This is a genomic window from Microcoleus sp. CZ3-B2, from assembly GCF_036705055.1.
Classification (GTDB): domain Bacteria; phylum Cyanobacteriota; class Cyanobacteriia; order Cyanobacteriales; family Microcoleaceae; genus Microcoleus.
On the sequence record NZ_JAUBTN010000022.1, the window covers coordinates 9,263 to 66,933 of the forward strand.

The 57,671-nt window shown below is 46.4% G+C and carries 43 protein-coding genes, 2 tRNA genes and 2 pseudogenes (1 of these 47 cut by a window edge); 22 read left to right on the forward strand and 25 right to left on the reverse strand.

Annotated features, from left to right (window positions below; all coding sequences use genetic code 11):
• From QUA97_RS12400 to QUA97_RS12420, 6 genes and pseudogenes are all read right to left on the reverse strand, one after another.
• The coding region (locus QUA97_RS12400; RefSeq protein ID WP_333194738.1) for a DUF4347 domain-containing protein at positions 1 to 3,539 on the reverse strand (3,539 nt) is incomplete at its 3' end.
• A gap of 411 nt (positions 3,540 to 3,950) precedes the next feature.
• Positions 3,951 to 4,082, reverse strand: a pseudogene (locus QUA97_RS28300) (ParE family toxin-like protein); the annotation flags it as partial.
• Positions 4,083 to 4,216: 134 nt separating this feature from the next.
• Positions 4,217 to 4,414 (reverse strand): hypothetical protein, encoded by a 198-nt coding sequence (locus QUA97_RS12405; protein ID WP_333115767.1) that lies wholly within the window; start codon positions 4,412 to 4,414, stop codon positions 4,217 to 4,219.
• A gap of 53 nt (positions 4,415 to 4,467) precedes the next feature.
• Complete coding sequence (locus tag QUA97_RS12410; protein ID WP_333194739.1) at positions 4,468 to 5,340, reverse strand: 3'(2'),5'-bisphosphate nucleotidase CysQ family protein; 873 nt, start codon at positions 5,338 to 5,340, stop codon at positions 4,468 to 4,470.
• Positions 5,341 to 5,546: 206 nt separating this feature from the next.
• Positions 5,547 to 6,677: a cupin-like domain-containing protein gene (locus tag QUA97_RS12415; protein WP_333194740.1), complete on the reverse strand. Its 1,131-nt coding sequence runs from the start codon at positions 6,675 to 6,677 to the stop codon at positions 5,547 to 5,549.
• Positions 6,678 to 6,901: 224 nt separating this feature from the next.
• A complete protein-coding gene (locus QUA97_RS12420) occupies positions 6,902 to 7,765 on the reverse strand; it encodes a sugar kinase (RefSeq protein ID WP_194070748.1) in 864 nt (287 codons plus the stop codon).
• Between the two features lie 50 nt (positions 7,766 to 7,815).
• On the opposite strand from QUA97_RS12420, the gene rsmI reads away from it, so the two are divergent.
• Both rsmI and QUA97_RS12430 read left to right on the forward strand, forming a co-directional pair.
• The gene (gene rsmI / locus QUA97_RS12425; protein WP_194070749.1) at positions 7,816 to 8,679 is read left to right on the forward strand and encodes a 16S rRNA (cytidine(1402)-2'-O)-methyltransferase; all 864 of its coding nucleotides are present in this window, start codon (positions 7,816 to 7,818) and stop codon (positions 8,677 to 8,679) included.
• A 148-nt stretch (positions 8,680 to 8,827) separates the two neighbouring features.
• Entirely contained in the window at positions 8,828 to 10,045 is a 1,218-nt protein-coding gene (locus QUA97_RS12430) for a glycosyltransferase (protein WP_333194742.1), read from the forward strand.
• A gap of 137 nt (positions 10,046 to 10,182) precedes the next feature.
• On the opposite strand, the gene QUA97_RS12435 is transcribed toward QUA97_RS12430, so the two are convergent.
• Positions 10,183 to 11,223 (reverse strand): DNA cytosine methyltransferase, encoded by a 1,041-nt coding sequence (locus QUA97_RS12435; protein ID WP_333194743.1) that lies wholly within the window; start codon positions 11,221 to 11,223, stop codon positions 10,183 to 10,185.
• A gap of 133 nt (positions 11,224 to 11,356) precedes the next feature.
• Between QUA97_RS12435 and QUA97_RS12440 the strand changes: the two genes are divergently transcribed.
• Positions 11,357 to 12,622 carry a bifunctional folylpolyglutamate synthase/dihydrofolate synthase gene (locus QUA97_RS12440; protein ID WP_333194744.1) on the forward strand — a complete coding sequence of 422 codons (1,266 nt, stop codon included), beginning with the start codon at positions 11,357 to 11,359 and terminating at the stop codon, positions 12,620 to 12,622.
• A 5-nt stretch (positions 12,623 to 12,627) separates the two neighbouring features.
• Here the strand turns inward: QUA97_RS12440 and QUA97_RS12445 are convergent, their stop codons facing one another.
• The gene (locus QUA97_RS12445) at positions 12,628 to 13,203 is read right to left on the reverse strand and encodes a Uma2 family endonuclease (RefSeq protein WP_333194745.1); all 576 of its coding nucleotides are present in this window, start codon (positions 13,201 to 13,203) and stop codon (positions 12,628 to 12,630) included.
• A gap of 442 nt (positions 13,204 to 13,645) precedes the next feature.
• Between QUA97_RS12445 and QUA97_RS12450 the strand changes: the two genes are divergently transcribed.
• Positions 13,646 to 14,347, forward strand: coding sequence for a hypothetical protein (locus tag QUA97_RS12450; protein WP_228050393.1), 702 nt, complete (start codon positions 13,646 to 13,648; stop codon positions 14,345 to 14,347).
• Positions 14,344 to 14,775, forward strand: a complete 432-nt coding sequence (locus QUA97_RS12455) for a type II toxin-antitoxin system VapC family toxin (protein ID WP_194071106.1) — start codon at positions 14,344 to 14,346, stop codon at positions 14,773 to 14,775. Before QUA97_RS12450 ends, QUA97_RS12455 begins: the two co-directional genes overlap by 4 nt.
• A gap of 50 nt (positions 14,776 to 14,825) precedes the next feature.
• Here QUA97_RS12455 and QUA97_RS12460 read toward each other — a convergent pair whose 3' ends face one another.
• Positions 14,826 to 16,109 (reverse strand): ABC transporter substrate-binding protein, encoded by a 1,284-nt coding sequence (locus QUA97_RS12460; protein WP_194071111.1) that lies wholly within the window; start codon positions 16,107 to 16,109, stop codon positions 14,826 to 14,828.
• 480 nt (positions 16,110 to 16,589) lie between these two features.
• Between QUA97_RS12460 and pilM the strand changes: the two genes are divergently transcribed.
• From pilM to QUA97_RS12500, 8 genes are all read left to right on the forward strand, one after another.
• Positions 16,590 to 17,684, forward strand: a complete 1,095-nt coding sequence (gene pilM, locus QUA97_RS12465; protein WP_194071107.1) for a type IV pilus assembly protein PilM — start codon at positions 16,590 to 16,592, stop codon at positions 17,682 to 17,684.
• 539 nt (positions 17,685 to 18,223) lie between these two features.
• Entirely contained in the window at positions 18,224 to 19,135 is a 912-nt protein-coding gene (locus tag QUA97_RS12470) for a PilN domain-containing protein (RefSeq protein ID WP_333194746.1), read from the forward strand.
• A complete protein-coding gene (locus tag QUA97_RS12475) occupies positions 19,132 to 19,926 on the forward strand; it encodes a pilus assembly protein PilO (protein WP_333194747.1) in 795 nt (264 codons plus the stop codon). Before QUA97_RS12470 ends, QUA97_RS12475 begins: the two co-directional genes overlap by 4 nt.
• 712 nt (positions 19,927 to 20,638) lie before the next feature.
• The gene (locus tag QUA97_RS12480) at positions 20,639 to 23,065 is read left to right on the forward strand and encodes an AMIN domain-containing protein (protein ID WP_333194748.1); all 2,427 of its coding nucleotides are present in this window, start codon (positions 20,639 to 20,641) and stop codon (positions 23,063 to 23,065) included.
• Between the two features lie 7 nt (positions 23,066 to 23,072).
• Positions 23,073 to 23,294: a hypothetical protein gene (locus QUA97_RS12485; RefSeq protein ID WP_333194749.1), complete on the forward strand. Its 222-nt coding sequence runs from the start codon at positions 23,073 to 23,075 to the stop codon at positions 23,292 to 23,294.
• Between the two features lie 415 nt (positions 23,295 to 23,709).
• Positions 23,710 to 24,000, forward strand: a complete 291-nt coding sequence (locus tag QUA97_RS12490) for an HU family DNA-binding protein (protein ID WP_194009466.1) — start codon at positions 23,710 to 23,712, stop codon at positions 23,998 to 24,000.
• A gap of 15 nt (positions 24,001 to 24,015) precedes the next feature.
• A complete protein-coding gene (gene cobD, locus QUA97_RS12495) occupies positions 24,016 to 25,149 on the forward strand; it encodes a threonine-phosphate decarboxylase CobD (RefSeq protein ID WP_333194750.1) in 1,134 nt (377 codons plus the stop codon).
• A gap of 736 nt (positions 25,150 to 25,885) precedes the next feature.
• Positions 25,886 to 27,361 (forward strand): dihydrolipoyl dehydrogenase family protein, encoded by a 1,476-nt coding sequence (locus QUA97_RS12500; protein WP_194070454.1) that lies wholly within the window; start codon positions 25,886 to 25,888, stop codon positions 27,359 to 27,361.
• 533 nt (positions 27,362 to 27,894) lie between these two features.
• Here the strand turns inward: QUA97_RS12500 and QUA97_RS12505 are convergent.
• The 6 genes from QUA97_RS12505 to QUA97_RS12530 all read right to left on the reverse strand — a co-directional run bounded on the left by QUA97_RS12505 (position 27,895) and on the right by QUA97_RS12530 (position 33,984).
• Positions 27,895 to 27,981, reverse strand: a tRNA-Ser gene (locus QUA97_RS12505).
• A 60-nt stretch (positions 27,982 to 28,041) separates the two neighbouring features.
• Entirely contained in the window at positions 28,042 to 30,678 is a 2,637-nt protein-coding gene (locus QUA97_RS12510) for a ComEC/Rec2 family competence protein (RefSeq protein ID WP_333194751.1), read from the reverse strand.
• Between the two features lie 269 nt (positions 30,679 to 30,947).
• Entirely contained in the window at positions 30,948 to 31,427 is a 480-nt protein-coding gene (locus QUA97_RS12515) for a DUF4079 domain-containing protein (RefSeq protein ID WP_194009462.1), read from the reverse strand.
• Between the two features lie 707 nt (positions 31,428 to 32,134).
• Positions 32,135 to 32,473, reverse strand: a complete 339-nt coding sequence (locus QUA97_RS12520; RefSeq protein ID WP_194009461.1) for a DUF1815 family protein — start codon at positions 32,471 to 32,473, stop codon at positions 32,135 to 32,137.
• Positions 32,474 to 32,790: 317 nt separating this feature from the next.
• Positions 32,791 to 33,522, reverse strand: a complete 732-nt coding sequence (gene radC / locus QUA97_RS12525; protein WP_194070456.1) for a RadC family protein — start codon at positions 33,520 to 33,522, stop codon at positions 32,791 to 32,793.
• 219 nt (positions 33,523 to 33,741) lie between these two features.
• The gene (locus QUA97_RS12530; RefSeq protein ID WP_194070457.1) at positions 33,742 to 33,984 is read right to left on the reverse strand and encodes a hypothetical protein; all 243 of its coding nucleotides are present in this window, start codon (positions 33,982 to 33,984) and stop codon (positions 33,742 to 33,744) included.
• 240 nt (positions 33,985 to 34,224) lie between these two features.
• Here QUA97_RS12530 and QUA97_RS12535 point away from each other — a divergent pair, with 240 nt between their 5' ends.
• On the forward strand, positions 34,225 to 35,241 hold the full coding sequence (locus QUA97_RS12535) for a succinate dehydrogenase/fumarate reductase iron-sulfur subunit (protein ID WP_194070458.1): 1,017 nt from the start codon (positions 34,225 to 34,227) through the stop codon (positions 35,239 to 35,241).
• A gap of 93 nt (positions 35,242 to 35,334) precedes the next feature.
• A complete protein-coding gene (locus QUA97_RS12540; protein WP_333194752.1) occupies positions 35,335 to 35,526 on the forward strand; it encodes a chlorophyll a/b-binding protein in 192 nt (63 codons plus the stop codon).
• Positions 35,527 to 35,982: 456 nt separating this feature from the next.
• Here QUA97_RS12540 and QUA97_RS12545 read toward each other — a convergent pair whose 3' ends face one another.
• From QUA97_RS12545 to psbX, 6 genes are all read right to left on the reverse strand, one after another.
• Positions 35,983 to 36,585: a PPC domain-containing protein gene (locus QUA97_RS12545; protein WP_194070459.1), complete on the reverse strand. Its 603-nt coding sequence runs from the start codon at positions 36,583 to 36,585 to the stop codon at positions 35,983 to 35,985.
• A 139-nt stretch (positions 36,586 to 36,724) separates the two neighbouring features.
• Positions 36,725 to 37,036, reverse strand: a complete 312-nt coding sequence (locus QUA97_RS12550; protein WP_333194753.1) for a hypothetical protein — start codon at positions 37,034 to 37,036, stop codon at positions 36,725 to 36,727.
• 10 nt (positions 37,037 to 37,046) lie between these two features.
• Positions 37,047 to 38,498, reverse strand: coding sequence for a trypsin-like peptidase domain-containing protein (locus tag QUA97_RS12555; RefSeq protein ID WP_194070461.1), 1,452 nt, complete (start codon positions 38,496 to 38,498; stop codon positions 37,047 to 37,049).
• A gap of 197 nt (positions 38,499 to 38,695) precedes the next feature.
• Complete coding sequence (locus tag QUA97_RS12560; protein WP_194070462.1) at positions 38,696 to 39,829, reverse strand: 2OG-Fe(II) oxygenase; 1,134 nt, start codon at positions 39,827 to 39,829, stop codon at positions 38,696 to 38,698.
• Positions 39,830 to 40,541: 712 nt separating this feature from the next.
• Positions 40,542 to 41,357, reverse strand: a complete 816-nt coding sequence (locus QUA97_RS12565) for a Ycf66 family protein (protein ID WP_333194754.1) — start codon at positions 41,355 to 41,357, stop codon at positions 40,542 to 40,544.
• A gap of 285 nt (positions 41,358 to 41,642) precedes the next feature.
• Complete coding sequence (psbX, locus tag QUA97_RS12570; RefSeq protein WP_194068963.1) at positions 41,643 to 41,762, reverse strand: photosystem II reaction center X protein; 120 nt, start codon at positions 41,760 to 41,762, stop codon at positions 41,643 to 41,645.
• Between the two features lie 297 nt (positions 41,763 to 42,059).
• Here psbX and QUA97_RS12575 point away from each other — a divergent pair, with 297 nt between their 5' ends.
• Entirely contained in the window at positions 42,060 to 42,344 is a 285-nt protein-coding gene (locus tag QUA97_RS12575) for a YggT family protein (protein WP_190736140.1), read from the forward strand.
• Between the two features lie 274 nt (positions 42,345 to 42,618).
• On the opposite strand, the gene accC is transcribed toward QUA97_RS12575, so the two are convergent.
• The gene (accC, locus tag QUA97_RS12580; RefSeq protein WP_194068961.1) at positions 42,619 to 43,974 is read right to left on the reverse strand and encodes an acetyl-CoA carboxylase biotin carboxylase subunit; all 1,356 of its coding nucleotides are present in this window, start codon (positions 43,972 to 43,974) and stop codon (positions 42,619 to 42,621) included.
• 227 nt (positions 43,975 to 44,201) lie between these two features.
• Here accC and QUA97_RS12585 point away from each other — a divergent pair.
• The 5 genes and pseudogenes from QUA97_RS12585 (at position 44,202) to QUA97_RS12605 (ending at position 50,632) form a co-directional block, all read left to right on the forward strand.
• Positions 44,202 to 44,285: transfer RNA gene (locus QUA97_RS12585), tRNA-Leu, on the forward strand.
• Positions 44,286 to 44,422: 137 nt separating this feature from the next.
• Positions 44,423 to 45,167 (forward strand): annotated as a pseudogene (locus tag QUA97_RS12590) (IS1 family transposase).
• Positions 45,168 to 45,317: 150 nt separating this feature from the next.
• Positions 45,318 to 46,589 carry an RNA-guided endonuclease InsQ/TnpB family protein gene (locus tag QUA97_RS12595; protein ID WP_228050156.1) on the forward strand — a complete coding sequence of 424 codons (1,272 nt, stop codon included), beginning with the start codon at positions 45,318 to 45,320 and terminating at the stop codon, positions 46,587 to 46,589.
• A 27-nt stretch (positions 46,590 to 46,616) separates the two neighbouring features.
• Complete coding sequence (locus tag QUA97_RS12600) at positions 46,617 to 49,403, forward strand: phospholipase effector Tle1 domain-containing protein (RefSeq protein ID WP_333194755.1); 2,787 nt, start codon at positions 46,617 to 46,619, stop codon at positions 49,401 to 49,403.
• A gap of 23 nt (positions 49,404 to 49,426) precedes the next feature.
• The gene (locus tag QUA97_RS12605; RefSeq protein ID WP_194068959.1) at positions 49,427 to 50,632 is read left to right on the forward strand and encodes a catalase; all 1,206 of its coding nucleotides are present in this window, start codon (positions 49,427 to 49,429) and stop codon (positions 50,630 to 50,632) included.
• Positions 50,633 to 50,782: 150 nt separating this feature from the next.
• Here the strand turns inward: QUA97_RS12605 and QUA97_RS12610 are convergent, their stop codons facing one another.
• From QUA97_RS12610 to QUA97_RS12620, 3 genes are all read right to left on the reverse strand, one after another.
• Positions 50,783 to 52,054 carry an FAD-dependent hydroxylase gene (locus QUA97_RS12610; protein ID WP_333194756.1) on the reverse strand — a complete coding sequence of 424 codons (1,272 nt, stop codon included), beginning with the start codon at positions 52,052 to 52,054 and terminating at the stop codon, positions 50,783 to 50,785.
• A gap of 455 nt (positions 52,055 to 52,509) precedes the next feature.
• The gene (locus tag QUA97_RS12615; protein WP_333194757.1) at positions 52,510 to 55,572 is read right to left on the reverse strand and encodes a PAS domain-containing sensor histidine kinase; all 3,063 of its coding nucleotides are present in this window, start codon (positions 55,570 to 55,572) and stop codon (positions 52,510 to 52,512) included.
• Between the two features lie 689 nt (positions 55,573 to 56,261).
• The gene (locus tag QUA97_RS12620) at positions 56,262 to 57,398 is read right to left on the reverse strand and encodes a serine/threonine-protein kinase (RefSeq protein WP_333194758.1); all 1,137 of its coding nucleotides are present in this window, start codon (positions 57,396 to 57,398) and stop codon (positions 56,262 to 56,264) included.
• A gap of 248 nt (positions 57,399 to 57,646) precedes the next feature.
• Here QUA97_RS12620 and QUA97_RS12625 point away from each other — a divergent pair, with 248 nt between their 5' ends.
• Positions 57,647 to 57,671: the 5' portion of a hypothetical protein gene (locus QUA97_RS12625; protein ID WP_194068952.1), read on the forward strand. 179 nt of this gene lie beyond the right edge of the window; the window shows 25 of its 204 coding nt (coding positions 1-25); it begins with the start codon at positions 57,647 to 57,649; its stop codon lies off the right edge, out of view.

Genomic DNA, 57,671 nt, shown 5'->3' on the forward strand with positions numbered 1-57,671 from the left:
GTCGGAGTGACAGATGTCGTCGGAGTTGGAGTCGGAGTGACAGATGTCGTCGGAGTTGGAGTCGGAGTGACAGATGTTGTCGGAGTTGGAGTCGGAGTGACAGATGTCGTCGGAGTTGGAGTCGGAGTGACAGATGTTGTCGGAGTTGGAGTCGGAGTGACAGATGTTGTCGGAGTTGGAGTCGGAGTCGGCGTTGGAGTTGGCGGTGGCGGCGGTGGCGCTACATCGTTATCTGCGATCGCCACTCTCACCCCTGGAACCACCACCACATTATACTTAGCATCAGTGCTGCTCGCACTGTGAGTAATTTTCCCGCTGTGTGAACCTTCCACCACCGCATCGTCAACAGCCATCACTGTAACGGGTTGAGCGACATTCCAATTATTGGGAGTGAAAGTGATAGGGGCGATCGGCTGAATCTGATTATCTGTTGTGAGAGTTAGAGTTACAGGGGCGATCGGCTGCGATTTCAGTGCTAAAGTGTACGTACCGTTTGCACCGCCTTCGGTAGCAGTTGTTTCGGCAACACTAACAGAAACACCAGCCGTATCATTGTCCTTATTGGTAATACCAACATCCGCCACCTCTCGGTTGCTGTAATTCGCATCTGTACTAACAGCAGCAGCCGTGACAATTTTGTACTCAATATCGCCGTCAGCAATACTGTCATTAACTCCAGTTACTGTCACCGGTTGCGGCACATTCCAGCTAGCCGGAGTGAATGTTATACTGTTAGTTGAAACTGTTCCTTCCGCAACATTGGAACTATTCAAACCGATAGTCACATCAGCAGTCGGCTGAGTATTCAAAATCACAGTAAAGTCAGTCTTAGTGCCATCTTCGCCCGTAGTCAAGCCCGCCGTCGGATTCACCGTAATTCCCGGAGTTTCATTGTCACTGTTAGTGACGGCGACATCATCAGGATCGAGGTTATTGTAATTAGCATCGGTACTGACAGCAGCAGCCGTGACTATTTTGTAAGGTTGAGGGCCATCAGCTACTAAATCGTCAACACCACTCACCGTGATTGGTTGTGGTTGATCGTAGTTAGCAGAAGTGAAAGTTAAGCTATTAGTTGAAACGGTTCCTTCTGCAACATTGGAACTGCTCAAACCGAAAGTAACATCAGCAGTTGGTTGAGAGTTGAGTTTGACAGTGAAGGTAGCAGTGCCACCGACTTCACTTGTACTTAATGCTGTTGGGTTAACAGTAAAGCCAGCTTTGTCATCATTAGTAATAGTTGTGGTAGCGGTAGCAGTGGTAATTGTCGGTGTTACGCCTGGGCTGGTGGGATTGGACAGGGTGACGGCAATGGTTTCGTCGGGTTCAACTAGGGTGTCGCCTAATACATCGAGAGTAATGGTTTTGGATGTTTCACCAGCCGCAAAATTAATTGTGCCAGTAGCAGTAGTTGCCCCTGAAGTGCCGCCGATGTTGTTATAATCGCTGACGTTTGTAGCTGTTCCTCCTATTGCATAATTGACGCTACTTGCCCCGCCTGTGTTGCCGCTGCGAGTCGCGGTGAAAGTCAGAGGAGTTGTGTCGCTATTACCTTCGGGAATGCTGGGAGTACCGGCGGCAATGGCATAAGAAACAGTACCGTTGGCTGCAATAGTTAATGTTGTTTGTTTTGTTGTACCTGCAACGCCTCCGGTGATTGTGCCAAAGTTGAGAATTGCGGTTTCGGCGTTTTCCGGGAGATTGTCGGGTTTGATAGTAACTGCAACATTCTGGGTGAGTGCGGCACCTGTTGCACCTGCGGGGAATGTAATTGAGGTAGGTAAAAAGGTGTAGTCTGAATTTTCGGTGGCTGTGCTGCTAGGGTCGATCGCAATTGGTACAACTACATCGCCCAAGGGAGTGTCGCCACTGATGGTGACGGGAATCTCAACTGCGGTGTCTGTGGTTCCTTCTGTACCGCTGTATGTTGCAGTACCAAAATTAACTGTATTGGGTGTATTTAGCAGCACCGAAACGTTATCGGAACCGTTATTTGTTACTGCCAAATCCGGGAGAGTATCAGCATTAAAGTTGCCGGCAATAATGGAATATGGATCTGTGCCCGCAGCAAAGTTAATGGGGGCACTAAAACCGCCAGTACCGTTACCAACTAAAATTGCAGCGCCGCTGCTGCTTCTTACTGCTAAGTCAAGTTTGCCGTCTCCGCTAAAGTCATTCGCAACAATGCCTTCCAGCCCTGTCCCCGCGCTAAACCCAGTGGCCGCGCCAAAGCCACCAGTGCCATTTCCTAATAGAATTGAGACATTGTTAGAACCGTTGTTAGCTGTGGCTAAGTCGAGGAGATTGTCTCCGTTAAAGTCCCCAGTGGCGATCGAATTTGGATTTATCCCTGCTGCAACATTAGTCGGTGCACCAAATCCGCCCGTACCATTCGCTAAAAAAACAGAAATGGTGTTAGATAAACTATTCGGCACAGCTAAATCGGAAAAAGTATCTCCGTTAAAGTCCCCCACTGTCATGAAAGCGGGAATTGACTGCGCGCTCAAGTTAGTGTTGAAATTCAATGCCCCGCTGCCACTGCTATTTGCCAGCAAAATTGTGACAGTGCCAGAGGGACTGCCAGGGCTTGAATTGACTACTGCTAAGTCTGAAAAGTTGTCGCCGTTAAACTTCCCAACTGCAACCGAGATAGGAGATACTCCTGTAGGATATGGAGTGGGGCTGCCAAAACCGCCCGTACCATTTCCTAAGAAAACGAAAAGGGCGCCACCAGTGCCCCTACCAACTACTGCCAAGTCGGGGAAATTATCATTGTTAAAATTGCCGATCGCGATCGATTGGGGACGTGACACCGCCAAGGTAGGAATAGGCGCGGGATTAAAGCCACCGATGCCATTTCCTAACAGGATAGAAACATTATTAGATCCTTGGTTTGCTACAGCTAAATCGGGTTTGCCGTCGGCGTTAAAATCCCCCGTAGCGATGCCCGCAGGACTTGTCCCCGCACCAAAATTAGTTGCCGCACCAAAACTATTCAAAACGTACTCGTAACCTGCCAATACTTCGGCTGCAAATATTAGCGGTGTTTTGATTTCTCCGCTGCTGATTTCCAGTTCCCAGTCCCCGCCCTTTGCTACACTTCCCGTGAGGTTTTGCGAAGCTGCAACACTAGCGCCGGTTAACTCACTCAGGCGTTTTATAAATGCTTTACCTGTCTCGCCTGCTGCTACGTTGCACCCGTACAAAAGAATGTGAGGTCGATTGTTGGGGATTGAGTCGGTTCGTGGCGAAAACCACTGCTGTAGATCATGCCGATCGCCCTCAATATCATCTAAACTCAAGCTACCGCCGCCCAATTGCAAGCTGCCGGGAGCACCGTGAGAAACTATGTGAATGCTGTCAATACTGGTTCGATCGCGTAAAACTTCAGTAATTTGGGCGATCGCATCTTGATTCCCATCCAAAACCACTACTTCCGTACCCGGTTTTACCCCGGCAATCAAACTTTGATAATTTGGTACTTGAGTGTCGATAAAGGCGATCGCACTTACTGAAACTCGATTATTTAATTTCGGCATAATACACCTGACTCGGGTAAAAAAGACAACAATTCCCCGGTTTCGCGACTTGCATCCGAAACTCTTTTTGAAGCTTGTAGCAACCATAACAGTTGTTTCAGAGAAAACATATAAATTTTTCTCCATATAAACACTTAGTTATTAAAGCTTTGATAAAGATACAAAAATTAATTAAGTAATATTGCGTACTATCCAGCACGAAGTTGATAATTCTACACAAAATCAATGAGTTGCCAGTGTAATTATATCTAAGTATTAATATCGTCTTTTTGATAGATATGTGCGATCGGGGCGGGTTTATGAGATTATGGGTCTTAGGCAATTATTTCTCGTAAAACCCGCCCCTACAAGTTATTCGTTAGAATATTTAAGGGCGATCGTAAATGAAATGCACAAGGGCGATCCGGTGCTTTATTTCTGAGCTAAAATTGCATCATAATCGCCATGAGTCCCTATCCAAAACCAGATAATACCTTCAGGTTTCTCAACTCCCAGAGCTCGGTAACTATCGCCTACTCGCACCGATTGCAATTGCTTTCGCCTGCCAACTTTTTTTTAAATGCAGTGAAGGATGATACGGATCGACTTTTAGTAATTGTAATTTTTATCAGCTAAGGCTTGTATTTCTTTAGGTAGCTGGCGATAGCACTGCCAAAAACGCGGTAAAGTCAGATGTTTCATAACACTTTAGTCAATCCCGCTTCATACTCTGCATCAACTTCATCAAGTAGCGCATCTAACCGCCCATCCTCCAAATCCTCTTCAATTTGCCGGTCCCAAACTTGTTGGCGATACTCTATCAGCCAAGCCGTTAGCTCCGATAGTTCCTTAACCGACAAATTCATAATTGCTGTTTCAAGTTCTTTAACGCTCATACATTTTGCCACATTATGATATTATTAATATAGCAAATTATTTGCACTTAAATTCAACTCCCATCAATCCCTGCCAAAATCCTCTCAGCATCCCCGCACAAAGCATCGTGACAGCAACCGTTACTCGCCAACAATCCCCCCCACTGACTCACATCTCCCCGGTTGTACTGCAAAGCAGAACCATCAAAACGAGTAAATCGACCGCCCGCCTCAGTCAAAATTAATTCCGGTGCCGCCAAATCCCAATCCTTCGGTGCAGACTTCCCCGAAAGCGCAATATAAACATCAGCTTTTTGTTCCACAATTGTCGCAATTTTGCAGCCGATACTTCCCACAGCTAGTTGATTTTGACAAGGGAGTTTTTGTAACAATTGATTAAAGCGATCGTCCCGGTGACTGCGGCTGGTTACTATAGATAAATCTGCCACTACATTGCGCGCAGAAACCTGCAATTTCACCGCAGAACCCCCGCGACTTTCCCCAAAAGTACCAGCATCTCGAATTGCGTAATAAATCTTTTGCTGTTGCGGCCAAGCGACAACTGCCAATACCGGTCTTCCATGATATGCTAAAGCAATGTGAACGGCAAATTCGCCTGTCCTGTCAATAAAATCGCGCGTTCCATCCAAAGGGTCAATAATCCAAACCCAATCTTGAGTTAAGGCAACTTTCCCGTTTTTTTCTAAATAAGCTTTGTAAGTTTCTTCGCTGAGATAACCAAATTCTGCATTCCCTAAAACAGACTGCAATTCATCTAAAATGTAAGAATTAACAGCGACATCGGCCGCCGTAACTGGGCCGTCTTTTTTCTCTTGAATGTCGAGGTTGGGAGTCTGGGAATCGGGGCGATAGTAGGATTGCAAAATATCTGTCGCACCCCAAGCCACCGCCCGCGCAATTTCGCTTAATTCTTCAAGATTTTTCATTTTTTCAACCGTAGATGAACGCTGATAAACGCAGATATAGCCTTTTTAACTCTCATATGAGGTACTATCCAGGATAGGGCATAGGGCATAGGGCATAGGCCAAACCGGGCATAGGGCATAGGGCTATCCTCACCACGCTTGAGAACCGCGATAGATGTTCGTGTTTGCAAGTTGTCAACTGTCAACTGACAACTGTCAACTGACAACTACCAATTAATATGAGGATATTTCCATTCATAATAATTGGGAAACACAAAATTAGTAAACGACACCGAAATACTCACTTCCAGCGATTTTACATGATGCCACCAACCCACAGGAATAAATATAACTTCTCCCGGTTCTAAAATTACCTCAATAATTTTAGCATCTCTGTAAAGCGGATATTTGTCATAGTCGGGATTCTCGCCATCAACCTTGCTAAAAACTCCGACATAATTGTAAAGCAGAGGCGTTTGTTGCGGAGAAATCAATTTAATCAGTTTGCGTCCCGATACCTGTGCTAAAACTAAGTTAACTGGGTCGTGATGCAGCGGCGTAATTGTACCCTTCGGGCCGAACCAAAAGAAAACTCTGCCTTTTGTATCGCCGGGATTGAGGTATTCTGGGAAAATCTCAAAGTCGTTAAATAGCGATTTAAATTCTTCTCTTTCCAGAGTTTGATTGTTAGCAACCATGTAGCAGTCGTTGCTGGGCCCACCGTTGACGACCCTATCTACATACTCGCGGAAGAAAACGATTTTTTTGTGGTTGTGTACCTTAATTTCGTAATCCGGGTCTGAGTTGCGGTTGGCTTGAATTTCTACCTCTGCATCTCCGTATTTTTGCTGCAAATACTCCGGTGTCCACAACTGTAATGCTTTCCAGTTGTGCATGATGTTGGTAATAATTACGGGAGTATTTTTAGCGTAGTAATTTTCTAAAAAATACTCTCTGGAAAGGCTGCTTTTGCGTTCGATTGTGCCAAACTTGGAAGAGAGTGCGGCTAATTGATTGTTGATGTTGAGTTGCGATTCCAGTTTCTGCAATAGCTGTACGTAATGGCTACCTGCTTGGAAGTACGGATGAGATGATATTTCGGTAACTTCTGCAGTTGCTGTTTCGGCATCTATGCCTGTATTTACTAGGGCTTGAATGATTTCTGCGTCTGCTTTATTTAATAATTTGTTGGCCGCTACCCACTGTTTCAAGTTGTCGGGGACTTCTGGTTTGCTTGGCGCTGCTGTGAGTAGGTTTGGTAAGTTTTGCGTCAGCCATTCTAGATTAACCTGTTGTTCTTCGGTTAGGGTAATCCGCAAGGGGGGAAGTGTGATGCTTAGGGGTTGAGTTTCAGCCATGATTTGAGTGTTTTGTTTTGGGGTAGTTTTGTTTTGCTTGCAGGTGTTTTACTAATATAGCAATCTTGTTTGATTTGTGGATTTTTTGGGCGAACCGCGAAGACGCAAAGGGCGCGAAGGAAGAAAGGAGAGGGTTGATATGATTATTTTAGCTTAACAAGTGTTGTCTGTTTCTGTTTTCTGGGTGCGATCGCTTTTTTCCGGATATTTGGGTTATTTTAAAGTTAAGGTTGAATGTTTTTTATCCATTGACGGGTTCCGAAAGTTTTGCAGGAATTGGAAGCTATTTTGGCGGCTGCCGTGAGGGCATTTGTAAAGTTGTCTTGTAAAATATGGTGACAGAAAGCGCCGTGAAAAATGTCGCCTGCGCCTAAGGTGTCTGCGGCTTGGATTTGAGGCACTTCTAAACTGCCGAAACTGCCTTTACTGAGGTATTTAATCGGTTTTTCGCCGCGCGTGATGGCAATGTGGGGAATTCCGGCTGCTGAGAGGTAAGCAAAGACTTGTTCTGATTTTTTGCAGTCGGGCGGATGAAAGTTATCGGAACATACGGCCCATTTAACGAAGGGTAAGATTTCTGTTAATCCTGGTTTCCAACTGCCGCCATCGAGGACGATGGGAATGTTTTTTGATTGGGCGAGTTCAGCGATTTCTTGGCTGGCTGGAATTTGGTGTCCGTCAAACAGTATGATATTAACTGATGTTAAAATGTCCTGGTTAATTGTTTGACTGTCAACTTGCGATTTCGTAGCATTGATGGAAATTACCGATCGATCGCCCGTTGCTTCAGTTACAATAATCGAAGAAACTGGCGGAGAGTGCGAGATCCCTGGTTGCAAATCGATTATCCTGACATTATACTCGGCTAAGTCTGCACGGATCAATTGGGCGATCGCGCCACTGCCCAAAACCCCCGCCAACACCGACGCATTCCCCAAACAGCTAAAAGTCACCGCAGCATTTGTCGCCGGCCCGCCCGCAGCAATGGTACAATCAGCAGCAACAACTTTCTGATTTTCACCCGGAGGCTTCTCGGCTAAATAAACTAAATCTAAAGTCGCCAATCCCAAAAATAATCCAGTTTTCATATCCGCATTAATCCGCGTACATCTGCGGTTAAAAACAAAAAAATCTCCTAATGCAGCCAAATCCTAACACAGGAACACTTTACATTGTCGGAACCCCAATCGGCAACCTCGAAGACATGACATATCGCGCTATCCGAATTTTACAAACAGTAGATTTCATCGCCGCCGAAGACACCCGCCACACAGGCAAACTTTTACACCACTTTCAAATCAAAACACCCCAAATCAGCTATCACGAACACAACCAACAGCAGCGACTCCCCGAATTAATCGACAAACTGCAGTTAGGAAAAAGTATCGCCATTGTAACCGACGCTGGAATGCCTGGAATTTCCGACCCCGGATACGAATTAGTCAAAGCCTGCGCCGATGCTAACATTAACATTATTCCAATTCCCGGCCCCAGCGCCTGCATAGTCGGGATAAGTGCATCGGGATTACCTACAGACAGATTTGTATTTGAAGGATTTTTGCCCGCCAAAGGTCAAGAACGCCAGCGGAGTTTAGAAGCTTTGCAAATAGAATCCCGCACTATTATCTTATACGAATCTCCCCACCGGTTGCGGCAAACTTTACAAGATTTAGCAAATACCTTGGGAACCGACAGACACATTGTGCTGGCGAGAGAGTTAACTAAAATGCACGAAGAGTTTTGGCGTGGTAATATCGAAAGTGCGATCGAACTTTACACCGCACGCGAACCCCAGGGAGAATTTACCCTCGTAATTGGCGGCCTGCAAACAGACGCACCAATTTTCTCCGAAGACGCCATCAAAGCCGAATTACAAACATTAATAGCAGAAGGCATCAGCCGTTCCCAAGCCAGCCGCCAACTCGCCCAACAAACATCCCTCCCCCGCCGCCAAATCTACCAACTCGCCCTCACAATTGGCGACAACGAATCACTAGAATAACCCTCCTTTCTTCTCCCCCTCTCCCACTCTCCCCGTCTCCCCCTCTCCCACTCTCCCCCTCTCCCACTCTCCCCCTCTCCCCCTCTCCCCCTCTCCTCAGCGCCCTCTGCGGTAAAAAAAGAAACTCAATAATCACACTAATAATTCTATGGTACGCGGAAACTACGATCGCCAAAAACCCTACTTACGCAACCCCCACATCAACAAACCAATCGCCGAAATCTATGCAGACTTAGATGCCTTTAGCTGGGAGATATTTGAAGACCAACCCCACCGCTTCGATACCGTCAGTTTCTACGTCTTGCTTCCCCCGCTATTTTACGAAGGAAAATTCATCAAAGGAATTTACTTAAGCGAAGGAGTCGAACTAATCAACAAACTATTTCCCCAACTTTCCTCAGTATTTTTATCCTTCACCTATTCCCCCGGAATCTCCTATTCCTGGGCCCCTGTCGCCGACGCATACTCTAGTTTATACAAAAACCCGCAGCGAGATAAATGGTTTCGCGAAACTTATCCAAATCGCGCCAACAAACCAATCGTACCACTACAAGACACCGACTTCATCAACGAATACTTAATTTCCCCCCGCAACGTCCCCAGCAAAGACATCGACTTGCTAGCCGTCGCCCGAATTTCCGAAGAAAAGAATTTACCAACGATTGCTAAAGCCTTAAAAATTTACCGCCAAAAATATCCGCAAAAACCCATAAAATTAACAGTTGTCAGCGGTCACGACTTTGATGTTAATAACCTAAATACTCTCGACGAACTCGCCTTAAAAGAATGGCACCAAGTAGAGCAAATTTTAGGCAATCCCTTCGACTATATCAACTTACTGCCGAGAGTTGACTACTACAGCGAAATGCCTGTATATTATTCGCGCGCCCAAGCCTTCGTCCTCGGTTCCCTCCTCGAAGGAAAAAATCGGGGAATTACCGAAGCAATGAGTTGCAACGTACCAGTAATTTGTTTTGAAGAATTCAACCAATACGCCAGAGGAAACTCGCCAGTTTTCCCGGAAGGTGCGGGACTTTACGCCAAATTTGACCCGGAATCCTTAGCCGATACTATTCATACAGTATTGGAAAATCAAACCGAATTTAAACCGCGATATCAGTATTTAAAGCATTGCGGCCGCAAGAACTTTTTTAACACTTGTATAGATAGTTTTCCTTACTATCAGCACAACATTCCCGACTACAAACCGGGAGAAGCATTTAAGAATTTGTGGCTGGATTTGGCGGTACAGCAAAATTATCAAATTAGTTTGGATAGTTTTTTGTACGGAGGTTCTCCCCTGTCTCATATTCGCGGCATAAATACGATTCAGCAAAATCTCGGTGAGTTAACTAAGTTTCAATGACAGATAATTCGGAATGATTAAACCGCAGAGGCCACAGAGGACACAGAGGAAGAGAAGAGGGAGATGAATAATTCTGATGTCAAGGGATTTGAGATTAGTCTTCATAGCCAGGAATTTCGCTAAAGGGCTTGTGGAATTCATTCCCTAGCGACTGGTAGGTGGTCGGCTTCTGTTGACACTAATGCCCTATTCCCTATGGCAATATCCTCAAAAATCTTACTTGCTAAAACTCTTGCTAAATTCACAGGAACAGCATTCCCGACCATTTTGTATCCATCCGCAATATACTTGTACTTGAAGATAAACTCATCCGGGAAAGTCTGAACTCTCGCACACTCTCGCACCGAAAGCCTGCGGTAAGGTTGAGGGGAATTGGGGTCAAAAATGCGCTTATCTTTGCCAACCAAAATCATTTTACTAGCTTGAGGGTGCAGAGGTGCGTGTCGGCCGCCCGCCTGAATTGTAAAGGAAGGTTCGCCCCAACTTCTAACTCGATTGCGCGACATATAAATGCTCGAAAACCCCAAATCTGCACATTCGTGATTCGCGACAGCATCGTGATAATTATCTACTTTACCCTTAACTGACATTGGGGCGATCGCCTTTAAGTCAAAAATCGCATCTTCCAGCGTCAAAACATCCGTTCCAGATTTGGGAAACTCAAAACCAAAACCCAGATTTTCCCGATAACCGACAACAATTACCCTTTGTCTATCTTGCGGTACACCAAAACTTTTAGCATTCACCAACTGGAACGAAACTCGATACCCGATCGCCTCAAACTGCGATAATATATAAGTGAAAGCATCACGATTTCTAGGCGCTAAAATACCCCTAACATTCTCAGCCAAGAAAAACAAAGGCTGCTTGTCCCGCACAATTCTGATATACTCCCAAAAAAGCTGACCCCGACAATCATCAATCCCGCGTTTCGCACCCGCCGCACTCCAACTTTGACAAGGAGGCCCGCCGATAATCCCAATACAGTCGGGAATTTCATCAGAATTAATTTTTCTGATATCTCTGCGGTCTAAAATAGTTTCAGGATGATTGAAATTATACGTATCCCAAATAGACTTATCATATTCATTCGCCCAAACCGGATTAAACCCAGCCAACCGAAAACCCAAATCCAACCCACCACAACCCGAAAACAGAGAAATAATATCCAAAGCCACCTTTTCTCACCCGCAACAAATTACAATAAATCAATTATAAACATCTCTTTCCTCTCTCCCTCTGCGCCCTCTGCGCCCTCTGCGGTTAATAAAAAAAATATAATTCACACACAAACAGAATTTATCATCCTCAATGAATGCAAACTCCATCCTCCAATCTTACCAACACTTCGGCGTACACCTCGGCCTAGAAAGAATCCAACAACTCCTCCAAAAACTAGACAACCCCCACCAAAAAGTCCCCATTATCCACATTGCCGGCACAAATGGCAAAGGTTCCGTTTGCGCTTATCTCTCATCCGTATTAGCAGAAGCAGGCTATCGAGTCGGGCGCTACACATCCCCGCACCTAATCGATTGGACAGAAAGAATTTGTATCAATCAAAAACCAATTTCTACAATAGCATTGCAACAGTGTCTAGAACAAGTTGTCAGCGCTGCAGAAGGTAACACAGAAAATCCCACTCAATTTGAAATCATCACCGCTGCAGCTTGGCTGTATTTCGCCGAACAAAAAGCAGATATTGCCGTGATAGAAACAGGATTGGGCGGTAGATTAGACGCGACTAATGTTTGCGAAACTCCCCTTGTCAGTGTCATTACTTCTATCAGCCTCGACCACTGGCAAATCCTCGGCCCTACTGTCGCCGATATTGCTGGGGAAAAAGCCGGAATTATCAAATCAAAGTGTCCGGTAGTTGTCGGAGAATTGCCAGAATCTGCTAGAATAGTAGTAGAAAAACGCATTCAAGAATTAGACTGTCCGGCAATTTGGGTAAAACCAGCGGTAGATTTAGGAGAAGGATTTGCAGAATATCAGTTAAGTCAAAATTCGGTTAAAATAAAATATCAATTGCCATTGTTGGGACAAATTCAATTAATGAATTCGGCGATCGCCCTTGCAACTCTTCACACCCTCCAAAACCTAGGATGGCAAATCTCCCCCACCGCCATCGCCGACGGAATCGCCAAAACCCAATGGCCCGGAAGACTTCAGCAAACTACCTGGAAAAATCAGAAAATATTAATAGATGGAGCTCACAACCCCGCTGCTGCGATCGCCCTGCGCGAATACGTAGATCATCTTACCAGTTCCCCGTCCCCGATTAACTGGGTAATCGGCATTTTGGCGACGAAAGACTGCGATGATATTTTACAAGCTTTACTCAAAAAGGGCGATCGGCTTTACCTAGTTCCGGTATCAGATCAAAACTCATCATCCCCCGCAGAATTAGCCGCCCTCGCTCAAATTATCTGCCCCAAATTAACTGTTTGTCAAGCCTTCCCAGACTTAACAACAGCCTTAGATGCTGCAGTTGCAGGCGACAATTTAACAGTCCTTTGCGGTTCCCTGTATCTCGTCGGCTACTTTCTGCAACAACAACAATCCCAATTTTAAACGCATCAGAATTGCGTTTCTTCCTCTGTAAAAATAGGAGGCCACAGTTCCGAAACGGGCAATTCCCAACCGGGAAAAAGTTCTGCTACTGTTAAGATATCGCCATTTCCTAAAACAGTGGGTTCGCCTGTAGATCGATAAATAGTTACTGTTACTTCATCAGGATCGATCAGAATTCCGACAACCGCCCCCAACTCGATAAACTTCAAAACCTTGGTTTCTATCGGCTTAATGCGATCGCTCTGAGATTTAATCTCAACCACCAAATCGGGGACAAGTTCACCAAAATAACGCGGACTTTGGCGCAATCGGGCGGCGCGCACAAAAGAAACATCCGGTGCTTTGACATTCGTATCCGGCATAATGAAACCGCCTGCGGAGTCAAACACTCTCCCCAAGCGACGGGGATTTATCCAAGCGAAAAGAAAGGCGATCAGACGGCTACTGATTTCACTGGATACGATGTCTGATGGCCCCATAATTGAAAGTCTCCCGTCTTCTAGTTCAATTTTGTAATCTAAACCAGCTTCGGAAAAAAGGGTTTGAACTTGGTTTAAATCTTTGAGTGTCATCGCTGGCATAAGAATTTTCTCCTATTCCGATCGGAGCTTTGATTTTAACACAAGTCAAATTTATGAATATTTGAGGGATTTAGGCTATTTTTCTATAAATCATCAATCAAGCTGCATTCAGAAAGGCGATCGCACGGGATAAATAAACCCGGCTGCTGGGATGAGCGATCGTTCTTACTTATTTATCGATAAACATTTACCTCTAAAACAGTCGAGATTGACTTGTCCAGAGTTATCCTCCGACTCCGCCTTGTGAAAAAGCGGTAATTTCATCATTCGATAATAAGTTAAAAGCTTATATATATGGCGGCACGGATTCCCATTATTTAATAATACGTCAAGTGGCAGCAAAAAGCAAGGGGCGATCGCAAAAAAGATTAATGCCAAATGCCAAATATCAAATTTTTGTTACAATACAAGTTAGTTTGGAAAAATTTAGAGATAGAAGTTTATGAGCAGCCTTATATCGGTGCAAACGCTAATTGAATATATACAAGCTTTGCCAGCCCAAGAGCAAACTTTACTATTTGAGGAGCTTTTCAGGCGAAACATAATCAAGCAGCGTCAGGAAAACATCGATTCTACAGTCAAGGTAGCTCTTGACTCGCCGAGCTGGTCAGCACGAGAAAAGTTTCCAAACACGGAAAAACTTTATGACGCGCTTATCAAAGCAGACCCGCTTATCATGGCAGAAAGAGAAAAGTCGCGCCAGGAAAACACCGAGCATACAGTCAAGACAAAAACACTCTTAACAGGTAACGCTACCTGCGACATTCGCGCAGCCGATCGCACTAACTTTGGGGGCGACCTCGACAGCTCAACTGCTCACATAATCATTAAAAACGAATCAGACAAAACCGTCAGTGCAGCGTTGCTGGGATGGCCCGAATGTAAAGCTTTTGGCGAGACGCGATCGCAAGCACTGCAAAACCTTCACGATTTAGTAAATGCCCAGCTAGCCGAAGCAGAAATCGTCTCTGTCAAACTCACTTCTAGTCGATCGAACAATCCTTGGGTGAGGTTAGCTGGTAAGTATGAAAACGATCCGCAATACGATGAGGTATTGGCACACATAGAAGAATATCGCCGCGAACTCGATGCAGAAACCGAAGCTTATTACAGTCAAATTGACGCTGCGGTTGAGACAAAATGAGCCGATACATACTTGATACGGATTGTTTCTCCCTTTGGCAACAGAATCATCCAATGATGGTGCAGCGGGTCGAGGTTAACCCAAAAAATCTTGCTTTAACTATTGTAACAGTAGAGGAAGTAATTCGCGGCAGGTTCAAGGTTATTAAAAACGCTTCTGAATCTTCGCAAGCAGACAAATTAGTATGGGCTTATACCAAGCTATGGGATACATTAGATGATTTCAGACTTCTAAACATTCTGAAATTTGACCAGAATGCTTTCACTATTTACACTGATTTCCGCCGTCAAAGAATACGCATCGGCACGCAAGATTTGCGAATTGCTGCTATTGTACTTGCTAATAATGCTATCCTCGTTACGCGCAACTACCGAGATTTTTCGCAAGTCCCCGATTTAGTGCAGGAAGACTGGACAATTCAACCTTAAAAGCAAGGGGCGATCGCAAAAAATAATGCCGCCCCAGCTTCAATTAAAAACTACCTTTGATCCCAAGCCGTCGCCGCATCACTCACAGCTTGTTCCACGGATTTTTCCCCCAACATCGCCGCCTGCAAATTGTCATAAATCGCCTTTTGCAACTTCTTAACATCCTTGAGAGGGGGAATTAACAACTCAGCTTTCGCCAAGCCAGAAGCACTGACAATCCTAGCTCGATCGCTCGGAGCAGCATCAGCCGGAACACTCTTAAAATAAGAGTCCTGCAAAGCCTCAACCGTAGAAGGCAAAACATTAGCAACCTTCGCAAAAGCCAACTGATTTTGAGAATTTGTCACGAACAAAGCAAACTTCACAGCATCATCAGGGCGCTTGCTGTCGCGAGGTACAACCAAATTCATCACCGCCACAGTCTTCTTGCCTGTTTCCCCCGTAATTTGAGGCGCAGCAGACGAGACAGCACCAATACTCGGAGCATTCTCAGCGATCGCCTTTAAAAACTGCGGCCCAGAACCCAACAAAGCAGTTTCTCCAGCTTGATAAAGCTCGATCGCCCTGCGATGTCCCTGCACCAAAACATCCTGCGGCAAAAGTCCGCCCTTGTACAAATCCACCCAATACTGAAAAACAGCCTTCCCCTTATCAGTATTAAAAGCAGCCTTACCTTTAGCATCAACCAAAGGCACACCCATCTGCACAAAAGATTGCAAAACCTCCGACGAATCTTCCGGTACAAAAGTCGCAAAAAAAGCAAATTTACCAGTCTTCTCCTTCACCTGTTTCGCCACAGACGCCAACTCAGCATAGGTAGCGGGAGGCTTAGCAATTCCAGCTTTTTTAAACAACTCCGTATTGTAAATTGTCACCCCAGTTGTCAGATACCAAGGAATCCCAAAAGTCTTGCCATCAAGTACGCTAGCTTTCCAGATATTCGGCAGATAGAGCGATCGCACTTGCTCCGAAATTCGAGAGTCCAAATCCAGCCAAGCATTGCGCCCCGCCAACAGCGAAGCAAAATCAGGATTCAGGTTCACCACATCCGGCGCAGTTTTCGCCGAAACAGCACCCAAAATCTTACTTTCCATCGCCGACCAAGGGACATCCACCCAACGCACCTTCACGCCCGGATTTTTGGCTTCAAAATCAGCGATCGTCTGATTGAAATACTCAGTAAACTGAGGTTGAAGCTGCATAGTCCAGAACTCGATTTCGTTAGCATTCTTAGTTTGGGAATTAACAGCAGGCTTGCTGCAGCTCACCACCGCAGCCAGCAGCAGCCCCACCAGCCCAAAAACAGCAAACAGTTGCCAAGATTTACGCTTCATAGAATTTAATTTCAGAATCATGGGAACCGTTAGAGAAAAAAAAGCACAGCCCGCCGAGAAAACCAGAGAGTCAAGTTCTAGTCTTGGTTGCGCCAGAGTCCTGCGAGGGAGAGAGTCGGTTTTGCAGCCGCACCGGCAGGTTTTCGGTCGATCGAGCTGAAAATTGTTGACATTCGCCGGAGAATAGCTATTGTCAAGTAAATTGGATAGCATAAAATCGGAACTAGCGATCGCGCAACCAAGACCCTGCAGCGCAGCACCGCCAACGGCACTGCGAACACCGAGATTACAGCAGGCGGGTTGGAAATACATACCAGGTTTCAAACAGAAAGTCAGTCTAGGCCAGCAATCCAAACCCGCCGGCCGATGGGTCATTCCTAATTGAAAATCCCAAATGGTATCACCCTCCAACAGCCCAAGGCTGAGTCAGGCTGGCCAACCACAAAATAAACAAATAGCAACTACCGGCGACCCAATCACATGGTTAACTTTTTCAAAGGTCTACTTTCCCAACGCCAGCCAGGAATCGGGATCGAAATAGCCCCAGACCGCATCAACATCATTCAGCTCGAAAAGAAAGCTCAGGCATTAAAATTAGGTATCCTAGCCTCAATAGAAGTACCAGAAGACATAATACAAGAAGGGCAAATAGTCGATCCGCCCGGAATGGCAGAACTCATCCGGTCAGTCCTCGCCGAAAACAAAATCAAAGCCAAGAAAGTAGCCACAGCCATTCCCGGCCGCGAAGCCGTCATCCGCTTAATTCCAGTTCCCGCAGAACTCAACGAAGAAGAACTGCGGGATTACATGAACGCAGAAGCAGGGCTGTACTTGCCGTTTCCCAGAGAAGACGCCGACGTAGACTATCAAAAAATCGGCCTATTTGTAGATGACGACGGCGTAGAAAAAGTGCAAGTGGTATTAGTAGCTACCCGCAGAGAAGTTACCGACACATACATCGAAACCTTCAAAGAAGCCGGACTGATCATAGACGTGCTAGAAGTAACCAGCTTTGCCCTGATTCGCACCCTCAAAGACCAACTGCAACAATTTTCATCCCAAGAAGCCGCCGTCCTCACAGACATAGAATTTGACAGTACCGAATTAGCTATAGTAGTGGACGGCATACCACAATTTAACCGTACCATCCCCATCGGCACCTACCAAATCCAGACCGCCCTCAACCAAGCCATGAATCTGCCCCCAACCAGAGACACCACCGAACTGCAAGGCATGACCCTGCCAGTAACGGATACAATGGGCGCATCGGGAGACGCCAATCCAGGCACAAATGCCATGATTAAAGTATTGGGAGAACTAGCAGACGAACTGCGCCGCTCAGTAGACTTTTACCTCAACCAGAGCGAAGAACTCGAAGTAGCGCAACTGCTGCTAGCAGGCCCCGGAGCCGCGATCGGCAAACTCGACGAATTTTTCATGCAGAGATTAAGTTTGCCCGCATCCCAAGTCGATCCCATCGAAACCCTAGGACTCGAAATCAGCCAAGAAATTACCCCAGAACAGCGAGCAGGCTTAGGAGTAGCCCTAGGCTTAGGACTCAGGGAGGTGCTCTAACCTAACAGTTTTAGATAATAGTAGAAAAACAGATTTGAGAATTTTAGGCAAAAGCTTCCTCCGAAAAAAGAAGACCCCTGATGCAGAAGGTAAAATATTGGAGGTAAAAGGTAAAAAGTAAAAGGTAGAATATCTGAGATAGAAGCAGCCAATTCCTGCGGAAAAAGGCAGAAAATTGTTTCCTTATTCCCTAAATAAACCCTTAACTTGTACCGATAATCTGGCGCTCACTCTAAAATCTAAAATTTCACATTTAAAGCAACCGCCCTCACAGTTAAGACGTTCTTAATTGCTCAAACCTCAGCCGTCGATTGCCACCAAAACTCCCTCGCGCCGATCGCTAAAGCCTTCCTCCGACCTTCTTTTTTCTGCCTTGTTTTTTCTGCCTTCTTCCTGATAACTGATAACTGAGAACGTTCGCTCGCGGAGAACAGCACCAATAACTAATGACCAATAACTAATGACCAATAACTAATGACCAATAACTAATGACCAATGACTAATGACTTCTTCCTTCAGTTATAAAATCGAGTGAAGCCATGTACAGCCTAGATATTAATTTTCTCAACGATCGCCCGGACTACAAACCAGTCACAGCAGCCAAAAGCTCAGCTAAAAGAAGTTCCGGTGGAGCCAAAGACCAACTGCCCCTCATAGGGGCGCTGCTGTTTGCCTTCGGCCTCAACGCCGCAGTCATGGGCGCCTGGTGGTGGGCGACCAACGAAAACACCGGCTTAGCCACAGAACAAGCAACCATCGACCAAGAACTGGCAAAATTAAACACTCAAGCCAGCGCCATCAAAGCCATCAACGCCGAAACCGACAAAATTACCGTCGAATACAAAGCATTAGCCGGAGTATTCGACCAAATTAAACCCTGGTCGGCCATGCTGCAAGACATCAGCGCCAGCACCCCCGCCGGAGTGCAAATTTCCAAAATCGAGCAAATCGACCCAAGTCCCGCCCCCGTTGCAGCACCCCCACCGCCGGCAGCAACTCCCGCCGCCTCCCCAGGGGCGAGTCCGTCTCCGGGGGCCACTCCCCCAGCCAGCCCCACCCCAGTGGCTGCTCCCACCCCCGTCGTCCCGCCCCAAACTGCAAAAGTACAAATTTCAGGGATAGCAAGTACCTTTGCTCAAGTTAACGACTTTATTCTGCTAGTCCAGCGCTCTCCTTTCTTCCTCGACACCGATACCAAACTGGTAGCGGCCACATTAAAAAACAACCCCACACAATTACAAGTACGCAACCCAAGCGCATCAGCAGCAGAACTTCCCAAACTCCGACCAGTGGTGGAATATAAAATTGAAACCACACTCAGCCCGACTGGAGCCTCCGAGTTGCTCTCCGAACTGCGGAACAAGCAAGCAGACGGACTAGCAATACGGATAGAAACACTTCAAGAAAAAGGAATACTAGAATCACAAAAAGGAGAAGTGAAAAAACCATGACAGCAGCAAACGAGTTTATTCCCAGCGGAGCAGAAGAGACAGGGGGTAAGGAAATATTCGGCATTAAGCTGACACCCCAAATCCAAGCCATAGGCATCGCGGTTCTCGGCCTCGGCGTGGCCGGCTACCTAGGCTACCAGTTCGTACTCCCAGAATTCCAAAAAAGCGGCGAATTCAAGCAAAAACTGGTAGAAAGCAAGCAAACGCAAGTGCAATTGCAAGCTCAAATTCAAAAAAAGGCAGAAGCAGAAGCCAAGCAAGAAGAAGCAAAACAGCGCCGCGCCCAAGTGACGGCAATGTTTGCGAGCGATGGAAGCGCCAACACCCTGCTGCTTGACATGACCCAACTGGTTAATCGCATCAACGCCGGCGTGCAAGGAGACGACCTCAAGGCTAAAATTACCAAATTTGAGCCGGATATGCCGCCAGCTACAGCAACCGCTGCAGCAGGAGCTCCAGACCCTGATATTCTCAACGATACGTCCTTCGGGCCCTCCCTTGTTGGCAAGCTCAGGCGCAAAAAATATAAGGTAGAGTTTGAAGGCAATTTCGCTCAAACCCGCAATTTTATGCGTAGTTTGGAGTTGATGCAGTCCCTGTTAGTAGTGAGGAATTTGAAATCTGAATTGCTAGCATCAAATCAGGCCATAGAAATCGATTTTTTGAAAGGGAAAATCATCCCAGTAGCTCAGCCGCAAACAAAAATTAAAACGGCTTTTGACTTGTACGCGCTCCTGCCGTTAAAGCAAGAAGAAAAACCGCCAACTCCGGCTCCGATTCCTGCCAAATAGCGCTAGGCGAGCGGATATAGCGGTTTTCAATTTCTGCGAGGTACATGAACTCCTTAATTACATGGCTTATACAGAAGACTCTAGAAAACTGGTTTTTTACCGAAATCAAGATTTTTTTGGCTAGTGTTTTGGTGAAAAACCAGGTTTCGGGGTACTATAGCAATCAGTTTATCTAAGTCGGCTCTTGCTCGGGATATGCGTTACTTTCGCAAAGTCGGGTAACGAGCAATCCCACAAATTCTGCAAGAATTGCTGTAGATAAGTCATAAATTGTCCATTAGGAAAAATTCCATCGCACCTCATTTTTCGCTCGCAAGGCTATATTAGGAACGCAAATTGAATAACTTCAAACATCTGCTAGACTTTTTTCTCTCCAGAAGTGGCGAGGTAAAAAGAGGCGGAGTATCCGGCCCTGCATTACCAGGCTATTCCTGGTAATGCTCGGAACGAACAACAGTTATTTAATTGCTATTCCTTAGCTATTTCAATTCGCTGTTTCGGGAGAAGGTTAAAGGCAAAATGTTGAAGATTGGATTCACAAAAAAAAGATCAAAAAATTTTTTCTGTGAATTTTAAAATGATAGTTTGTGCCTAATTATACCTGTTTTCTTAATTCAAAAAAGCTGAAAACGAGAGAGGTTTCAGTTAGTGCCAAAAGCTCGCTAGTCAAGATTGCGAACAATAAATAACCAAGTGTAGTGGAGGAGAGAACGTGAAACAGCATCTACGGTTAAGTGGTGGAATCTTCAGCAGCGTTGCTGGAATTATAATCGCCCAAGCGCCAGTCTCGGCAGCGCCGACTCAAGTCACAGGAGTGCAAGTAAGTCAAGCCAATAATGGGGTAAATATTGTCCTGGCTACGGAAAAGGGCGATCGCCCGCAAGTTTTCGCCATCAACAGCGGCAATACCTACCAAGCCACAATTACCAACACCAAGCTCCGCTTGTCCCAAGGCAACAGCTTCCGTCAAGATAACCCAGCTCCGGGCATTTCCTCAGTAGAAATCACCCAGATAGAAGCTAACAGCATCCGCGTTGTGGTAGCCGGCACCAACGGAGTTCCCAACGGACAAGTTATGCCCGGACAAGGCCAAAACATCGTCCTCAGCGTTGCCGGACAGGGCGGGACTGTGCAATCTACCCAAGCAGCAGCGCCTGCATTGCCTGCGCTCAACCAAACCCAAGCTTTGCCCCCGCCGCCTCCGGGACTGCCGCTGAACCAAACAGCTCCCCGGCCAGCTCCCCAAATCCGCACCTCGCAAAACGAGCGCGTGCTGCTGCCAAATCCCGAAATTACTATTACTAGGGACGATCGCCCGCCCCTACCAAGCGAAATTCAATCTCAAACCAATCAAGCTGCCCCTTTCCAGTCGCGGGCCGTGCCGCCGCCATTGGGAGATATCTCCGTATCTAACATCGCTCCAGGCGTAGGAAATATTGAGCTGAGTTCGGGAGAACGCATCCCCCGCTTGGTGCTGCGGGATGCCCCAGTACGAGACGTTTTAGCTCTGCTCGCTCGCGCTGCGGGATTGAACATTGCTTTTACAGGCGGCGGGGCGGCGGCGGGTCAACCGGGCCAACCGGCGGCCGCACCGGGAGCAGCAGGAGGCTCCGATGAAGGGCCGAAGATTTCCTTGGACATCGAAAATGAGTCGGTGCAAGATGTTTTCAACTACGTGCTGCGGATCAGCGGACTGCAAGCCAACCGCGTCGGGCGCACGATTTTTGTGGGTTCTAATTTGCCCCTAGACTCGCGCAATATTATCGTTCGGACTCTGCGGCTCAATCAAGTCAGATCTACCGATGCAGCTAACTTTTTGAGCGCTCAAGGTGCAGAAACTCAACTGCCGATTACTCGGGTGACGATTCAAACCGTGGGCCAGGGAAATGCGGCGCGGGATGTGGAAATTCGGGAACCGGATATTAAGGCAATTGGCGCTAAGGACGGCAACGGGCCGCTGTTGCTCAGGGGACTGTCGGTGCTGGCGGATGCCCGACTCAATTCGATCACTTTGGTGGGCGATCCCCGCAAAGTTGATATTGCGGTAGCTTTCTTGACTCAGCTAGATTTGCGCCGCCGTCAAGTGGCTGTCAACGTCAAGGTGATCGATGTCAACTTGCTGGGAGCAAATAACACTAGCAGCAGTTTCTCTTTCGGAATTAATAACAATTTCTTTGTCAATGACAACGGAGCAGCAAGTCTCAATTTTGGCGGCATCAATCCGCCCAGTGGAACTGACCTTACGGGTATCAGCGCTCGGCCCATTGTCGGCAACCGAGACATTCCCACAGAAAACAGGACACCTTTCTACGATCCTAGGGGCAATTTAATCAACGTACCGCTCACGGGACTCGGTGGCGGGTTGTTCGTCCAGCCGACTGCGCCGATTACTAATGACCCCGCGCGAGTTGGGATTAGCGATTACGAGGCGTTTGACCCTACAACGGTGAATTCTACCGGAAGTGCGACTTTTGCCCTGTTCCCGCTGTTCCAATATCCGAGGAGGTTCTTGTCGGCGTTGCGGGCAACTATTGAGACTAGGAACGGCAAAATCCTCACCGATCCGACTCTGGTGGTTCAAGAAGGAGAAACGGCGAATGTAAATATTACTGATGAGGTTATTACTAACATCACGCAGCAAACGCAGAGTACCGGAAATACAAGTACCACAACAACCACGGCTGTCAAAGATAAGGTGGGTTTGCAGTTGGGGGTGGCGATCGATCGGGTTGACGATAATGGCTTTGTCTCTCTGCGGGTGAACCCGATTATCAGGACACCCAACCCCACTATTAACCTTTCGGTTGGCTCGAACGTAAATCAGATCACGCCGCTGGGCGAGCGTTCGCTGCAATCGGGGCTAATTCGCCTGCGGGACGGTCAGACTTTGATTCTTTCGGGGATTATCCGCGACGAAGAACGGATTGAAGCGAGAAAGATTCCGATTTTGGGAGATTTGCCGATTATCGGTTCGCTGTTCAGGAGCTCGACCAAGACCAACCAACGGGCGGAGTTGATTGTGTTGCTGACTCCGCAGATTTTGGATGATAGCGATCGATCGAACTTTGGCTATCAAAACAACATCAGTCCCGACGCGCGCCAACTGTTGCAGCGCAGCCAGCCCGTCCAACCGAGATAGTAGTCAGTTGGCTGTTGACTGTTGGCAGTTGGCAGTTGGCAGTTGGCAGTTGGCAGTTGTCAGTTGTCAGTTGGCAGTTGGCTGTTGGCTGTTGGCTGTTGGCAGTTGGCTGTTGGTAGGGGCGGTGCCCCCGTGCCCGCCCTCTTACTTGGCAGTTGGTAGGGGCGGCCCTGCCCAGAAAAGGGAAAGGGACAAAGGAAGAAGGAAAAAAAAATCCTTTAGCCCTTGACAAATGACATTTTGTTCTTTCTATTTCTCCTTTTGTCCGCTCTGAAATCCACCGAGGCAAGAAATCGGCTCTCCAAAGTGGTATTTTTTTAACGAAATTTGGGTATTAATTTAAAAAGTTGGCAAGTTCCATATAAATTAAAGGTTCCACCGATCCATAACGGTCGGCAAGACTTTAGAATAATGCAGTGAAAATTAGATGCTGTGGGGTTTTCAGCAATTAAAAACAAAAATTCCTTTTCTGACCAATTATCCTAGGGTAATTGGTATTCAGCAGGAGTTTTTCAGGGGGAAGCGGGCTGGAGCAATAGGGGACTACCCAAATCTCCAAATCCAAACTCCCAATGCAGTTACCACTCACAGCTAATAGTTGAACTCGGTTTGACGTATTTTACAAATTCCAGAAGGAGTTCGGAATGAACAAAGGTGAATTGGTTGATGCAGTCGCAGAAAAAGCTACTGTCACTAAAAAACAGGCAGACGCGGTTTTGAGCGCTGCTTTGGAAGCAATTATGGAAGCTGTCTCCGAGGGCGACAAGGTGACGCTGGTCGGTTTTGGCTCCTTTGAGTCGCGGGAACGCAAGGCCCGTGAGGGTCGCAATCCAAAAACCGGCGACAAGATGGAAATCCCGGCAACCAGAGTTCCTGCATTTTCCGCAGGGAAGTTGTTTAAGGACAGAGTTGCACCGGCGAAAAACGCCGAATAACGGGCAAACTGAGTCTTGATCAGACCTGTACACGGTGGAAATTTAGCTTGGGCAGCCGCATTAGCTGGCTGCCCAGCTTCTGCTATTCTCGATTTTTCTGCCAGTATCAGTCCTTTGGGCCCTCCTGAGTCGGCCTTGGCTGCGATTAAATCTCGCTTGAGCAGTCTGACGGCTTACCCAGACCCGGATTATGGAGAGTTGAGGGCTGCTTTGGGTGAGGCGTTTAATGTTGACCCGGATTGGGTTTTGCCGGGGAATGGTTCGGCGGAATTGTTGACTTGGGCGGCTTGGGATTTGTCGGATCTGGAGGCGACTTATTTGGTGACTCCGGCTTTTGGCGATTACTGGCGGGCTCTTTCGGCTTTTGGGGCGCAGGTGCTCGATTGTCCTTTGGATCTCAAATCGTTGGGCCAGGAGCTTTTGAGCGGGTTAGTAACTGATGGTTTGTCGGTTTCTAACCGCTCTTTTGTTTCTCTTTCTCCTGCTGTCCCGGTTCCTTTTGCTCTGGGGGGCGATCGAGGTTTGCTATTGAACAACCCCCACAATCCTACGGGTTTGCTGTTCGGTAGGGAGGCGATTTTGCCTTATGTGGAGCAGTTAGGTATGGTGGTGGTGGATGAGGCTTTTATGGACTTTCTACCACCGGAAAAACAGCAAAGTTCGATCGCTGCTGTTGAGGAGTTTCCGAATTTGGTGATTTTACGATCGCTCACTAAATTCTATTCTCTGCCGGGACTGCGGATGGGCTGTGCGATCGCGCATCCCGATATTCTCCGCCGCTGGCAGTTGCGGCGCGATCCTTGGCCTGTGAATGCTCTGGCGGAGGCGGCGGCGGCTGCTGTGGTGCGAGATGCTGCTTTTGAGCGGAAAACTTGGGATTGGCTGCCTGTGGCTCGCCAAGAGTTGTTTGAGGGTTTGGCTAATTTACCTGGTTTGCGGCCTTGGACGGGGGCGGCTAATTTTTTGTTGGTTGAGTCGTCGCTGTCGGTGGCTGCGATTCAAAAAAGTCTGCTGGAAAAACACCGGATTTTGATTCGGGATTGTTTGAGTTTTCCTGAGTTGGGCGATCGATTTTTTCGAGTAGCCGTGCGCGAGAAGGCGGACAATCTGCGGCTGATTGCTGGACTTCAAGAAGTCCTTAGTCATTAGTCATTAGTCATTAGTCATTAGTCCTTAGTCCTTAGTCCTTAGTCATTAGTCATTAGTCATTAGTCCTTAGTCATTAGTCATTAGTCATCAGTCATTAGTCATTAGTCATTAGTCATTAGTCCTTAGTCCTTAGTCATTAGTCATTAGTCATTAGTCATTAGTCATTAGTCATTAGTCATTAGTCCTTAGTCATTAGTCCTTAGTCATTAGTCATTAGTCAGTTGGTTGTTGGCAGTTGACAGTTGGCAGTTGACAGTTGGTTGTTGACAGTTGGTAGTTGGTTGTTGATAGTTGACAGTTGGCCGTTGTCATATCCTTTCCGGTTGTATCGGAATAATATATTGGAATCGTATCAGCGCGAGCGAGACGTGAGTGCTACATCATAATTTCGATAAGCTATCGTGCAAATAAACATTGCATATTCAGGGCGGGAGGGACGCTCAACCCCTATTTATCACAAGAGTTTTATTTTTTTTACATAAAGTTAAATTTCGCAACAGCTTACAACCGGATTTGATATCAGTTGACAGTTGACTGTTTACAACAAACACCTAACAACTGAGGGCGGGCACGCACCATCCACCGCCTTTACCAACTACCAACTACCAACTAACAAATAACAAATAACAACCAACAACCAACAACCAACAACCAACAACCAACAAATAACCAATAACAAATAACCAATAACAAATAACAACTAACACCTAACAACTAACAACTGACAATTTTATTTATGCTTGATTATGATTTAGTGATTATTGGTGGAACTCCGGCGGGACGCTATGCTGCTTTGACGGCAACTAATTTCCCGGCCCGCGTTGCTTTAGTGGAACCGTTAAGCAATTCGCCAGATTTGCCGAGTGAGGAGAAGGTGTCGATCGACTTTGGCTTGAGATACAGCCAAACTTTGAGCGAGGCTGCTCGTTTTGCTCAGCAGCTTCGCCGCCTACAGTTGGGGGTTCGCCCGGATGTGGCTGATTCGTCGGTGCCGCTCGAATTGCCCTTAGATAATCTGTTCAAATGGACTGAAGGTGTTGTTTCTAATTTAGAAGAAATTGACGATCTAGGCGTTTTGGCTGCTCGCGGGGTCGATATTATTTTTGGTAGCGGCGAGTTTGTTGCAAAACCTAAGTTGGCTTTTGTTACGGGCGATCGATCTTTGCGATCGCGCTGTTATTTGCTAGCTTCTCCAACTTTACCGACGGTTCCCAATATTGAAGGACTTTTGTCTGTCGGCTTTTTTACTTCGGAAACTGTCGCCCAATTGACCAAACTTCCACAGTTACCTCAAAGTTTGGCTGTAGTTGGTGCCGATCCCAGCGGGGTAGAAGTGGCTCAAACTTTTGCTCGATTAGGGGTGGCTGTGACGCTTGTGGTCAAGGCTTCGCGGATTTTGGCCAAAGAAGACCGGGAGGCTGCGGGCTTGGTTCAAGCTGCAATGGAGGCGGTTGGAGTCCGCATTCTGACTTCTACTGAGGTGACTCAAGCTCGGGTGATTGATGGTAAAAAGTGGATTCAAGCCGGGCCCAGGGCGATCGAAGCTGAGGAGATTTTTTTGGCTGCTGGCCGCGGACACAATTTTCCATCGTTAAATCTCGAAGCGGTTGGGGTTAAATTTAACAATCGCAGGTTGATTTTAAATGAAAAATTGCAAACAACTAATTCGCGCATTTATGCGATCGGCGATGTTGCTGGTGGTTATCCGTTCCCTCATATTGCTAATGCCGAAGCTGGGGTGGCTGTGAAAAATGCTTTGTTTTTGCCGCTGTTTCAAATAGATTATCGCGGGATTCCTTGGGCGATTTTTTCCGATCCGCAGTTGGCGAGGGTTGGTTTGACTGAGGCGCAAGCAAGGCGTCGTTTTGGAGACGATTTGATTGTTTGTCGGGAATATTTTAAGAATGTTGAAAGAGCTCAAATGTGCGGGGAGACTACTGGTTTTTGTAAGATTGTCGCGCGTCGCAATGGGGAGATTTTGGGAGCGAGTATTGTGGGGCCGCAAGCTGCTGAGTTGATTCATGCGATCGCTCTGGCGGTGCGTCACGGGATGAAGGTTGAGGCGATCGCGGAACTTCCTTATATTTGGTCGAGTTTTTCGGCAATTAACGGTCAAACTGCTACTATTTGGGAGTCGCAGCGCTGCCGCAGCAATACTTTGATGCAGAATTTATGCGAGAATTTATTTCACTGGCGCAGGTATTGGAAATGAAAAAATTAGTCATTGGTCATTAGTCATTAGTCATTAGTTATTAGTCATTGGTAATTGGTCATTAGTTATTGTAGGGTGCGTCAGTAAAAATTGTTAACGATAGATACATAATCTGACGCTGACGCACCCTAGGGTTAGTTATTGTATTTATATTATTTTTATAAAGATGCGATAGAGATAAAGGACGATCGAACATTGTAATTATTTGCTTTACCTTTTTGCAAAAGTATTTCATAACTTTAAAAAAATGGTATCACGTTTTAACCCAATACGGTTTACTTAGGGCGAGCCAGGGGATAAAAAACTATGAAAAATAGATACTGCGATTGCTTCGTTCCTCTCTTCGGACAATTTTAAGTTAATCGTATTGCGTTTTAACTGATCGCCCTTTGAGTTCGCAAGTGAAGTAAAAACAAAATAGCGGTATATATAAGTGGTATCTGTACCACTTATATATACCGCTACCTATTAAACCGAAGCTGTGGCGGAGGAAGCTGATAATGCCCAAGCCTGGTTTGGTAAGTGTTCTAGGACGGAGAGGGTGGGATTTGAACCCACGTTAAGATTGCTCCTAAAGTAGATTTCGAGTCTACCGCATTCAACCGCTCTGCCACCTCTCCAATTAAATTGAGATGCGAGCTAGAAGTATCTTACCGCACAGTGCGCCACTTTGTAAATCCTTAGAGAAAAGAAGTTTGATTTTCTTCTGATTCCAGAGTCGTCTTAAATCCCGTTGTGGGTGTCCACTGAAGAGCTCCGTCGCGCCCCGTCCAAAAAATCCGGGTTTTGCTTTGGTGCAGTTTGGCTGCGGTTTCTGGGTCGATTTCGTCTGCAGAGGCGATCGCCACTTGCGGCCCAACTGCCTCCAATAACTCGGCTGTCAGGGTTTTTCCCGACCACAACAGCACTTGCGCCGCCTTCAATGTTCCTGCGGCTGCTAATCTTTTTGATAACATACTTTGGGCTTGCGGTGTCATGTCACCGACAATCAACCAAGTACGCCCCCTCACCAATAACTCTACTACCGGAATCTCTGCATCCAAGAACTGCAACCGCGTCGAGCCCAGATCGATGGTACTGTTAGTTTCTAAAAGAAAGTAAACGCCTTGCCGAGATTGCACAGCCGTCATAAATTTATCATCGCTGCCGCGGTGAATTTGTTTGGAATCTTTATTATCATAAAATGTTTTAATGGGCAAGCGTTCTAGTAATTTTCCCCAACCGCCGCTCAAACCTAAATGACCGTGAGTGGCGATCGCAAAATTCACAGAATTAATACCTTGCTTCTGCAAAAAAGGCAACACTGTAAACTTCACAGTATTTTCATCACCACTATTAATTAGCGCCACTTTTCCCCGATCTTGAATTACCAAAACTGGATCGCCAGATGTCGCCAGCAAAGTAACTTTAAACACAGATGATTTAACGTGCAAAGCAGGCAAAACTACGATCGCAATTCCCGCCATTAGCGCCAGCGGGAAAATCCAAGCCGCAGAAATTCGCAGCCGAATAACTGTGCTTTTCCCCTGCTTCCCTCTCCCCTTTCCCTGATTTTTCCCTCTTCCTACTTCCTGCTTCCCTCCTTTTTCTGCCTTGCTTCTTCTATTAGTGACATCCCGTACATCCGTTACATCCCGGACATTGCTCGTTGCCGAACTTCCCCCCAGCCAAACCCAACAGATTAAACTGTAAAGTGCGATTAACTGAAACACCGATACTTGACCGACAGCTACCGAATTACCTGGCAATTGTGAGAAATATTGGGCGATCGCAATTAAGCCCTTTGCCGGATAGTCCAGCAGTTGCGCCAAAACGCTTCCCGCCGGCGGAAAAATCAATCCTGCTAAAGCGCTAACCATCCCGCCAATACTCAAAATCCACAGCAAAGGAGCCGCAATAATATTGACTAAAATGCTATAAGGTGATACCACACTAAAAACGTAAAGTAGTAGCGGCAGCACCCAAACTGAAGCTGCGATCGGAACCACCACAATTGAAGCGATCGCGGGCGGCATCCAGTCCAACTTGGCCATCAGCGGCGGGGCTGTCACCACTAATCCCAAAGTAGCCAAAAAACTCAGTTGAAAACCTAAATCCCAAATCCACAAAGGGTTAACTAGCAGTAAAATAGTCGCAGCGATTAACAGCAATCCCAACGGCTTAACTTCGCGGCTTAACACCAAAGCAAATAATGTGCCAAATCCCATCAGTGCGGCGCGGCATATTGAAGCTTCAAAGCCTGTTAGTGCTACCAACAAAAATAAAGCGCCTACGCCAAATCCAAATTGTAACTGTTTGGAAAAACGCTTGGTTAAAGCTATAACTAAAGCCAAAACCATTGAAACTTGAGTGCCCGAAGCTGCGATCGCGTGAGCTAATCCAGCTTGCACAAAATAGTCGCGGATGTTGTAAGGTAAATCTACTGCTTGTTTGCCGAGGGCGATCGCACTTATTAGCGGCCCTTCGGGAACATTCAAATGCGATAATTGCGATCGCGCGATCCGCATCCGCATCGCTTGAATTGGCGATGGCTGCATCCCGGTTGACTCCCAGAAAGCGCCTGTTGTGCTGTTAACTCGATTGACATCGGCGATCGCCTTTTCTCTCTTCCAGTCAACCTGACGCCCTTTGAGCCCTGCAAAAGCCCCTTCTCTGGCTAAATATGCTCGAAAATCAAAAGCCCCCGGATTTGAGGGCGGCTGCGGTTTGTATAGCGATCCCACCACTGCGATCGTATTGTCGGCGTACAAGCCCGTTGCTTGCAGTAGAGGCACTGTAACGTAGAGTTTGCCTGATACAGGGCGGTTGACGACTACTCCTCCGTCGCTACCGTTGATTCCGCTAACTACATCTGTTTCTAGCCAAAATTGCGATCGGCCCGATCGGGTTAATCTAGGGTTACTCGCCACTCTACCGCGAACTGTCACTACGACTTCTTGAGTGTTTCCCTCCGCCGGAATCAATTTGCTGATGTCATTAATTGCCGGTTGGGGCGATCGAAGTACCAAATAAAAGCTAGCTAAAAATGCCAGCAAACCCGCCATTCCCCACACCCATTTCCCTCTCGGCAGCACCTCCAACAAACTCAATTTTTCCCTCGTCTCTAAGGGTTCTTCTATAGTATTTTTTGGAGTTCTGGTGCGTCTTTTTTTAGTCGTTTTAAAATGTTTTTTAGTATGCTTGAGCAACAACTTAGGCATCGCGATTGCGACGGCGATTCCCAAAGCTAGTATCGCGTATCTACCCCAAAAAACTCCTGTAGAAATCAATCCCAGAATGTAGGCCAGACAGAAAATGACACCCGTTGCTTGATTCATTAATTAGAAACTCATATCAATTCCGGTAACACCGGAATGACTGTTGACTGTTGACTGTTGAGAGAACGATATCAGAGGGGAATATTTCAGGGAAACCGATGCGGGACTTATCAACTCCTTACCAAAGAAACCGGGTTTTTCAACCGGGGTAAAAAGCTAAACGCCGTGTATTTAGCTAAAAAACCCGGTTTCTGGCTACCCCTGCGCGAGTTATGGCAAAATTTCTTTTTTTACATTCTTCCTTTCCCCGAACCCTTCCTCTTCCTCTTCTAAATAGACAGACCCAATTTTAAACCGAAAGCTGCGTGCAGTACCATAAGTGCTAAAGCCGTCGTGCCTAAATAAGCGTGAACCGCGCGCAGTGCTAGCTTGTTCCCCCCAAAACCAGTCAGCGAAATTAAGCTGCTAACAGCCAGCAAAACCAGCACTGTCGAACCCGTCCAAAAATGCGGGCTTTCCATCACGGGCTGATGCTGCATCACCAGCGACAGCAGTCCACCAGTGTAGCCCAAAGCTAAAAATAGAAACATCCACGGTGCCAGCTTGCGGTGATCCGATCGACTTTTGAGCGCGACATCCTTATCGGCGGCCAAACGTCCCTGCCATCCTGTATAGCCGACAAAACTGCCCATCGCTACAATCACGATCCCCATCATTACAGGATGTCCCCAATGGGTAATTGGTTCGGGAATTCCCAGGCTGCGAAATTGACTGGCGATTGGTTCTAGAAGTTCGCTTAAATTTACCATTTGATTTTGATTCCCAGCTTGGCGATCGATATTTTCGGACTCATCATTAAAATATTATAAAAGAGTTGGCAAGCGCGATCGCGCACTTCTAATAGTTGTTTAACAACACCGCAAAATATTTCCCACAAGCCCTTACTTACACAAAACTTAGCCGGCTAAAGCCGGCTGTGAGATTTTTACAGCAGCGATGCTGTTTCAAGTTAATTATTTGTTAGCTTTATCAGCTAAATCGAAAAGCAAAAATAAACCCTATTTGCCCGTACTTTACACCCCGGAGCGGCTTTTCGCCCAATCTTCACAGCCTCATCCTCGATCTGGATGTTAAATTTGACCTGCCTGCTCAAAGTTAATTTCAATTCCTTGACTTTTGAAGGCCAAAGTGGGAAATTAACATCGCAGCAGACGAGCAGTAGCACTTCTACATTTTGTCGATCGCTCTCAAGGGAGAGTCAACTGCAGCACCAAAAAACTAGGGGTTCCAAGTTTGAGGCGAATTGCATAAACTATGCCGTCTGACTGGTGGGAGTTCGATCGACTCAGCGCTAAACTGAATGTCTGAAGGCACTCTCAAAGCACCCTTGTCGGTTGAGCTACCATCAGTCTACAACCTTTAAATCCTCTCAATTAAATCGTTGGGGGTTGCCGTTGTAGCAGACAAGCACCGAATTTCGGGCTTGGCCTACCTCGGAACCGTACCGTCGCTAAACTCACTGCGCCGTCGCCAAAGTAGCTTCCGCAGGTTGGATGTGATACTTCACCAGATTTGCCAGTTCTTGTAACTGACTAATCGCTTCGGCACCTTCAAGTTTCATCAGTTCGCGATCGTCCCGCATCTCCGTCCAAGTGATACCGTAATCTGACACTAAAAATCGAATCAGATGGTTGTCCGTCAAACTGACCATAAATGAGGCACTGTTCATCTGACCCCCGCAAGTGTAGCAGGATGCCAAATAACCCCTACGCTCTAGCACGATCGCCAAAGCCTGAAGGTTCATTACCAAATCTTGGACGAATTTACGGTGTTGTTCTGCAAGTCTCAGAAACACAGTTTTTCTCCTATCACCACGCCGTGTATTTTACACCCAATTTAATAATTTCTTAAGTATTGGGTATTTAGGTGCTGGTTTAGTATATGTTTAGTATGCTCAAAAAAAATCGAATTAGCGACCTCTTCAGCTTACTTATACTAGATTAACCGAGTTGCGAGCGCAACTAAGTATCAGCAGCGACATTCAGCCAAAACAGGCTTTCCTCCGGGACTCCAGCCTCAAAAATATCCTACAATGACGGTTGATTCAGCCCTCGGACAGGCCAAATATACAAATAACTAATCATAGCAATCGAGTTAGTTAAGAATAAGAGTTCAATCGCCCTGGGGATACTCCTCCCAAAGTGTCGTAGTCTGCCGCAAGCTCAGAAAATCGCCATTTCCCAAGATCAAGTGATCCAACAGCGGAATCGACAAAAACTGCGCTCCCGCCAGCAACTGTCGCGTCAAAGCAATATCCTCCGGGCTCGGATCGACAATTCCCGAGGGGTGATTGTGCGAGATAATCGCCCGCGTCGCCCCTTGGCGGATCACTTCTCTAAATATATCCCTAGGGTGAGCTAAAGTTTCGGTAGCTGTGCCGATCGTAATTACCTGAGTTCCCAGCAGCCGATTTTTTACATCCAGCAGCACCACAGCAAAACGTTCCTGAGACTGCCACATCAAATCCTGACTCAGAGCATCCGCAGCCGCTTGTGGAGAGTCAACCACAGCCATTTCCGGCGGTCGCGACTGAAACACCCGCTTCCCCAACTCCACCGCAGCCAAAATCGAGGTCGCCTTAGCAGGGCCAATCCCGTGAATTTGAGTCAACTCCTGAACGCTAATACTGCGGAGCACCGCCAGAGGGTCACGGGAATGCAAACTCAACTGATTTAAAATATACTGTCCGAGTCCGACGGCGGAAAGTTTGCCCTGTCCCTGACCAGTGCCCAGCAGAATCGCAATCAATTCCGCCGTTGCCAAACTTTTCGGACCGCCCGCCATCAGCCGTTCCCGCGGCCGTTCGCTGGTTGGCAAATCGACAATTCTCAAGCTGTAAGTCATAGATGCACCTGCACCGCAAGCTCAACAATTACCCCATTTTAGCCGATCGATTTGCGTTCTTCACATCAGTAAGATTACCGAAAAAATCAAGGCCTTAACTGATGTTTTTGGCGATCGTATTTTCGTGAAAAAAACCGATTTATCGCCCTAACCTGGCATAACTCCTGGTAAAATTTTTCGTAACGCTGCCACAAAAGTGAGGTGTACGGGCAGCTACGTTCAGCGCAAAGGTTCGCTGACCATAGATTTTTGCCATTCAGTTGAGGCTAGCAGCGCCGAAGCAACTGGCTGCGGCGGCTTAGGTGCTGTCACTCCCACCAAAACAAACGAAACTGCCATCAAAACGCCGTATAAACTTATAGATAGCTTGCGATCGCCCATTCCCACCCATTGCGGATTCACCAGACCCAGACAAAAAGCTGGCATTGAAAACATAAAAGTTAAAACAAACAAGCTAGACATCACAGCACCTCCGACTCGCTAACTCCACCGATCAATTAATTCTCTCTTCCATTAACCTATCAAAAATCCGCTGAAAAAAGTTGCGATTGATGATTTATGACTTGGGAAGTATTCCCTGTTACCAAACAATAAAAAAAACAGTTAAATCTACTACTTGAGGTAGATGTTAAAAGAATTAAGAGCTTTTGATACCATCAATAAATCACGTTTAAAATAGACACTAAATTTCTTAATCAAAATATGCAAGTCCGCTTTAACGTAGTCCGCCAAAATCAAAACGAGGCTCCCCGGGTTCGCGCTTACACCCTAGAGGTGGAAGAAAGCAATACCATCCTAGATTGCCTCAACAGTATCAAGTGGGAACAGGACGGCACTTTAGCTTTTCGGAAAAATTGTCGCAACACAATTTGCGGCAGTTGTTCGATGCGAATTAATGGGCGATCGGCCTTAGCTTGCAAAGAAAATGTCGGTAGCGAACTCGCCAGACTGCAAAAAATAGCTTATTCCAGTTCGACAGAACAGCCTGCCGATTTTATCCCAGAAATTACCGTCGCCCCAATGGGAAATATGCCGGTAATTAAAGATTTGGTCGTCGATATGACCAGTTTTTGGGACAACCTGGAAGCTGTGGAACCCTATGTCAGCACAGCCTCGCGAGCAATTCCCGAACGGGAATTTCTGCAAACTCCCGAAGAGCGATCGAAACTCGACCAAACAGGCAACTGCATCCTCTGCGGCGCGTGCTATTCTGAGTGCAACGCCCGCGAAGTCAACCCAGAATTTGTCGGCCCCCACGCCCTCGCGAAAGCTTACCGCACGATCGCCGATTCCCGCGACGGGGAAACCGAAAACCGGCTCGAAAAATACAACGAAGGTACTTCCGGCGTGTGGGGATGCACTCGCTGTTATTACTGCAACTCGGTTTGCCCGATGGAAGTTGCGCCGATGGATCAAATTGGTAAGATTAAGCAGGAGATTCTCGATCGCAAAGACGACCAAGCCAGTCGATCGATCCGCCACCGCAAAGTATTGATCGAACTCGTCAAAGAAGGCGGTTGGATAGACGAGCGCAAATTTGGGATCGAAGTAGTAGGAAACTACTTCCGCGACGTTAAAGGTTTGTTCAGTCTCGGCCCCTTGGGCTTGAGAATGATCGCTCGCGGCAAATTCCCCCTATTTTTTGAGCCTTCCGAAGGTACCGAAACTGTGCGGAATCTGATCGAATCGGTTCAAAATTTAGAAAATTCAGCAGATTAGCGATCGGCTGTCATTTTCCGGTAAATTGGAAGTTGTGCGATCGCAAAACTTCCCAAAAATCTTGTTTCAAAACTCGCAACTCAAAACATTTAAATGACTGCTAAAACACCTCCATCTCCCCAACCAACAGCCCCAAATACCCCAGCACCAGCAGCACCAGCCTTTGGCTGGAATGCTTACGCCGAAAGAATCAACGGACGATTTGCGATGGTGGGATTCGTGGCACTTTTGCTGCTAGAATTCTTCACGCGCCAGGATTTTTTCACTTGGCTCGGCCTGCGTTAAATCTGTCGGTATATGCGCTAAAAATGCTGGGAAACCAGCTTGTTTAACGATTCTATAGCTGTCACCCAGTATTTTTGATAAAAAACTCGCTTTCTGGCAACTCGTGCCTAATATCGTGTCCGTTAGCATCGGAATAGTAAATTAACAGTTAACAGTTAACAGTTAACATCATGTCTGAGTGCAACCGGAATTGATATAATATCGTGTTCGATCGGCGATCGTAACAAAAACCGTTCGTAGTGCGGACTCGCATTCCGCACTACCAACCAATTTTATTTTTTTTAATCGACCGGAGACGATATAAAAAATAGATAATTATCTATTTTCTGCCTGGATCTCTGCTTTGGAAAAGCGGAAATAGAGTTAAGTTGTTGCAAATTTAACCTGTAAATGTGACCCTGGTTTGTAACTCGCAGATCGAGGAATTTTAGAAATAGATAATCGATTTCGAGAAAATTAATCTGCTGCTGTTTCGCGGACGGTTAAACTGTACTTACCTCTACCTTTGGGAGGCGCATCGTAAGCATTGACAATGACGCGGTAGCGACCGCTCGCAGATAAGGTAACAGTCAGCTCTGAATTGGAATTTTGCTGCGTGACATCATCATTTTCTGCAAGTAGCTCGCCCTTGGAGTTGAAAATAGCCAGATAAGTATCAAATTCGCTACTTTCTACGCTAATAACCACTTTCTGACCCTGATTTCCTTCAAAGGTATACTCGTCGTACAAACTGCTGTCCGAGGGCAGTACAGAAGACTTAGCAGGGCTGAGTTCTCCCTTTTGCTCTAATATGACCTTAGACGCACCCCCTGCTGGACTTGGCGAAGGTTCGACAGTTGGGCTCAGAGTTGGCGAAGGCTTGGGGCTTGCTTGAGCTAGAACAGCTTTGCTTGTAGAACTCGCATCAGGTGAATTTTGAGGCAATTCTGCTGAAATGAGGGTAGAACTGTTGTTAGCAACTCCTTGGGAGTTTGAAACTGGCACCGAGAGAGTCGGCTTGCTAGAAAAAGTAGCTAGTAAAGCAATTGGCGCGATCGCCCAAAATCTAAATTGACGCATGAATTACCTCGATTTGCAACGAAGGAAGAAGGAAGAAGTCATTAGTCATTAGTCATTAGTCATTGGTTATTGGTTATTGGTTATTGGTTATTGGTTATTGGTTATTGGTTATTGGTTATTGGTTATTAGTTATTAGTTATTAGTTATCAGGAAGAAGGAAGAATAAAAATAATTCGACCAATGCCCACCCTTCGACTTGCTTCGACTTGCTTCGACTTGCTTCGGCTTCGCCAGCGGACAAGTCGCGATCGGGCAAGATGCCCTGCGCGGGCCAATGCCCAATTCCCAATCCCTCCGCTCCGCCCAATTCCCAATTCCCAATCCCTCCGCTTCGCTCCGCCCAATTCCCAATTCCCAATCCCTCCGCTTCGCTCCGCCCAATTCCCAATTCCCAATTCCCAATTCCCAATTCCCAATTCCCAATTCCCAATTCCCAATTCCCAATTCCCAATTACCTATTTTCAACGGACAGTTAGAGTATAACGACCCCGGCCCGAAGCATCAAAAGCATTGACAACTACGCGGTAGCGACCCGTAGCGGGCAAAGTGACACTCAGAAACGCATTTTTAGTCTCATCGCTCACATCGTCATTTTCTGCCAGCAATCGCCCGTTGGGGCTAAAGATAGCCACATAGGGATCGAAATCTGTACTTTCTAGGGAAATGGTTACAGACTGACCCGATCGACCTTCAAAAGTATACTCTCGATACAGACTGTTATCAGACGGCAATACCGGGCCGCCTGCGACTAAAGCGCCTTCTTCTTGCAAAATCGCCCGAGAAGGTGCCGTAGGAGCACTCGCTTTCAGTTCTAACGTATAAGCCCCGGACTGCCTAGCTTGGTAGGAATTTGCCAGTAGGGTGTAAGTGCCGTCTGCTGGTAGCCTGAGCGTTATTTTGGCGTTTTTACTACCTGCACCGTCATCGTCTTGCGCGATTTCGCGCTGGTTGGGCCCGAGCAAAATTAAATAAGGGTCAATTTCTTGACTTGTCATTTCAATTGTGATTTCCTGGCCCGCTTTTCCTTCAAAGGAGTAGAGGTCAAAAAAGCTGTTGTCTGCGGGGAGAACGCTAGACTGGGTGGTGAGTTTGCCACTCAGGGCCGGCCCGTTTAACGCAACTTTTTGAGGTGATTTGTTGCCAAAGGGCGATCGCCTCTGAGCAACGCGGGGAGCTCGCCCTTCTCGCACCGCTGTCAGGAAATCCGGTACTTTGTCTGCTGAAATTGCAAAACCGATACCGATATTGCCTCCACCTTGACCGCGAGTAAAAATAGAAGTATTGACGCCGATTAATTCTCCAGAACTGTTGAGCAGCGGGCCTCCTGAATTCCCGGGATTGATGGCTGCGTCGGTTTGAATTAAGCCCCGCTGCGGATCGATGCGGCTGACTATTCCGACTGTCAAAGTACCTTGAAATTGACCGAAGGGATTGCCGATCGCAAATGCTTGTTGTCCGACTTTCACCGAACCGGGACGGGCGATCGGAATTGTGGGCAAATTGTTTTGACCGCGAATCTTTACCACCGCTAAGTCTAGACCATCTTCGCCGAATCCGACCACATCGGCGACAACTTTTTTGCCGTCTGACAGAATTATATTCACCGTACCGCCTGCGGAAACAACGTGGGCGTTAGTTAACACCGTGCCGTCGGGGCTGATAATTGTGCCGCTACCGTTAGATTTATCTGTATCGACGGTGACAACCGCCGGACTTGCTTGTTCGTAGACTCGAATGTTGATTTGTTCTTCGGCATTATTTTGGGCGATCGCACCTGGGAAATGCACCGAGTTAAATTCCTTTAAATCAGCCTCCGGCCGCCCCGGGAACGCCGCAACTACCGCAGCAGGGCTGGCTGCAACCCCAATTGTGACAATTCCTGATACTGCTAAACTTAAAAGTTTGAAATTCATGGTCGTGAATTAGTATTTAGCTGCCAACAGGTAGCAGTTAGCTTTTCGGGCTAATGCTAACTACCACCTCTAATTATTTTAGGACTTGCGCGAGGGTAATGAAAAATTGAAGCTTGAGATTGCTTCAATTTTTCACCTACGGCTGGGTTTTGGGAGAATTGGTCGATCGCCTTTCGGGTCAGTTTTTTGTTAGTAAACTACGAATTTCCAGCAGTTTCGGCAATTCTAGAATCGAGTGGGCGATCGATATACTTAACATTAGCTTGGCGCACCTTAGCATCCTCATTGCCATAGAAAAAAGACAGCAAAGCAAAACGCTGCCCGCTAATCACCGGTGTTGCTTCGTGCAGCAGAGAACACGAAAAAATAATCGCCGTACCAAAATCCCCTTTATAACCGTGCGGCGCGTACTCAGGAAACCGCAAAAATCCCCCCGTATACTCCGCCGGATTCAAGTTGAGAGTCATCGCAAATCGGCGGTGCATAGTACCTTTGCTCGTATTGTCGCGGTGCGGCCGGAAATAACCGCCGCTCTCAGCATCGTAACAGCCCACCAAATACCGTTCAAACCTAGTAATTGTAAACTGGAAAGCTTTTTCAACTTCCGGCTTCACCCGGCGCAAAATAATCGCACTCAATCGCTGCTGCAATTCGGGGTCTTCAATATAGAAATCCCGGCGTTTCTTAAAATTATCGTCATGAATGCCAACAGTTTTCCCGTCTATTTGCCTCATAAAGCCCGAGGGACTGCCGCCGTGAGTTTTGTATAAATCGATCAAAGCGCCGCAAGAAGCTTTGTCCAAAACCTTAGGAATTACTAAGACGGGGGCGTGTCGAGTGGCTTGTCGGGCTGTCTCTAAGGGCGGCAAATTTTTGAGAAAATCCAATACTTGCAGCGCGTGTTGGTGGGGATCTCCCATCGGGACAATGTTAATTACCTGAAGGTTTTCGTTGAGAACAAAAGTTTGAGGTGCATAGTGAACTCCGGCTACTCCGTTTTCTTCGATATCTCGGCAAACGCCGTACTGTTGGCTGAGTTTTTTATCAAAATCCCAGAAAAAGATGAATGACGGAGCAATTGTTGTCCGTCTGTCTTGTTCTTGGTCTGCAGCATCAACGCTAACTCCGAACAGCGGTACTTGCAAGTTTTGGAATTCTGCTGAAAGTTCTTCAAAGCTTTTGAGCATAACTTGAATTTCTGCGAAAGCTGTGCTGGCAAAGAAAAATAGCACAGTTCGTCGGCCGCCAACCGTCGAGAAATGAAATAAGGGGTTATTGGAGGCAGCTATGGAAAACCAAGGCGCGGGATCTCCTATTTGTAGTATTGGCATATTGCTGATTCGAGGTTTGAGATTTCATATTTGAGACCTTTATATTTTTTGTTTGTTCCACAAGTTGTATTTTGGGCGATCGCACAGGTTTGTAATCAGGACTTTAGTTCTTCTAAAATGCGAACCAAATTCCTCGCTACAAACCTACAAAAAACGTTGCCTGGGAATATCATTAAATATTTTTAATAGTATTTTTTGTATTAGTTTTGATTTTTATTTTACTTAATCTAGCTAACTTGAAATTCATATTTTGGTGTTATTTGAAAAATATTATCATGTTTGAAAACATAGCAGTTTTCCGAAAAATCGGATGAGGTATTGACCGAGGGAGCATCTGGTGTTTTGTATTAAGAGTGCTGTCCCGATCGCGATTTGTACAATACTCGCTCTTCGGGGACAGCACTCAAGCAAAAAAATAATTTTTACAATGCAGGAAATGCTTCCTTGACCGATCGCTCCCTCAATCCCTCAATCCTTCAATCCTTCAATCCTTCAATCTTTCAATCTCAACTTGTTGAGAAAGGCTATAAGTAGATGGGCATCCATAAACGCAACTTAATATTTTGCCTTGCTGGCGCGAGAAATGTTGAGTTTCACCCACCTACTTATAGCGGTTCGATCGCGTGGTGAGGTATGCCTTATGCCCGATGCCCTGCGCGGGCCGATGCCGCATAGTACCTCATACCAGAGCACAGAAAGGCTATATATTTCCCTATTTGTCGAAACTAGGAGAATTATCCGGTTGGTCTTCCGGGTATTCCACTGGTCGGTACTCCACGTAGTCTGATGGCGGTGCTTCCACATCGCGGGTGGTGCTGGGGCGAGACCTCGACCCTTCCGCAGGACGGGTTTTTTTGGTTCTCGGCGGTGTGTCGGAACTCGGGTTTTCCGAAGCGGGGGGGCGACGGTTGCGGCTGCGGGCCGGTCTTTCTTCGGGGTTGTCTGAAATGTCCCAGTTGTCTGAATCTTGCGCGGGCGGGGTTTCAGGGCGGGAAGGACGTTTGCGCGATGGTCGATCGACCATCGAGTCTGGCTTGGATGTATTAATGCTGCCGTTGCGACTCGAAGGACGACGGCGTGGCTCGTCGTCGTAGGCTTCCCGCGAAGAACGGTAGTCTTGGCTGCCCCTAATCCGGGGACGCTGCGGGTAGTCTTCTTCCGGTTCTAGCTGGTCCATGTCGCTATCGTAGCCGTCGTAAGCGTAGGCGTTGCTGACTGGTCGTTCTTCATCTACGTATTGGGCGCGACTTTTGGCTTGGGCTGTGGTTGCTCCCCGCAGCTTTATGCTTTCGGCTGCAAAAAATATTGCCGAACCGGTCAGCAAGAACTGACCGAAGGCCAGAATTGGATCGAGCCGCCATCCTTGAAATAACAGAATACCGCCGCACAGCAGGCCGACTGCTGCAAAAAAAATATCGTGGTCTCGGGCTAGTTTGGGACGCCACGATCGCAGAAAGTACAGTCCTGCCCCTGCTACTGCTAGGATGATCCCTAACAGGCTGCTCCAGTTCAATCCTAAATTGACCATTAGCCTATCTCCTATGTCTTTCCTATGTTAACGAGTTAGATTTTAAATCTATCAATAAGTCTGTTATCCCGACTGTACTTTTAAATGGCAGCACCCACCTAGGCTTTCAGCTTGGTTCGGGAACCTTATAGTAATGAGTTTAACGGGAAAAAACCTCAGCGAAAGCCCTCAACCGAAGGTTTTGCCTTCACAGTTGCTGGTAGCCGAGGTTTCTTGGATCGGGGAAATGCCCGACGTGTAGTCGAAAATTGACTTTCACGCCAGACTTAGAAACCCCCAGACTTTTTAGGTGCGCTTGATTTTGTCTTTTTGGCTGATGAAGATCAGGGCGATCGTTGTTGGAATCACTACTACCGCCACGCCCACCAGCAGGCTGTACAAAAAGTTCGCGAGTGAAGGAGTCATAGATTCAAGACCTTTGTTACAAGAGTTTGATTTTTATTAATTTTATCAGCACTCAGTTCTTACCGGGAAGTTCGGCCAAGGATGTTGCAATGGATGTAGGGATGTCGCGGATCTAGGGCAGAAGCAATATTTTCCCTCTGGCAAACTCGAACCCTCGCACCCTCAAAGTCTAGCACTCTGTCGCTTTGAAGGTATAAGAGCGGAAAAAATATGCCGTTTTTGTTCGATCGCACCTGTGAAACGGTTAAAATTATGAAAAGCTGACTTAACAAAACTTAAGATTTCGAGATAAGACCCATGACTGGTATTACCGTTGCAAGTTGGATTCTGGGCTCTGTCCTAGTGGTGATGACTTTGCTATTTATTTTTCGCATCGTCCTGACTTGGTATCCCGAAGTAAATCTGAGCAAATTGCCGTTGAGCCTGATTGCTTGGCCGACGGAACCGTTTTTAGCCGTAACTAGAAAGATTGTACCGCCGATCGGCGGAGTGGACATTACGCCGATTATTTGGGTCGGTATCTGTAGCTTGCTCAGGGAAATGATTCTCGGCCAGCAAGGAATTCTGACGATGATGATGTAATAGTCAGTAGTCATTAGTCAGTAGTCATTAGTTAGTAGTTAGTAGTTAGTCGTCACTTGGTAGGGGCGGTGGATGGTGCGGGCCCGCCCTCTTAGTCGTCAGTAGTCCTTAGCAGTAGTCATTAGTCCTTAGCAGGAGTCTTGACTACTGCCAGAAAGGAAATTTCGAGTTCTTAAGGATATTCTTCACCAGATTGAAGCGGGCCGCGCAGGCATTGCCCACCTTAATCCCACTAATGACTAATGACTACTGACTAAGGACTACTGACTAAGGACTACTGACCATTTTGGTTCATGAACTGTTCGACAAAATTCGTATAAACTTCGCCGCTGAGAAATTCGGGGCTATCGAGGATTTTTTGGTGGAAGCTGAGGGTGGTAGGAACTCCGGTGATGGCACATTCCCGCAAGGCCCGTTTCATCCTGCTGATGGCTGAAGGTCGATCGCGCCCCCATACAATTACTTTACCGATTAAAGAATCGTAGTAAGCAGGTATTTCGTAATCGGTGTAAACGTGAGAGTCCATCCGCACGCCGGGGCCGCCGGGAGGCAAATAACCGCTGATGATGCCGGGGTGAGGCCGGAAATTGCGATCGGGATCTTCAGCATTGATCCGGCACTCGATGGCGTGGCCGCTGAGAATTACTTGATTTTGCTTGATTTGCAGTTTTTCACCTTGGGCGATGCGAATTTGTTCGGCAATCAAATCCAGGCCCGTAATCATCTCCGTGACAGGATGTTCCACTTGAATCCGGGTGTTCATTTCCATGAAATAGAACTTGCCCGATTTGTCAAGCAGAAATTCGACAGTACCCGCACCGGTGTAGTTGATAGCTTTTGCAGCAGCCACCGCCGCGTGACCCATTTGATCTCGGAGTTTCTGGCTGAGGGCTGGACTGGGCGCTTCTTCCAGGAGTTTTTGGTGCCGCCGCTGAATCGAACAATCTCTCTCACCGAGGTGGATGACATTACCGTAGTTATCCGCGAGAATTTGGATTTCGATATGTCGGGGCTTTTCGATGAATTTTTCCAAGTAAAGTCCCGGATTACCAAAAGCTGCATCGGCTTCACCTTGGGCTGCATGGAAAAGTTTGGGAAGTTCCGACGCTTCTCTGACTAGCCTCATACCCCGGCCTCCCCCGCCGGCGGTAGCTTTAATCATCACAGGATAGCCGATGTCGCGGGCTACCGACAAAGCCTCGTGTTCATCTATCAGCAATCCGCCGCTACCGGGAACAGTCGGAACTTTCACCCGCTGCATAGTTTCTTTTGCCGTGGATTTGTCGCCCATCGCCCGCATTGCTGCCGGAGACGGGCCGATGAAGGTAATTTGATGGTCAGCACAAATTTCGGCAAATCGGGCGTTTTCCGCGAGGAAGCCGTACCCCGGATGAATCGCTGCCGCGTTGCGCGTCAGGGCCGCCGAGATGATGTTAGGGATGTTTAAATAACTTTTACTGCTGGTGGGGGGGCCGATGCAAACGGCTTCGTCTGCTAACTGGACGTGCAGGGCGTGTTTATCTACGGTGGAGTGAACGGCGACCGTGGCAATCCCCATTTCCTCGCAGGTGCGAAGTATGCGGAGGGCTATTTCCCCCCGATTAGCGATTAAAATTTTTGAGAACCCCATCTTCGCTGCTTAATTCACTCAATATTCTGTACAATAATGCCTTTCGGTATGTTCTGGACAATGCTTTTGCAGAAATTGTTCATAAAAATTTATTTTACATTTTGCGCGTAGTGGTGCTATGATTCTAAATCGGCGGCGCAAAAGGGCAAGTCACAAGTTAAATGTCAGGAACCTCAACCTGTGAATCTTTAACTGGTAACGCAAAAAATCCCTGAGTGCCAGAAAAAGCGGATGTGGCGGAATTGGTATACGCGCACGCTTGAGGTGCGTGTGGCATTATGTCCTTGCGAGTTCGAGTCTCGCCATCCGCATTGAATATGTAAAACAACTGTTGACAGTTTTGGCTGTTGGCAGTTGTTTTACATTTGATTTTGAGGCGTTGCTGAACCAGGGTATGATGAAGTTGTCCTCCGAGCGCCAAAAATAACACACATTTAAAATAAATATTATGCAATGCCCAGAATGCAATTCAACTCATATCAATAAAAATGGTCACAAAAAAGGTAAACAGAATTATATTTGTAATCAATGCAAAAGACAATTGATCAATGACTATAAGCCTCAAAGAGGATATTCGGAATAAGTTAAATGTGAATGCCTAAAAATGTATGATAATGGCATGGGATTTAGAGCAATTCAAAGAGTCAAAAATGTACATCATACTACAATCATTAATTGGGTAAAATCAGCCAGGAAAATCTTACCAGATTTTGACGAATCAAAAACAAATCCCGAAGTGGGAGAATTAGATGAATTACAAAAATCTGTGGGTTAAAACGAATAAAGCCTCGCTGTGGAAAGCGGTAGATCATTTTAAGCCAGGTATTTTAGAATTGGTTTTAGGCGACCATAGCGCCAAAACTTTTGAACCACTATGGGCGGAGGTTAGTAAATGAAAATGCTACTTTTCTGTAACAGGTGAGTGGAAATTTTACCCAAATTTCATCCCGGAAGGAGACCAGGTTGTTAGCAAAACCTATGTGACAAAAATTGAGGGTAAAATACAAGATTTAGACATTACTTAGCTAGGCAAAAAAGTTTTTTTTGTTATTTTCGCTTATAAAAAAATGCTAGGGTATTCAATCAAATTACTAATTCATTATCTAAAATTTGGAGATGTTCCAATTACCCACCAAAATTCCAGAAATCATTTTCGGCTCCCCTCTCGTATTTTTGCCCGTATCATACCCTGATTCAGCAGCGCCGATAAAATAGGCTTACCAGAAAAATTGGGTTGAAAGCCCTGTCCTTATAGGACGGCTTTAGTTTCTACAAAGTGTAAAGAATGATTAAACATACGCATTTTGTAAACATAGTGTTTCGTAGTACGGTAAGATACTTGAATGATCGCATTAGAGTTTAAGTTGAAAGCCAAAGCGAAGCAATACCGAGTCATTGACGAGATGATTAGGACGGCTCAATTTGTCCGAAATAAAACTCTTAGGTATTGGACAGAGAATCAAGGGGTTAAGTTATTTTACCTGTACAAACAATGCGCCATTATGGCAAAAGAGTTTGAAGGGGCAGGTAAGCCTAATTCGATTGCACGTCAGGCTTCTGCCGCACGTGCCATTTTTGCTATCCAACGTTTTTTGGCTAATTGCAAAGCCAAGAAACCAGGAAAAAAGGGATACCCGCCTTTCAAGAAACACACTCGTTCGGTCGAATACAAAACATCAGGATGGCTACTTTCTACCGACAAAAGATGTCTGACATTTAAAGACGGTTTTGCTGCTGGGAAGTTTAAGTTGATCGGTAATCGGGATTTGCATTTCTCGGCACCTGACGAGATCAAACGAATCAGAGTTGTGCGTCGTGCCGACGGCTACTATGCCCAATTATGTATTAACGTGGAGCGAAAAGAGGAGCCTATTCCCAATGGTAAAGCTATGGGGATAGATCTGAGATTGAACCACTTTTACGAAGATAGCGATGGTTGGCAACCGTCTTACCATCGCTATCTTCGTAAAAGTGAAAAAGCTTTGAAAAGATTGCAGAAGCGGATTTCTCGAAAGAAGAAAGGTTCTAGCAATCGAAGAAGAGCGCTCAACAAGTTAGGAAGAAAGCATCTGAAAGTCAGCAGGCAGCGCAAAGACTTCGCCATTAAGACGGCGTCCGGCGTGGTAAAATCTAGCGATTTTGTAGCCAACGAAGATCTTCAGGTGCGGAATATGGTGAAAAACCATAAGCTTGCGTTGCGAATTAGTGATGCAGCGTGGTCACAATTTGCACAATGGTTAGAATGCTTTGGAAAACTGTACGACAGAACAGTAATTGCTGTTGCACCTCAGTACACTTCTCAAGACTGTTCAAACTGTGGCAATACTCTCAAAAAAATACTTTCAACTCGCACCCATATTTGCGGTTACGGTACGAGATTGGATCGGGATCGTAACGCCACAATTAACATTTTGGGAAAAGGTTTGAAAGCCCGTGCAGGAATCACTTTAAATACGGTGGGACACACCGAAATTAACGCTTGGAAACCGATCTCTACTCGTTGGTGGCAGCATCAACGAGCAAATCAACTGATTGATCCAAGAATCCTCGCGTCTTCAGACCGAGGAGTGTCAAGCAGCTACTCAACTGATAAGATGCGTTGCAATGCACGCTAGGCCGAGTGAAAGCTTTTGAGGTGGAACATGAAACGTCTGGTTATTTGCTGTGATGGAACTTGGCAACAGCTATCGAGTCCTTACCCAAGCAATATAGTTAAGCTGGCTCAATCTGTGAAACCGATCGCTAGTGATGGAGTTCCACAGGTCGTATTTTATGACGAAGGCATTGGCACCGAGAGTCAAAAGATTTTAGGCGGAGCCACGGGACTCGGAATCGATCGCAACATTGAGGATGCCTATCGGTTCCTCAGTCTCAACTATGTAGATGGTGACGAAATTTATCTATTCGGGTTCAGTCGCGGTGCTTACACCGTCAGAAGTCTAGCGGGAATGATTTATTGCGCCGGTCTTCTATCACGCCCTCACGTGACTAAAACCCACGAAGCTTACGAGCTTTACCGTCATCGAGAAGTTAAACCGCGGGATAAAATGGCTGCCGATTACCGCGACACCTATGGCGATCGCGTCCCGATTACCTTGATTGGTTGTTTCGATACCGTCGGTTCCCTAGGAATTCCTAGTGTACCTGCCTTCAAGCAGGTTCACGAACAACTCAACAAGCGCTACAGATTTCACGACACGACTTTAAATAAAGGGATTCAGAATGCCTTGCACGCCGTGGCGATCGACGAAATCCGCGAAGCTTTCGACGTAACTCCCATGAAAAAGCATCCTGATACTGAGAACCAGCGCGTAATTCAAGTTTGGTTTCCCGGCGGACATAGCTGCGTAGGCGGTGGAACGAAAGAATACAGTGGGTTATCAGATGCCGCCTTGCAGTGGATGTTGGATTCAACCCGTAAACTGGGACTTGGGCTAGAATTCGATCCTAGTGTCATTCCAACAGGTATCAATCCTAATTATGAGTGTGACTTTAAGAACGATCCAGGGGTTTTCAAATTAGCAGGAATCAAGTTGCGTGAAGTGAGCGATGCAATTGAAGAACTCCATGAAAGCACGATCAAGCGATTGCAAACCCGCCAGGACTACCGCCCCAAAAATCTACAACGACATCTCCCAAAACTTGATTCCATCCAGCAGGTTGAAAAGACTGCATCACAATCTGAAAAATTAGTAACATCACCACCTAGAACCGAGCAATACCGAGAATCTGAAAAATTAGCAGCATCACCACCTAGAACCGACAAATACCGAGAAAGAAAAACCATCATGGCAAGCAAAAGAGATACTTCACGGGACGGATTTAAAAACAAACTGGAGACGGCAGCTTTAACTGGCTTAAAGCCAATTTGGAGCTTTATTCAAAACAATTCAGGTCTTGCGAAAAAAGTCAATAAAACGCTGATCAACAATGCCATCAATAAGATTCCGGTTCGTCCCTATCAGTTTAGCACTATGTCTCCCTACACATCTTGGGATTCATTGATCGATCGCTCATACTCTGGACTCCAGTTGCCGCCTTTAGATTGGAAACCATTGACTAATGAAAATTACGTCGGCATTAATTTAGCACCTACCGAAGAGTTTGAGAAAAATCTGCCGCCGATTAAGGATTTGGAAATTTTGTATCGCAAAGACGGGGAGACACAATACTCGCCCAAATCTTCACTGATGTTTCCCTATTTTGTCCAATGGTTCACTGATAGCTTTCTGCGTACAGCTCGCGACGATCACCGTAAAAATAGTTCCAACCACCATATCGATCTGTGTAATGTCTATGGGCTGAACCCAAAGATTACAGAGATGCTGCGATCGCACAAAGGCGGCAAGATGAAAAGCCAATTTATTAATGGCGAAGAATATCCTCCGTTTTACTACGATGAGGATGGACGAGCCAAAGAAGAATTCGCAGAATTACCTCATCTTTACACCGAAAATTCCATCCCAAAATCCGAGACATTCTCTCCCGAAAAAAAACAAAAATTATTCGCGATGGGGATTGAATTAGAACGGGCAAACGTGCAAATTGGCTATGTCATGCTGAACGTTCTTTGCTTGAGAGAACACAATCGCGTGTGCGACATCTTAGCAGAACACTATCCAGCCTGGGATGATGAACGTCTGTTCCAAACTGCCAGAAACATTGTAGTGGTTGAATTTCTCAGGATTGTGTTAGAAGATTACATCAACCACATTACTCCCTATCACTTCCAATTCTTCACCGATCCACAGGCCTTCACTAATGAAAAATGGTATCGCCATAATTGGATGTCGGTAGAATTTAGTTTGGTATACCGCTGGCACAGTATGTTGCCTGATACTCTCATTCACAACGAGCAGACACTACCCATGCCTGCCTCTATGTGGAACAACAACATGATTATCAGCAAGGGGTTAGGAGGCATATTTGAAGAAAGTTGTTCCCAACCCGCCGCGCAACTGAGTTTATTCAATACGCCTGAATTTCTGTTACCAACCGAGTTAGCCAGCATTCGCATGGCTCGTCAATCAAAACTGAGAAGCTACAACGATTATCGTGAGTTGTGCAAGTATCCCCGCGTCACCGATTTCGCCCAGATTAGTGGCAATAAAAGAGTTCAACGAGAACTAAAAAGTTTGTACGGACACGTAGACAATATTGAGCTTTATGTCGGACTCTATGCCGAAGATTTGCGTCCCAACTCAGCCCTACCTCCTTTAGTGGGACGATTAATCGGAATTGATGCGTTTTCTCAAGCATTCACCAATCCTTTATTAGCAGAAAACATCTTCAATCCAGAAACTTTTTCGCCTGTGGGCTGGGAAATTATTCACAATACCAAAACGCTTTCTGAGGTAGTGCACCGCAACATTCCTCAAGGTAAAAATTATCGAATTTCGTTTTACCGCTACAATTGGAAACCCGTTTAATCAGCAAACGCATCAAGGTAAATATGAGCAATAAATTGTTTACAGAATATCCCGAACAGAATGAAGGCGAATATTGCGATCGCCTGGTCGAACAAACCAAGATCCGCATGGATAATCTTTATAAGGACAAGGAACGGGCGCTGCGAGATACTCACACCAAAAGCCACGCTGCTGTTAAAGGAATTCTCGAAATCTTTGACTTTGATGAGGAAGCGATTAAACGCGAGTTGAACAAACGCGCCTCGTTGACTTCTTCCCAACTCAATGCTATTTCCCTTAAGCAAGGCTTACTCTCTTTGCCCAAACAATATCCTGTTTGGCTGCGATTTGCCAACGGAGCTTTCCAACCCAAAAATGATTGCGAACCAGACACCCGCTCAATGGCAGTGAAAGTGATGGGAGTTGAAGGGGAACGGCTGGTGCAAAGCTATGAGTCGAAAACCCAGGATCTGATTGTTCACAATTCAGCGTTTTTCTTTGTTAAAAACATCAAAGATTACTACGGCTTTTTTTCTGCCGTCGTTGAGTCGAAGGAGGCAACAAAGAAGTGGCTGTATCAACATCCGAGGCAATTTTTAGCACTCCTCAAGGGTACGAGTTCGACTCCGAAAAGTTTACTAACAGAACGATATTGGAGCAGTTCAGCCTCTGCTTTGGGTCTCAATTCCGATTTTGATGCTTCCAAAACGAGTTTAGTTCCTGTCGAATATCCGGCTGTGATTAAATATGCGTTTACTCCGGTTTCAGGCCAACCGCCGCACAACAAGATTTTATCTCAGTCTCGACCTGGGATTCCTAAACTTCCTTTTAGCGATCGCGCTTCTTCTCTCGGTTTAGATCCGAGTCAACCCGACAATTACTACCGGGATGACATCATTCAAGCCCTTCTCCAACCTGATGCTCAATTTTGTTGGGACTTTGGCATTCAATTCCAAACTAACTCTAAGATGTCGATCGACGATACCACGATTCTCTGGAAGGAAAGCGAATCTCCGTTTTTCACAGTCGGTCGTCTCACCGTCAAGCATCAAATCATTAATTTTGAGAAACAATACGATTTCTGTGAAAACCTGCGATTTTCTCCTTGGAACGGTCTAGCAGTCCATCGTCCGGTTGGTGCAATAAATCGGCTGCGTGGCATTGTTTACCCGGTTGTCGCTTCCTATCGCTATCAGAAGCTAGGTCTGAGCGACCCAATCCCAGATCCAACTGGAAACGAGACCTTTTGAAGAAGACGCTCGCGGTTGAAACCGCGTCTACACAAACAAAACCCGGATGGTGCGCGGGTTGAAGACCGGGGGGGTGAAATTACATTATTTCTTCAGTCCGCTTGGAGTGGACATCGTTTTTGTAGGCGCGGTTTCAACCGCCGTCTTAATCTAATTTTGCCCTAATTCTGGCGGTCGCCCCATTAAGCCGGTCATCAGCCGCAAAGCTAAAAACCTCACTGGAGGAATTGTCCGCAAACACCACAATCCAAAGCGGCGAAATGCGACTATTGGCAGCCAAGTATTGGAAAATAATCTGTCTAGAAAATCGGTAAATCCTAACACGATTAAATTTTCTTTTTTGCGCCAGTTGTGATACCTTTTCAATACTCGCAAATCGCCGATATCTTCGCCTTTTTGGTGGGCTTGCTGCAAGATTTGGGCGATCGCCCCTGCGTCTCGAATGCCCATATTTAATCCCTGGCCGCCCACGGGATGGCAGCAGTGGGCAGCATCGCCAATTAGTGCTAATCTCGGTAAGGCGTAGCGATCGCTCTGCATTAACTGCACCGGAAACAAAAAGCGATCGCTCTCCAATGCCAAGTTTCCTAAAAGCCCGCCCGTGCGCTGTTCTAACAAAGCTAAAAACTCTTTTTCGTCCATTGACTGCAAAGCTTTCGCTTCCGCGTGGGGTGCAGTCCAAACTACTTGACAGCGGTTCCCAGGTAAGGGCAAAACTCCCATCGGCCCGCTCGGCCAAAAGCGCTCAAAAGCGATATCATTGTGCGGCTTTTCGGCTTTAATAGTAATCGCAACGCAGGATTGCCAGTATTTCCAGCCGCGAGTGCCGATATTTGCTGCTGTGCGGATTCGAGATTTAGAACCGTCGGCGGCAACTAACAATTTAGTACGAATTGTGCGAGTTGCGCCGTTTTGTTTGATTTGAATTTCAGCGCTATTATTTAAATATTTTACATCTATTACTTCCGCCGGACAAACCCAACTGAAATTCGGATTTTTTGCCAAAGATTCCTGCAAAGCTGACAGTATGACTCGGTGCTCGCCAACGTAACCTAAAGCTGTTTTTGGCACCGGCAATTTGCCAGTATTTCCCAAATCCGGGCGGTGGAATTCGACGACACCGGGATAGTCGCCGTCGCAGAGGTTAATTTGCTCGAAGGTGGTAATTTGGGGCAAGATTTGCTCCCAGACGCCGATACCTTCTAAGATCATTCCTGACAGCAAGGTGATTGCATAGGCTTGTTTTTTGGCGGCGGCGGCGGCGGGGAGTTGGGTTTCAATTATAGCGATTTTCAATCCGGAATCTTTTAAAGCGCTGGCTAAGGTGGCCCCCACTATGCCGCCTCCGACGATCGCGATATCAAAGTCGAGTGTTGGTGTTTGAGTCGAGGCTGTGGTTGGAGAAAGTTGGTTTACGGGCATTTTCAAGGGATGTTGTCAAAGTTAATTGGATTGTTACTTTTTTATTGTAAAGAATTATTTCGATTTAGGGCGATCGAGAAGAGGAGAGTATCGGCATTCGTGAAAATCAAGGTTTTCAGACTACGAGCTCCAAATGCAAGTCCTGGATGCACTCGCTACCTCAGAAACCCGGTTTCTTCCTATATTTCTCCTCACTAAACGCAAAACTCGTAGAAACCAGGTTTCTAGCCCCTCCGATGGGTCAGCCCTGAAACTATAGCAATCCTAAATCATTCATGAGGATTTGTAGGGGTAGTGCCCCCGTGCCTACCCCAGTATTTAGGGGCAACCACGGGGGGATTGCCCCTACAAGAATTATGGAAATGATTTAGGATCGCTATAATGACTAATGACTAATGACTACTGACTAATGACTACTGACTAATGACTGATGACTAATGACTACTGACTAATGACTACTGACTAATGACCATTTCCTTTGTGTTTTCCACGGCCAGCGCTGATACTTCCTGGCAAATGGGAATCTCGATGACAAACTCTGCACCTTCGCCGGGGGCAGAAATACACTGCAATTTGCCTCGGTGTTTTTCAACTATAATCTGATAGCTGATTGACAGTCCCAAGCCTGTGCCTTTGCCGACGGGTTTAGTAGTAAAAAATGGATCGAACAACTTGCCAATAACTTCTTGATTGATTCCCATCCCGTTGTCGGCAATCCGAATTGTTACTGTGTCTGAATTCGCACTCGTGCTAATCCGAATTCGGTTGTGGCGAGAATATATTTCTTGTGAAGAATGACTGCTGTTGTATTCTTCGAGGGCGTCTAGCGCATTTCCTAAAAGATTCATAAATACTTGATTGAGCTGACCTACATAGCACTCGACTGGTGGAAAATTGCCGTATTCTTTGATAATCTCAATCGCCGGACGAACTACATTAGCTTTGATCCGGTGCTGCAAAATTAGCAAAGTGCTTTCGATTCCTTCGTGAATGTCTACTAGCTTCATCTGCGATTCGTCGAGTCTGGAAAAGTTGCGTAAGGATACAACTAAGTCGCGGATGCGATCGGCTCCTACTTTCATTGATTCCAAAATCTTTGTAAAGTCTTCCATTAAAAAGTCAATTTCAATATCTTCGGCTGCTTCTACAATTTCCGGGACGGGATTTGGGTATTTTTCCTGGTAAAGGTTGAGCAAACTGAGCAAGTCTGTGGCGTATTGGCTGGCGTGGGTGATGTTGCCGTAGATGAAGTTAATCGGATTGTTAATTTCGTGGGCGACGCCGGCGACTAGCTGCCCGAGAGAAGAGATTTTTTCGGTTTGGATTAGTTGAGTTTGAGCTTGGTGCAACTCGCGGACAGCTTTTTCGAGCTCGGCTGCTTGCGATCGATACTGTCCCTCGGATTGCTTGAGTGCTTCCAAAACTTGGACTCGATCGCTAATGTCGGTGTGAGTTCCCACCCACTCGCGAATGCTGCCGTCGGCTGCCAAAAGAGGGACGCCCCGCACCCAAAAGTGTCTGTAGCTGCCGTCTGCGGCCCGCAAGCGGTGCTCGACTTCGTAGAGACTTTTTGTTTCTATGGCGCGCTTCCAAGCTTGTCTGGTGCGATCGCGGTCTTCTGGGTGTACTGCTTCTATCGAGTTGTCCTTCTCTTCCAAGCTGATGCCCGTATAAGCCATCCAATCAGGCTGAGGCCTGTCGAAGATTCCGCTAGCGTTGGTTGTCCAAACCATCTGTGCGGTGGCCATAGCCAGCGATCGGTATCTTTCCTCGCTCAGACGCACAAATTCTTCGGCTTGCCGGCTGGCTGTCACGTCGCGCAAAATAGCTGTGAATATGATTTCGCCTGCCACTTCAAGTTTGGAAATAGAAGCTTCGGCGGGAAATTGCGTACCGTCTCGGCGGCGGGCGAAAATTTCTTTGCGGTTGCCCATGTTTCGGGCTTGTTTAACCCCGTCGCCGAAATTGCTGACGAGGTGGCTGTGAGGGGCGACAAAAGCTTCGGGCAACAGCAGGTTAAGGGATTGCCCGATCGCCTCCGCTGCTGTCCACCCGAAAATCCGTTCTGCACCTTGGTTGAACAGGATAATTTTTTGGTCAGCATCCACGGAAATAATCGCGTCGTCGGCAATTTCTACAATGCCGGCGAAACGAGCTTGAGACACTTGCAGCGCTTGTTCAGCTTGGAAGCGATCGCTGATGTCGCGGGCGATCGTCGAAATGTATGCGAGTTTGCCACCGGATGCGGAGTGAGAGATGATGACTTGGCTGATGGGAATTTCAAGTTTTGATGCTGATACAAAGGCTGTTTCTCCGCTCCAAACACCCCCGGAAACAGCGGTGGCGATCGCTTGTTTCCAAGTGCTGCGGGCTGAGGCTGCCGTGAATTCTGCAACTTGTCGCTTGGATATATCTTCGTTTTCGTTTATACCCACCATTTTTCTGCCTGCTTTGTTAATGTAAACGGCGTATCCTTCGAGGTCGCAGATACCTACAAAATCCGGCGTTGCTTCCAGAATTGCTGCCAGACTGCTATTGTCGAAAATTTGCTGCTGCAATTGTTCGTTGGCGATTTGCAGTTGGAGAGTCCGTTTCTCAACTTTATTTTCTAAGTCTGATTTAGCTTTCCTCAGTCCGAGTTCCGCTCGATAGCGCTTCCGGTCGGCCGTGCAGAGAATTTTTGCATTTTGCCAAATCAGAACTGTAAAAATAATCACGTTCAATACGCTTAACAGCGATATTCCGACCTCCGACCTGTAGGCTTGTAAGCGCTCTCCCGAGAGGATGAAATAACCCACTAAAGGCGGGATAATAATTGCCTGCGGCAACAAGCGCCTCGCCATGATGCCGCCAGCGCGATCGCTCGCCATTACTGCTATGAATCCTCGCTCTGGATTGGTAAATAAAATACCGAAGCTCAGCAACATAAATGCTGCGGACGTGTGCAAAGCCATTCCTGTATAATCGCCAATTCTGTAAAATAAAGCTTTGCCATAGATGTAGCCTATTAAACCCAGAAATGCAATAAAAAATGCTGAACAGCTTAAGATTTGAACCCCTAGATATTTAGGACGGCGTTCTGACAGCAGCAGCAGGGCTGTTCCCAGTAATAAAAAAGCAGTAGCAGTATTTGGTGCCATCCGTCCAGGTGTTCCGGGGCTTGTCAATTTGTAACTTTCTTTAAATAGCAGTTGGTCGATGCCTAAGTCTAAACTAAAGCTATATTGAACTAGGGTTAAGAAGGTAATTAATATAATAAAAAATGAGCAGCTAAAAATTAAAAATTTAGTGATTTTTTGATGCTTTATTGCTGTTGATTCGGCGCGCCGGATCTGTTGGATGAACAGAGAAAACCCACCCAAAATAAAGCAGACCGCAGTATTGGCTTTCATGGTCACGAGTCCGGGCAGAATGCTCTTTAAGAGTTGCAGATCGAATATCCAACCCAAAATGACTGTACAGCCGATCGCGATTACTGCAATACTAGCTTTTTTGGAAAAAGACTGGACTGCCGCCATTGGGGTTAATCGCCTTTGCACTTGTTGTGCTCCTTCAAAAAGTTCCAATTTCTCCATCCCTCAAATTATTTGGGTTTCTACGTATTCAAGGTAACAATAAACACTGTAGGTATATTGTTGCCCGCTATACAAAGCTGCTTAAGATTTTCTTAAAACTGTCAAGCATAAAATATGAATTATTTTATCTAACTTGAGAGATATAGTCAACTGAAGGTTTAAGGCTCTTATGTAGAAACCATTCGGCAGAATTCAACAATTTTTATTTATGGTAAATTAAAAAAAATTCTTTGTTCCTTGTTCGTTGTCCCTTCGATCTCGGAAATTGGCGCCCGATTCATCGGCAAAACCGAGTTTTTTTACTCAGTACATGGAGGGATAATTGTAGCGGATGAATCACTCTGCAACAAAATCGCTCGCATTGTACACCGGCTGATGCGGCTGTGGGAAATGCGATCGGCACAAAAGTTAGGCTAAACAGTTCTTTAAAAGACTTGACAATATGCACTAAATTGCTTGTGATTACGAGCTTGAAAACTATTGCTAGAATCCTCAATCTTATAGCAATTATTAAAACTCCCCGATCCCGGTAAAAACACGGCATTGCCGTGTCCCTACAGATGCTCGCGTCCAATCGTGTTGGGTTTTGTTTATCAACTAATTACTGATGACGGATTACTAATGACTAATGACTAATGACTGCTGACTCCCAACTTTTGAAGTGCGATCATTGCTTCGGTTGCTGACGGGTAACGCTGGGGAAAAGCGTACAGCACCATCTGGTCTAAAACGCGAGCCAACTCCGGAGTGACAGTTGCATTTTTCTGCCAGATGAGATTGCCTAAATTATCAACTCTGAGTTGTTTCGGGCGCATCCCTGTCAAGGCTTGAATCCCGATGATCCCGACAGCATAAATGTCACTGCACTGTTTCGGGGAACCGATGGCTTGTTCGGGGGGAATATAATCTTGCTGAGTACCGCCGCGCGATTTCGTTTGACCGGTGCTGTTTTGTGAAGTGTTGATTTCTTTAACTGCCCCAAAGTCAATTAATACAATCTTGCCATCTGATGCCCGCCTGATTAAGTTTTGAGGGTGAACGTCGCGGTGAATTACATCTTGTTTGTGAACAAAAAAAAGCACTTCCAAGATATCTTTCAACAAAGCGATAACCTGATGTTCTTCCCAGGGTTTACCTTCGATTAGTTCTTGATACAAGGGTTGCCCTTCGATGAATTGATTGACTAAATAAAAATATCCATCTTCTTCAAAGCGAGCTAACAATTCTGGTATCCGATCGTGTTGGCCCAATCGATATAAAACCCGCGTTTCTCGCTCGAATAACTGGCTGGTTCTTTCTGACTGGCTTTTCAGGCGCTTGACAAGGCAAAAAGGTCGATCGGGCAAGTTTTCATCTTCAGCGAGATAGGTGTCGCTGTACTCCGTGCTCACTAAATGTTCTCGGATTCGGTAACGCATCCGCAGCAGTTGTCCCAATATCGGATCGAGAGATTGAGCTGGTTGCGTGCCTTTTTGTACACCTCTGATGATGCAGTCCCAAAGATTTGCTCCAACTACTCTTTCTTCTGCTTCAATAATTCCTGCTTGCTTCAGTACCTTGGTGAGGTCTTTCCACAAGTTGTAGCCGACATACCGCGCCAGGTAGCCCACTGTGTAGCCACGGGCGATCGGATCGTTTTGCTGAATTTCTTGGTATGTCAAACCCCCTAAAACTCCTCGCACGATCGACTGTTGCAACCGAGTTAGGCGTTTTTGGGTTTGTTCGTACACCAGATTGTCTAAAAAATTTATTGCTTCTTCTACTGTCATATTTTCATGGTTTAAGTTACTCGTGCAGCCGCTATAGGTTTTGTTTTTATGTTTCTGTTATAGGCGGTTTATGTTCAATTGACTAGCATTTTAGGATCGAAAACTTAATAACTTAAGCACTTCCTACAGTCTTTTCTTATCTAAGGATCGAAAACTTAATAATACCAATTTCATAAAGTAGCGCTAGATATTACCCCCCCAACCCCCCCCGCGACTTCGGGGGGGCTAAGACTTCATCTATAGCACATATGAAAGAAAAATGGTATAACTTAA

Excerpts from the sequence above, each read along its gene's own strand:
- QUA97_RS12405 (WP_333115767.1), bottom strand. The coding sequence starts at position 4,414 with ATGAGCGTTAAAGAACTTGAAACAGCAATTATGAATTTGTCGGTTAAG.
- QUA97_RS12555 (WP_194070461.1), bottom strand. The coding sequence starts at position 38,498 with ATGAATTTCAAACTTTTAAGTTTAGCAGTATCAGGAATTGTCACAATT.
- QUA97_RS12535 (WP_194070458.1), top strand. The coding sequence starts at position 34,225 with ATGCAAGTCCGCTTTAACGTAGTCCGCCAAAATCAAAACGAGGCTCCC.
- QUA97_RS12410 (WP_333194739.1), bottom strand. The coding sequence starts at position 5,340 with ATGAAAAATCTTGAAGAATTAAGCGAAATTGCGCGGGCGGTGGCTTGG.
- psbX (WP_194068963.1), bottom strand. The coding sequence starts at position 41,762 with ATGACTCCTTCACTCGCGAACTTTTTGTACAGCCTGCTGGTGGGCGTG.
- radC (WP_194070456.1), bottom strand. The coding sequence starts at position 33,522 with ATGACTTACAGCTTGAGAATTGTCGATTTGCCAACCAGCGAACGGCCG.
- QUA97_RS12510 (WP_333194751.1), bottom strand. The coding sequence starts at position 30,678 with ATGAATCAAGCAACGGGTGTCATTTTCTGTCTGGCCTACATTCTGGGA.
- QUA97_RS12620 (WP_333194758.1), bottom strand. The coding sequence starts at position 57,398 with ATGACAGTAGAAGAAGCAATAAATTTTTTAGACAATCTGGTGTACGAA.
- QUA97_RS12605 (WP_194068959.1), top strand. The coding sequence starts at position 49,427 with ATGAGCAATAAATTGTTTACAGAATATCCCGAACAGAATGAAGGCGAA.
- QUA97_RS12460 (WP_194071111.1), bottom strand. The coding sequence starts at position 16,109 with ATGAAGCGTAAATCTTGGCAACTGTTTGCTGTTTTTGGGCTGGTGGGG.
- QUA97_RS12420 (WP_194070748.1), bottom strand. The coding sequence starts at position 7,765 with ATGAAAACTGGATTATTTTTGGGATTGGCGACTTTAGATTTAGTTTAT.
- QUA97_RS12600 (WP_333194755.1), top strand. The coding sequence starts at position 46,617 with ATGAAACGTCTGGTTATTTGCTGTGATGGAACTTGGCAACAGCTATCG.
- rsmI (WP_194070749.1), top strand. The coding sequence starts at position 7,816 with ATGCAGCCAAATCCTAACACAGGAACACTTTACATTGTCGGAACCCCA.
- QUA97_RS12615 (WP_333194757.1), bottom strand. The coding sequence starts at position 55,572 with ATGGCGGCAGTCCAGTCTTTTTCCAAAAAAGCTAGTATTGCAGTAATC.
- QUA97_RS12500 (WP_194070454.1), top strand. The coding sequence starts at position 25,886 with ATGCTTGATTATGATTTAGTGATTATTGGTGGAACTCCGGCGGGACGC.
- QUA97_RS12470 (WP_333194746.1), top strand. The coding sequence starts at position 18,224 with ATGTACAGCCTAGATATTAATTTTCTCAACGATCGCCCGGACTACAAA.
- QUA97_RS12530 (WP_194070457.1), bottom strand. The coding sequence starts at position 33,984 with ATGTCTAGCTTGTTTGTTTTAACTTTTATGTTTTCAATGCCAGCTTTT.
- QUA97_RS12565 (WP_333194754.1), bottom strand. The coding sequence starts at position 41,357 with ATGGTCAATTTAGGATTGAACTGGAGCAGCCTGTTAGGGATCATCCTA.
- QUA97_RS12445 (WP_333194745.1), bottom strand. The coding sequence starts at position 13,203 with ATGCCAGCGATGACACTCAAAGATTTAAACCAAGTTCAAACCCTTTTT.
- QUA97_RS12610 (WP_333194756.1), bottom strand. The coding sequence starts at position 52,054 with ATGCCCGTAAACCAACTTTCTCCAACCACAGCCTCGACTCAAACACCA.
- QUA97_RS12455 (WP_194071106.1), top strand. The coding sequence starts at position 14,344 with ATGAGCCGATACATACTTGATACGGATTGTTTCTCCCTTTGGCAACAG.
- QUA97_RS12430 (WP_333194742.1), top strand. The coding sequence starts at position 8,828 with ATGGTACGCGGAAACTACGATCGCCAAAAACCCTACTTACGCAACCCC.
- accC (WP_194068961.1), bottom strand. The coding sequence starts at position 43,974 with ATGGGGTTCTCAAAAATTTTAATCGCTAATCGGGGGGAAATAGCCCTC.
- QUA97_RS12575 (WP_190736140.1), top strand. The coding sequence starts at position 42,060 with ATGACTGGTATTACCGTTGCAAGTTGGATTCTGGGCTCTGTCCTAGTG.
- QUA97_RS12440 (WP_333194744.1), top strand. The coding sequence starts at position 11,357 with ATGAATGCAAACTCCATCCTCCAATCTTACCAACACTTCGGCGTACAC.
- QUA97_RS12545 (WP_194070459.1), bottom strand. The coding sequence starts at position 36,585 with ATGCGTCAATTTAGATTTTGGGCGATCGCGCCAATTGCTTTACTAGCT.
- QUA97_RS12515 (WP_194009462.1), bottom strand. The coding sequence starts at position 31,427 with ATGGTAAATTTAAGCGAACTTCTAGAACCAATCGCCAGTCAATTTCGC.
- pilM (WP_194071107.1), top strand. The coding sequence starts at position 16,590 with ATGGTTAACTTTTTCAAAGGTCTACTTTCCCAACGCCAGCCAGGAATC.
- QUA97_RS12450 (WP_228050393.1), top strand. The coding sequence starts at position 13,646 with ATGAGCAGCCTTATATCGGTGCAAACGCTAATTGAATATATACAAGCT.
- QUA97_RS12415 (WP_333194740.1), bottom strand. The coding sequence starts at position 6,677 with ATGGCTGAAACTCAACCCCTAAGCATCACACTTCCCCCCTTGCGGATT.
- QUA97_RS12595 (WP_228050156.1), top strand. The coding sequence starts at position 45,318 with ATGATCGCATTAGAGTTTAAGTTGAAAGCCAAAGCGAAGCAATACCGA.
- QUA97_RS12475 (WP_333194747.1), top strand. The coding sequence starts at position 19,132 with ATGACAGCAGCAAACGAGTTTATTCCCAGCGGAGCAGAAGAGACAGGG.
- QUA97_RS12540 (WP_333194752.1), top strand. The coding sequence starts at position 35,335 with ATGACTGCTAAAACACCTCCATCTCCCCAACCAACAGCCCCAAATACC.
- QUA97_RS12560 (WP_194070462.1), bottom strand. The coding sequence starts at position 39,829 with ATGCCAATACTACAAATAGGAGATCCCGCGCCTTGGTTTTCCATAGCT.
- QUA97_RS12490 (WP_194009466.1), top strand. The coding sequence starts at position 23,710 with ATGAACAAAGGTGAATTGGTTGATGCAGTCGCAGAAAAAGCTACTGTC.